Here is a 56,741-nt window from a genome sequence, read left to right as displayed (position 1 = left end):
CCGACTTCGTGTCTCCGAAAGCTCCTTTGGTTTCACGATCAATCGAGAGTTTAAAATCTTCATAGGTAAAAAGCGGCTCTTTTTTGATCGCAACGCGCAAAGCCGTATTTTTGAGCACTACGCGAATTTGTCCGCCCGTCAGTGAAAAAGTCGCCAATTTCTCGACATCAAAGCCCTCTTCGTAAGGGGCATTGTCCGGCAAAAGTTTTTTCCATAACAAAACGCGTTGAGCAAAGTCGGGTTTTTCAAACGCGATCTTGTAATCAAAACGCCTTGAAAACGCGGGGTCGATCGTTTCCAAAAGATTGGTCGTTGCAATAAGTAGTCCGTCGAAACGCTCAATCTGCTCTAGAAAAATATTTTGCATTTGATTGTGCATTTTATCGGCACTCGCTCCGCTATCGGTAGAACGCGCGCTTAAAAACTGATCGGCTTCGTTGAGAAGCAACAAAGGTTCGCTTTTCGTTTTTTTACACAACTCTTTATAGGTGTCAAAAATATTGCGTACGTTTTTTTCACTTTCTCCGACGTATTTGGAAAGAATTTTTGAACAATCAAAACTCAAAACTCTCTTTTTCATCGATTTTGCCAAAGAAAGTGCCGTCATGGTTTTACCCGTACCCGGCGGGCCGTATAAAATGACTTTGGCATCGATACCGCTACGTCGCTCTTTGATGCCCCACTCTCGCAACAGTTTTACGACGCTTTTATCGATTTGCTTGAGTAAATTATCGAGCACTTCCTTGGTTTTAGGATGCAAAATCACGTCGTCTAAATTGGTTTTAGGATCGATCAATTCAAAAAGCTCTTGCTCGCCGATGAGCATATCCAGTTTAATTTTCTTGCTTTTCTTTTCTTTATTAGGGTGCATAATTTTTTGCAAAATTTCTTCGGAAATGAAAAAACTTCGCGTTACGCCGCCGAAAGTACTCAGCATCTCGTCGTAATCGATGATCATATTTTCGATAAGTTTGGAACCCTCTTCCAGTAACGAGCGATTTTTGATCTTTTCGTAATCGTCCATACTAATCAAGCTAATCAGCGTATTCATATCGCGCAAACTCTCAAATTCGCCCGCATACTCCTCTTTTAAAAGTGCTAAAAAAATTAACTGTTCTTTGGGGTTTAACTCGTTCTCTTTGAAAATCGACTCGACGATAATGTCGTTTTGCGTTACTTTTAAGCGCTCGCTGATACGGCTTTCCAAAAGTTCCAATTTATTTTTGAGTCGCCCGAGACTCGGAGAACTCTCCGTCGCACCGTGTTTGGTTTGCGTAAACTTTTGATACAGTTCGATTCGGTAAAATTGATCTTTCAAATATTCAAGATGATCGGCATAAGGCGTAACGTCAGGTAACACTACCTCGAGCGTTCCCTCTTCCAACAACTTTAAAAAAGCGGAACTTAACGTAACGCTACTGTTTAGAAGCTCTAAATTCGAAACGTCGACGATCTTTGAGTTTAAAAAACTATTTTGAACGATCCATCCTTGTTCGATTAATTCCTTGACCACGGAAAGATGGTGTAAATGTGCATAGTTTTTATCGCCGAACAGTTTAATCAAAATATCCGAAACAACGATGTCTACGTTACCTATAACGTACTCTTTCGTCATCATTTTTAAGAAATTTAATTCGTCGGGAGAACATTTTAAATGTTCATAAATCTGACACGCTTGTACCTCTTTGTTTTCAAGAAAATCAACCAAATACTGCAATGAATACCCTTTTGAGCCTATGGAAAAAGTGTCGTACTTTTATATAAGGTTTATATAATGACAAGATGATAATAAAATAACCCTTTGACGAGAAAGTTAATTTGGGTGTTTACGTATGAATCCGCCGGCTTCGATTTTCTCTTTTAACACACGTTTTAGGACTTTTCCCGTCGCATTTTTAGGAAGCTCTTCTACGAAATAGATCTGTTTTGGGAGTTTAAAATTTGCCAAATGCGTTTTCAAATAAGCACGTAATTCATTCTCTTTTAAGCTTATACCGTCTTTAGGCTGAATAAAAGCAATGACCTCTTCGTCTTTGGTTTCATCTTTCAGTCCGATAACCGCGACGGCATCCACGCCTTCAAATTTGTAAATTAATTCTTCGATTTCTCTTGGATAAATATTGATTCCTTTGGAGATAATCAAATCTTTTTTACGATCGACGATGTAAATAAATCCGTCATCGTCCTTTTTACCCAAATCACCCGTTAAAAGCCATCCGTTCATAATCGTTTCGTCGGTGGCGTCGGGATGATTCAAGTAGCCTTGCATAACGCAATCGCCTTTGACCATAATCTCGCCGACCGTGCCGTTTTTCACTTCTAAGCGCTCTTCGTTGACGATTTTTACATCATAACTCGGAAGCGGCAAACCGACTGAAAGCGGCTTTTGACGATCCAAACGATTGACACACACCGCAGGCGAGCACTCGCTGAGTCCGTAACCCTCCAAAAGTTTTGCTTTTTTAAATTTAGCGTTAAACTCGTTGAGCGACTGTTCGCTTAACGGGGCACTTCCCGAGATAAAAATACGTACTTTATTAAACCACATAAAATACCACGGAATTTTTGCCTTTAAAAGCGCGTTGTAAAGGGTAGGTACGCCTAAGAAAATGGTCACTTGTTTGAGCAAGGTTTGTTTTAAAACTTTAGCAAACGGAAAAACGGAGCGGACGATCACGATCGAAGAACATGTATACATCGGCAAAAGAACCATGATGGAAAGCGTAAATGAGTGAAACATCGGTAAAAAGACGATAAAACGATCTTTATCGGTAATCTGAAACGACTCCGCTCCGCCGATCGCGTTGGAGAAAATATTGCGGTACGAGAGTTGTGCACCTTTGGGTTTTCCCGTTGTGCCCGAAGTATAGACGATACACGCGATATTGTCCAAAACGGGTCGCTTGGAAAAACGCTCCAATGCTTCCAAAGAGCTATCGATTTCCGCAAAGCTGTAATTACGCTCGTCCAAACCGTCGTTTTTATCGGTCCAAACGATTTTCTGGATCTTCGTCGTATCCAAAAGGGTTTGCGTCTCTTTGGCATACGCCGAAGAACACACCAGCATTTTCGCACCGCAATCGTTTAAGATGTACTCGAACTCTTCTTTTTTCAAAAATGTGTTGAGCGGAACGGCGATCGCACCGATTTTGGTAATCGCAAAGAGTGCGATGAGAAAATCCTCAGAGTTGCCGACGATCATGGCAACTCTGTCTTGGTGCTGAATACCGCTAAATTCTAAAAAGCGCGAAAACGTATCGATGCTTTGTTTGAGCTTCAGGTACGAAATTTTGTGATCTTCGATAAAAATAGCCGTTTTTTTAGGCGCATTTTTTGCATTCGCTTCGATAATCTCGTAAAAATTTTGATACGTATACTGTAACATCGCTAAAACTTATACTTAAACGATGCCGTTAAAAGATGTGCGGAAGAATCGGTAAACGTTCCGTTGACCGTACCGTTTGAAACCGTTCTTTCTTCTTTATCGTCATACAAATAGGCCAAACCGACACTTGTTTTTTCATTGACTTTGTATTCAAAACCGATCGAATAGAGCTTGGCATCGGAATCTGGAAGTTCAAATCCTAAAGTCGAATCGGGCGTCGGGCTTTTATCGATCGCAAAACCGAGCATCATTTTAAGATTATCGGTGCATTGATGCGTCACGCCGATACGATACGCATTGGCGTCTTTCCAATTTTTAGGCTTTGCCGTACCGAAAACCGCGTTGGTAATACTATCGCCGTAATCAAAATCCAACTCTTTATAGCTTGACCAATACGTTCGCTCAAAGACAAACTCGACCGTCGTTTTTGCATACGTATACGCCGTTGCCAACGCAAGCGATGCGGGAAGCGGAATTTCGACCGAAGCATTCGTACTAAAAGGAATGCGTGTCGCCATATCCGCAAGGGAATGCGTTAAAAGGTATCGGCTAATGTAACCGCTTGCATCGCCTTTAACCGTTAAGTCGACTTTAGAGCGATACGTTGCGGCAAAAGTGAGATCTTGAATCGGTTTATAACTCAATGCTAAATTGTAACCGAAGTCAATCGAATCTCCCGTTAATTCTTGCGAATATACGGGATTTTGGATTGCTGCAACCTTACCGTCGGTGTAAACACCCCTTAATCCAAAACCGAGTGCAAACTGATCGTTCACTTTATAGCTTGCCGTCGGATTAATTTCGATGACTTTGAGCGTAAACTCTTCGGCACTGCGCATCTGGTAAGCTTCATTCCAACGTTTCGACAACCCTGCCGGTGCCGTGATGGAAAGACCGTAACGCCAATTACCGACGCTTGGGGAGACATAATGCAAGTTAGGCATTAAAAAATTTTCTTCTTTCGAATCGCCGTCCGCATTGCCGCTTGGCGTCGTTGATGCGGCATCATAGTTGACTTGCGGCAAATTAATATAGGTTAATGCAACTTCGCTGTAAGCACCTTGTGCCATAAACGCCATATTAGCGGGGTTATAATAACTCGCATCCGCACCGTTTGCGCTAGCGACGTATGCCGCGCTCAAAGAGACGGAATTGAGTGATTGCTCGGGAATGCGGTATCCGGAAGCAAGAAGGCTCGCCGCACAAAGGCTTAGAGTCGTAGCGATTCGTAAAGAGTGTATCATGCATGTTCCTTAAGAGGTGATTTCATTAGACGATAAAGCATAGCAATTTCGTTTTCCCAAAGCGATTCGTCAATGGTTTCAAGTACCAAAGGTATATCATCCATCCGCGGATCGTTCATGATAAACGCAAAGGGATCGAGTCCCAATTTACCCTTACCGAGACTCTCATGGCGATCGACGCGCGTCCCAAGATCGGGCTTGGAATCGTTGAGATGCATTCCTTTGAGGTACTTAAATCCGACGATTGTATCAAATTTTTCCATCGTTTCGCTATAGCACTCCTCGGTTCGGATATCGTAACCCGACGTAAAAAGATGACATGTATCGATGCAAACCCCGACACGCTCTTTGTCGATCGAATGTTCCATCAAATAGCCCAAGTGTTCCATTTTGTAACCTAGATTGCTACCTTGACCCGCCGTATTTTCTACAACCAGCGTGACGGACTCGCTTTGGCGCAATACGTCGTTCATCGCGGCACTGATGTATTCCAAACAGGCTTCTTCACTGATTTGTTTTAAATGGCTACCGGGATGAAAATTGAGCTTGTCAAGACCCAAAGCTTCGCATCGCTTGACTTCGTCCAAAAACGCCTGCAACGATTTTTCACGCGCTTCACGTTCAGGATGGCCGAGATTGATTAAATAGCTATCGTGAGGCAAGACGTATTTGGGTAAAATCTCCGCCTTGTCCAATTCGTTTTTAAACCGCAAAATCTCTTCTTTTGATAAGGCTTTACCTTCCCATTGGCGTTGATTTTTCGTAAAAAGGGCAAAGGCTTTCGCATGGATCGCTTTGGCGTTAATCGGTGCGTTAAAAACCCCGCCGCTGGCACTGACATGTGCGCCGACGTATTTCATTGAAATTCCTTTAAGGTAGTGGTTTAAGGCGAAACAAAACGCCGTTTTTCGTATCTTTAAACAGTACGGAATCGTGATCGACCGCATAAAAAATATCCGCCGAATCGAGTTTAAGGGATTGTTCAAAGCCCGAAGCGGTTTTTTTCAATTTTTCACCGTGGTAAATCGGTTCTTTATTGAGCAGTTCTTGCATCAATTCTGCGTAATGTTCTTGCATAAAAAACTGTCGGTTGAATGCCACTTTATCGAGGCATTTTCCCTCTAAACAGATATACTCTCCCATCATTTCCAGATGAAACAACACGTTACCTGCCGCAAAAATTTGAACGCTCGTATAATGAGGACCTTTGTTCACAAAGCCCGTATCGGAAAGTGCAATCGAAGGGTTTTTGACGGTGATCACGTACGCTTGGGAACTCTCAATCTCTTTTTTCACGGCACAACCGCTTAGGATCAACGCCGTCGCAACAATGATCGTCCACAGCCGTTTCATTGATGACACTCCTTGCACAAACCTTTCAAAACGATACTTTTCACTTCCCCTTCAACCTTGCCCAAATCAACCTCCATACATGTAATTTGATGACAGTGCTCGCAAATAAAATGTGCGTGTGTCGTACCGGAGAGCTCAAAATACCATTTACGATCGTCCGATTCAAACTTATGCACGATGCCCGCTTCTTCAAACAAAGCGATATTGCGATAAAACGTCGCTTTATCCATCGAAGCGTTCATTTTATCTTTGATTTGTTCGTAGCTAAGCGGATGCGACGCCGCTTTCAGCACTTCCAAAATCAAAGAGCGCGCGGTCGTCAATTTGATATTGTGCTCTTTACAAAGCGTTTGTATCTGCTCATTCATCTTCAACTCGCTTACATGTAAAAATTATCTTGAATGGTATCTAATTTTTAATTAGAATTTTTGGAGTGCTTCTTTGGAAGACAATCTTAGCAGAAGAGCTCCAACACCGTTTAGCGCAGAGCGTTAAGTCACGACTAAGTTGCAAAAGACTAAGATTCCACAAATTTATGCAACTTAGTCGCAAAGGATCTCTTATGAAACGTTTTCTATTTCTATTCGTCCTCTTCTTAGGTTCGCTTTTATGCGCCAAACCGACCGTTACGGTTAGCATTGTCCCTCAAAAGTACTTTGTCGAACAAATCGCCAAAGATTTTTTACATGTTAACGTGATGGTCACTCCGGGCTCAAGCCCTCATACTTACGAGCCGAAACCTTCTCAAATGAAAGAGTTGGCACAATCGGACGCTTATTTTAGTATCGGCGACGGTTTTGAAAAAGCATGGCTTCCAAAGTTCAAAAGTAGCAATCCGAAGTTGATGATGGTCGATACGATTAAAGGTATCGAAAAAATTCCGATGGCGGAACATCACCACGAAGACGAAGGCAAAGAACATAAAGGTCATGCGCATCACGAGCAGGGCGAACTCGATCCGCACGTTTGGCTTGATCCGATTTTGGTCAAAACCCAAGCACACACTATCTATGAAGCTTTGGTAACGCTTTATCCCGAACAAAAAGCACTCTTTACTCAAAACTATGAAGCTTTCATGACGTCGCTCGATGCGTTAGACGTTTCCATTCAACAGACCCTTGCCGATGTTAAAAATCGCAAATTTATCGTTTTCCATCCTTCTTTCGGTTATTTTGCCAAACATTACGGCTTAGAGCAAATCCCCGTTGAAGTCAGCGGTAAAGAACCAAAGCCGGCAGAGCTTGCTAAAATTATCGACGAAGCAAAAGAAGAAGGTGCCAAAGTCGTTTTCGTCTCTCCTCAATTTTCTAAAAAAAGTGCCGAAACGATTGCGAAACAGATTAACGGAAAAACTTTAACCATCGATCCTTTGGCGTACGAATGGAAAGAGAATATGCTCAGTGTTGCCAAAATCTTTCAATCAGAACTAAAATGATATAATGCTTTATGCATTACGACATCGAAATCAACAATCTTAGTTTTAACTATGAGGGTACGAACGTATTGGAGGGAATCAACCTCCGATACGCCAAAGAAGAGTTCTTGGCAATCATCGGTCCCAACGGCGGCGGTAAAAGTACGCTTTTAAAATTGATGATCGGCCTTTTGGAACCTTCGTGCGGCGAAGTACTTCTCTTTGGACAAAAACCCTTACATGTAAGTTCTCAAATAGCCTATGTTCCGCAAGATACGATGGCAAACAAGGATTTCCCGATCAGCGTTTTAGACGTTGTTTTAATGGGCAGGCTCTCTCCTAAGAGTACCGGAAGGTATTCTAAAGAAGACAAACAAATCGCACGAAGCATGTTGGCACATGTCGGTATGAGCGATTTTGAAACCCATAAAATCCATGCGCTTTCCGGAGGTCAACGCCAGCGTGTTTTTATTGCACGTGCCCTTGCATGCGAAGCCAAAATCATCTTTTTAGACGAACCGACGGCGAGCATCGATACGGCAGGGCAAATCGCCGTTTTTGAGCTGCTTAAAGAACTCAACCGCACCATCGGCATCGTCTTGATTAGCCATGACGTCAACGTCGCGTTAAATTATGCAACCAAAGTAGCACATGTCAACAAAACGCTCTACATGCACGACGTTCCCAGCGCACACGATTTTAAACTTTTCCAAAACCAAAAAGCCCACGTATGCGACATCGAACTGATTAGCGCGACACGATGCAACCACCTTCATCCAAAGCAAAATCTATGAGCGACATCCTTCACTTCGAATTTATGCAATACGCGCTTTACGCTTCACTGATCGTAAGTTTTATCTGCGGCATTATCGGAACGTTGATCGTCATTAACCGTATGGTGTTTATTGCAGGAGGTATCGCGCACGGCTCTTACGGCGGAATCGGATTGGCACTCTTTTTAGGCATATCGCCGCTTTTAGGCGCTTCGTTGTTTGCGCTGGGTTTAGGCGGCATTATGGCATACCTTACGCATCGAAACAATACGAGACTCGACTCTCTCATCGGCGTTTTATGGGCGTTCGGTATGGCATTCGGCATTATTATGACCGATTTGACGCCTGGGTACAACGTCGATTTAATGAGTTATCTTTTCGGGGCGATTTTATCGGTCTCTTTAGAAGATCTTTACGGTATGGGATCCATTCTGGCACTTGTTTTGGTGTTTGTTCTCGTTTTTTACCGCCAGTTGATCGCGATGAGTTTTGACGCCAAATTTGCAAAACTTCGCGGCGTCAATACCGAACTGCTTTATACTTTGCTGATCTTAATCGTCGCGCTTGGCGTCGTGATGAGTATTCGTGCGGTCGGACTGATCTTGGTCATTGCCCTCTTAACGATTCCGCCTTATATCGCCGAAAAATTTACCGCTTCGATTGCGGGGATGATGACGCTTTCAAGTTTTTTGGCACTGGTATTTTGCGGTATAGGACTTTTGTTGTCGTATCATTTCAATCTAAGTGCCGGTGCTTCCATTATCCTTGTCGCGACAAGTGCTTTTTTGCTTCAATTGCCTTTTAAAAAACGCTAGGTTTACTCCGACGCGTTTGATACCATGCGAATGCATACGAACCGACCTCGGCAATCAGCATTCCCGCAAGAATCAAACCCGCGCCGCATAGTTGAGAAAAGCTCAAAACTTCTGCGGCGAACCAATATCCGAATGCACCCGCACTCACGGGCTCCATCGTAAAAATAATGGCGGTTTTCGCCGCGGTCGTAAAACGTTGCATCGCCGTTTGAACCCAAAATGCAAAAATCGTGGCGAATAGCACCGTGATCATCACCGCTTCGACAAACGTATCGTTAACGTGTGGAGGCGTAATGCTTCCTTCTTTCCACAAACCTCCGATGAGAGAGCATACGGCAACGGTTAAAAATTGAATGCTGACCAAAAGATAAACATTGTTTTTACGTGAAAGATGCCCCGTACACACGATATGCAAAGCAAACATAATGGCACACACGAACGCATAAATTTCACCCCAAGAAAAGCCGATCTCGCTCTTAAGCGTCAAGAGGTAAAGCCCGATTGCGGCGATAACCGCACCGGCAAGCGAAAAAAACGATGCCTTGTGTTTAAATAAAAGATACGATCCAAACGGAACGATAATCACGCTTAATCCCGTAATAAAACCGACCGTAGAAGAGTACGTATACGTTAACGCAAAAGTTTGAAACGCATAGCCTAAAAACATAAAAAGTCCGAGCAGTACGCCGGCTTTGATAACTTCGTAATTCAGGTATTTCCATTGCTTATACGAAATCAATCCCATTAAAAGTGCCGCCGAAAAGAATCGCCAAAATAAAAACGTGTATACCGGCGTTTCGTCTACGGCCGTTTGGACGACGACAAAGGTACTCCCCCATGAAATGGCAACCAACAGTAATAAAAAATCGGCTCCCGCTTCTTTCCATCGATAATGCATTAGACTTTTCCTTAATTACATGTAAAGGCGTTATTGTAGCATAAGCGATAGGAAAAAACGTGCCAAAATCCCGTCAATACTTGCTAAAAGGAAATATTTATTTAAATCTCTCAGAATAACATGCTATAATCCTAACTTAGTAAAATATTTTTATACTCATTTAATATTTTGGAGGTTTTTCTATGCTGCGTCTCCTAAGCTATTCATTCGGAACACTCCTTTTTCTCTCCTCAATCGCCTGTGCGCAAGAGCCCTCCGTCGAACACGGGGCACAACTTTTTAAACAATGCGCAGGATGCCACGGAGCCGACGGTCGCAACAAAGCTTTCGGTAAAAGCGGTATCATCGCGGGACAAAGTGCCGAAGATTTGATGGAAAGTATTAAATTTTACCGTGAAAGCGAATTCAAAGCACACGGTACGTCACTGGTGATGTCAAAACAAACCAAAAATATGAGCCTACAAGATATTAGCGACGTTGCGCATTATATTTCTAAACTACCGAAATAAGACGTAAAGAGAGGCTTTGCTACCGATGAAAAGAACGACTTATTTTTGTTTATTACTGGTATCTTTGGTTATGATTCCCTCCTCGTTATCCGCAAGTACCGTAAAAGGTAAAAATTTTTATGCAAAAATCCTCAAACCCGTATGCGGTTTTAACGGCGACGTTATGGGTAAAAAACATACCGTCAGCGAATGGAAGCAATTCTACGAAAACAATCAACTTTCCCTTGCCATAAAAGTGCTTTGTCCGCAAGCTCCCGATATTACGGAACAAAACGATCTTTTAAACCTCTACCACTTCCTCAGTTCGTTTGCAAGCGATAGCGGTAACGTGCCTTCGTGCAATTAAAAATCTTGGCATAGGGGCTTTATCTTACTTTTATATTCTATTGATACAATTATGGTTTGTGCGAGATATACGTAAAGAAAGGTTTGAATGAGCCAAGCAATTGTGCGTATGGAAAACGTCGATAAATACTACGGCGATTTTCATGTCCTAAAAAATATTAATTTTTCCGTTACCGAAGGTGAAATCGTCGTTATATGCGGTCCAAGCGGTAGCGGTAAATCAACCCTAATTCGTTGCATCAATAAACTCGAAGAGATCGATAGCGGCGATATTTTTGTCGACGGATTTGATCTTTACGATAAAAAAGTAAACATTAACCAAGTACGTGCCGAAACCGGCATGGTTTTTCAACACTTCAATCTTTTTCCCCACTTAACCATTTTAGACAACATCACGATTGCGCAACGTAAAGTGAAAGGTGCTTCAAAACACGAAGCAAATGAATTGTCCCTTAAATTATTGGAACGTGTCGGGCTGGTGCATAAAGCGCACGGGTATCCCAACGAACTGAGCGGCGGGCAGAAGCAAAGAGTTGCCATTGCAAGAACACTGGCTATGAAACCTAAAATCATTCTTTTCGACGAACCGACTTCCGCGCTTGATCCGGAAATGATCGGAGGCGTCTTAGACGTTATGCGAGAATTAGCGCATGAAAATTATACGATTATTTGCGTAACCCACGAAATGGGTTTTGCCAAAGAAGTGAGCGATCGCGTGATTTTTATGGACGAAGGGGTGATTATCGAAGAAGCCAGCCCCGAAGCATTTTTTGCCAACCCGAAAACCGAACGTGCTCAAAAATTTTTACAAGAAGTGCTTACCCATTAATCATTAAAAAATCTATTCTTTAAGGAGAGTGTCAATGAAAAAAATTCTTGCCGCATTACTCGTAATGCTCGGACTTAATGCCATGGCTGACGATATCAACCTTTGGCAAAAATCAACCCTCAACTCCATCTTGCAAAAAGGTGAATTAACCGTCGGATTAGAGCCCGGTTATATGCCTTTCGAGATGAAAGATAAACAAGGCAATATTATCGGTTTTGACGTCGATTTGGCAAACGAAATGGCAAAAGCGATGGGTGTTAAACTCAAGCTGGTTCCAACAGCATGGGACGGTATTATTGCGGGATTGCTTACGGGTAAATACGACATTATTATGTCCGGTATGACGATTACGCAAGAGAGAAACCTCAAAATCAATTTTGCAAACCCTTATATTAGTGTCGGACAAACGCTTCTTGCTACCAAAAAGCATGCGGGCAAAAAATGGAGCGACTTGGATAAACCCGAATACACTATCGTGACGAAAATCGGCGTAACCGGCGAAATCGCAACACGTAAAATGTTCAAAAAAGCCAAAATCAGAACGTTCGAAACCGAAGCGGATGCCGCACAAGAAGTTCTTAACGGCAATGCCGACGCTTTAGTATACGACAAGCCGTATAACGCTATCTTCTTTGCCGAAAAAGGTGCAGGCAAACTCGTGCATATGGATGAAGAACTCACGTACGAACCTCTTGGTTTTGCCATTCGCAAAGGTGATCCGGATTTCTTAAACTGGCTTAACAACTTCCTAAACCAAACACAACACGACGGTACGTATCAAAAAATTTACGATCGTTGGTTTAACGACTCTTCATGGCAAAAAAAGGTAATGTAACCAGTGGCAAAAGAGAAACAACCACTTTTACACAATAAAACATTCGGCCACGTCGTGGCCGTTATGTTTTACGTCACACTAGGCTATCTCCTTTTTACGGCTGCTTCCAATATGAACTATATTTGGAAATGGACCAGCGTTCCCAAATATTTTGCTTACGAACAAACCGATACGATTGCTTCACCGATAGACGGTACGGTACGTTTGAGCAACAATACGATCATCGTTCAAGGTACGAGCGATAGTAAAGAAGTCATTATCGAACCAGGATTTTCGTCAAAAGTCCAAGAAGGCGATCATATCTACGAAAACGACGTTATTGCATCTAAAACCTACTTAAAAGCCGGACCGCTGATCGAAGGTTTGATCGTAACGTTGGAGGTTTCGGCATTAGCCGCAATCCTTGCATTTGCCATCGGTGCGCTTTTAGCGTTTATGAGAATTTCCCATTTACAGTTTCTAAAAGATATCGCTACGGTTTACATCGCGATTATTCGCGGAACGCCTCTACTCGTACAAATTTTTATTTTTTATTTTATTATTGCGACAATCTTTGAATTGGAACGCTTTTTAGCGGGAGCCGTTTCACTCGGTCTTTTCTTCGGTGCTTATATCGCAGAAGTATTGCGAGGAGCGATTCAATCGATCGATAAAGGTCAATACGAAGCCGCTAAATCGCTCGGTATGAACTACACGCAAACAATGATTTATATCATTATGCCCCAAGCATTGAAACGTGCTTTGCCTACGTTGGTAGGAGAGATGATAGCACTTGTCAAAGACTCTTCGTTGGTTTCGGTTATCTCCATTACCGATTTGACCAAAGTCGGACGCGAAATCGTTGCCAATACTTTTTCGCCGTTTGAAACATGGCTAATCGTTGCGGCGGTTTATTTTACGATCACATTTACGTTAACGGCACTCGGACACAAAATCGAATCTCGAATGAAAAAACAAGGCGGTATGTAAGCTTTCCCGGCTTTCATACCCGTATTGTTTATACGCTATACGCCTCCAACTCTTGGTTTAAATCTTCCAAAATCTCTTTTTCCCGTTGGGAAATATAATTTAAAATCTTTTTGCTCATAATGCGATCGGGAAAAATTCGCATACAGTAACGAAACGAGCCTTGATAATCGATAATATTGACGATTTCACCTTGCAGTTCAATCGTTTTATCTCCGTCAATTGCGATTGTAGCACTGTTAAGCTCAAACGTTACGCTTACCTTTGCGCCGACATAAATGCCGTTATTTTCGTTGCTAACGACACCCAGACCGTTAATTGAAAGATCGTATAGCCGTCCCGACGTTGGTAGGCTATGGGAAGGACGTAAATAGACTTTCGCCAAAATATCGGGATGAACGCGCACAAATTCTCTTTGAATAGCCGGCATGTTTAAAAGGTAGGTAAAATTACTGAGCACAATCGTATTGGTTTGAAAATTACTCTCGATAATATCGGCTTTGAGGTGTTTACTCAACCACTCATTTTTGACGATAAACGCTTGCGCTTCAAGTTTCATCGCTATTTCTTGCAGTCGATCGATCTTAAACGTAACGTTTTCGTCTTCTATGTCTATAATTTCCGCTTCCGAGCTGATAGGCACGCCTTTATAGAGATTTAAAAACGTGATTTTTTGCTTTTCCCCTCGCATACGTTGAAACACGTCAATCAGAGTGTTACTCGGCGTGAATATACTCTCTTGACTAAAGCCCGTATCAAACGACGCGTCGCAGGGTTGACATGTCGTGCTCTCAAGAAGACCGCTTGGCAGGGCATCGACAAAACGGTTGACGTATCCGATCAAAATCCCAAGTTGCGGACACTTGACATGCCGCTCGCTTAATTCGCCGTATTTTTCAAGAAGAAACAAAAAACTCCTTGCAGCGACATAATGCAATTCACGACTACCGCAACGTAAATGCTCCAAAAGTTCTTGCGGAACTTCGTTTTCGCATTGGAGCAAGCTTCGATACGTCGCCAAAGCAACCTTTTTTGCTTCGAGAGGTGAGACCTTTGTATCGCTATCGGTATAAAGACACGCGAAATAATCGCAAAAAACCGTTTCTAACTCCTGATCAAACGGAGCGAGGTTAATAAGAAAAAGTTCTTTTTCGTCTTGAGAAATACTCTTTTTTTCCATGAAAATGTTCCTCTTACGGTAAATTTAGTGGAGCTATCATTCGGTATCGACGAGACGGGAAATATCTAAAACGACGCTGGTTCCTTCCTCTTTTTTGGAAAAAATACGCAAAGGAATTTTACATTCATCGCAATATGCTTTGACAAGACTCAATCCTATGCCGTACCCTTCTTTGCTCGTATCGGCTTGGTAATAGCGATCAAAAGCCAAGAAAAGTTCTGCTTCGCTCATCCCGATTCCCTGATCCCGAATCGTTAAGATTCCGGCATCAAATACGATAGAGATCGGACGATTATTTCTGTTATATTTAACGGCATTATGCAATAGATTCGAAACGACTTTGCCTAATCCGTGTTTATCCGCATAAAGTTGTACATGTACGTTTTGCGTTTGAATAACAACGTCTTGCGCCATCTCTTTTTGCTTTTCAATAATGCGATTGAGCAAATCTTCCAAGATAAAATGTTCTTTTACCACTTCTTGTATCTCTTTTTTGATGTAATAATCCACTTCTTTGTAAAGCACGTATAAATCGTCGCTTGCCAATGCAATCCGCTCCAAACGCTTTTGCTTTTTCGGATCGTTTTCGTTTTCTCTAATCATTTGCAAATTTGCTTTAATCACCGAAAGAGGAATATTGAGCTCGTGTAACGTATCTTTGAGCAAAATATCCAAAAAACGATTGGTTTTCAAAAGCGTCGAGAGACAATACGTCACGGTTACATAGCCGACGATGCTTGCAAAGAGTAGACTAAGCACAAATATCCACATCCATGAATCGATCCACAAACACAGGATAAAGGTAAAGCTCATCGAAATAAATAAGCTGATGCTCAAACTTATCGCCGTTTTGATGAGAAATTTTCGATCGTTACTTCTCAAAACGATACCCGATTCCTCTGATATTGGAAATGCTCTCTTTACCGAAGATTTTTTTGAGATTGTTGACGTAAACGCGAATCGACCCCTCGTTCATCTCTTCGCTACTGCTCCACAATCGCTCATGAATCATCTCTTTGGTGACTACATAGCCTCGTTCTTTTACCAACAGATACAACAACTCAAAGTCTTTGAGATGCACATCCAACTCTTCGTCGTCGAAAAAAAGACGCTTACGCGCTAAATTGAGCTTATAGTGTTCATCGATAACGAGCCAATCGTCTACAATCCCTTTTGCACGCGTTAAGATGGCGCGAATGCGTAACAAAAGTTCACCCAAATCAAAAGGCTTTTTAATATAATCGTCGCCTCCCAAAGTAAACCCCTGCGTTAAGCTCTCTTGATCGTTTAAAGAAGTGACGAAAATCGCGGGCGTTCTGTCTCCCGAAGCCCTCAGCTCTCGTAAAAAATCAAATCCGTTCATTTCGGGAACCTTCACGTCCAAAAGATACAGATCGAACTTCTCTTCGTAACAACGTTTCAGTGCTTCTTTGCCGTTTTGAACCAACACACAGGTGTAATCGTTTTCGCTCAAAAAATCTTCTAGCGTATTGAGCAAAAGCGCATTATCCTCTAAGATTAAAAGTTTATACGACATGTTGAATACTCCATGCCAATGTTTCGTTTGCAAACATTGGAACAACGTTACCGTAACCGTGTGTTACCTTCATAGGAGTTTTTTCTAAAACAACCTCTTTATGAAGGGCTTTATAGCCGTAAATGGTTTGTGCATTGTTACTTACAAACGCTTGTAACGAAGCTAATGCGTTATGTTTGTCAAAGAGTTCCGTGAGCACTTGCAAAGCGATGGGTGCGGTAAAAACACCTGCCGCACATCCGCAACACTCTTTCTTGTGAATCGGATGCGGTGCCGAATCGCTTCCGAACATCACTTTAGGATGCGCCGCGAGACTGACATGTAAAAGGGCTTCTCGATCTTCGTAACGTTTGGCGATCGGCTTGCAAAAAAGATGCGGTTGAAGCATTCCTCCGGCAACGTCGTCCAGCGTAATCAACAAATGATGCAACGTTACCGTGGCATACAAATTTTCATAGCGATCAAGAAGGGCTACGCTCTCTTGGGTAGTGATATGTTCCATAACGATCTTGAGCTTTGGAAACGCTTCGGCAAGACTTTCGTAAATCGAAGCAAACTCTTTTTCTCGATCCATCACAAAACCGTTCGTTTCTCCGTGAACGCATAAGACGAGTCCCAAGTCGCTCATTGCTTCTAAAACGGGACGCAGTAGCTCGATGTCCATACTCGCCACGCCGCCTTCAGAATTGGTCGTAATGCCGGATGGATAAAGTTTTAAAGCCTTCACATGTAAAGCGGCTTTTTCTAAAAACTCCCGCGTATAATCGCTACGAAAAAAAAGCGTCATTAAAGGCTCAAAATGATTTTGTCCGATTGCGCGTACGATACGTTCCTTGTAAGCAAGAACCGCTTCAATCGTCGTAATCGGAGGAACAAGATTTGGCATGACGATTGCTCCGGCAAAACCGTAAGCACTTAAAGGTGCTACAAGATTAAGCATTTCTTCGTCGCGTAAATGCAGATGCATATCCAAAGGAGAAATCAGCGTATGGGTCATCGAAAAGTCCCTTTTTTGTTTTAATTATAGCAAAGCAAGCCCAAAATGTTATACTTTCAGCAAAAATGTTAAGGTATCGTCATGGAATATCGCTACATCGGTAAGACAGGTTTACGAGTAACCCCTATTTGTATGGGAACGATGAGTTTTGGAAGTTGGAGTGACAAGGCAGAATCCTTTAAAATCCTCGATACTGCGTATGAGCGGGGTATCAACTTTTTTGATACCGCTGAACTTTACCCGGTACCTCCACGCAGTGATTACGCGGGCGAGACGGAGCGTATTATCTCCGAGTGGCTTGCCACCAAACCGCGTGAGAGCATCATCTTAGCGACGAAAATGGCAGGTGCGGCAAACGGTTGGTTTGTACCGCCCATTCGTCACGGCTACACGGCGATCGATCGTTTTCACACACAGAGAGCCGTTGAGGGAAGTTTAAAACGCCTTAAAACCGACTACATCGACCTTTATCAAGTTCATTGGCCTGATGAAATCGTGCCCAAAGAAGAGTCGATGCGTGCACTAGATGAACTGGTCAAAAGCGGAAAAGTACGTTACCTTGGAACATCCAATGACACGACGTATGGACTCACCAAATCCAACACCATCGCACAGTATGAAAAGCTTTCCCGTTTTGAGTCCATTCAAAACAATTTTTCACTGTTAAACCCTCGTTTTCTAGACGAACTTGCCAATGCGTGTCGTAAGGAGAAAGTCTCTCTTTTACCCTATTCTCCCATCGGTGGCGGCGTCTTAAGCGGTAAATACAACCAAGCATTTATCGACCCTAAAACACGTTTTGGTGAATACCTCAATGCAGGCGAAGCGCGACAAAGAGCCATGTATAGCCGATTTGTCAATGAAAAATCACTCGCGGCAACGGCAAAATATATCGAAATCGCTCAAAAATACGGCATGAGCCCTGTAACCTTGGCGGTTGCTTGGAGTATGCATTTTGACTTTGTCGCGTCTACCATTATCGGCGCGCGCTATGCGAGTCAACTTGAAGAGAGTTTCAAAGCCTTTGATCTCAAACTAAGCCCAGAGATATTAAACGAATGTGAGAAAGTTCAAAAAGAGATTTTATACCCTTTGGGGTAAGGAAAGGAGACTTACATGTAAGAAAAAATCCTTACATGTAAGCGTGTGTTTAAGCTTTGGATTTCACAAATTCGGGATAGGCTTCTAAACCGCACTCTTCAACGTCGAGCCCGACGTATTCGTGTTCTTCATCGCTTCGTAGTCCCACGACTTTTTGAATGCCTCTGAAAATAACGTAGGAGAGAGGGAAAACGAACACGCCCGTCACAACGATGCCTTTCAGTTGCGTCGTCAATGAAAAATCGGCAAAAATCGCCACGGCAATCGTACCCCAAATTCCGTTGACCAAATGTACCGACAACGCACCTACCGGATCGTCGATTTGAAGTTTATCGAAAAGCGGTACGGCAAACACGACCAGTGCTCCGCCGATAGCACCGATGAAGATCGGCTCCCAAAGACCTACGACGTCCGCTCCGGCGGTAATGGCAACCAAGCCGCCTAACGCGCCGTTTAAAATCATCGTAATATCCAGTTTTTTATATTGAATATAAACGATGCATGCCGCGACGATCGCTCCGGCAAGTCCTGCGGTATTGGTATTGACGATAATCAATCCTACCAAATCGGCCGCTTCTTTATCGGTTGCAATATGAAACGCGCTTCCGCCGTTAAAGCCGAACCATCCGATCCAAAGTAACATCGCACCGAGCGTCACGAGTGGGATATTCGATGCCGGAATAGCACGAACTTGCCCTTCCTTGCCGTAACGACCTCTTCGTGCGCCCAAAACCAAAATACCCGCTAAAAGTGCCCAGCCTCCCACGGAATGGATGACCGTACAACCGGCAAGATCGTGAACGTCGCTTAAAAAACCTCCGCCCCAAATTGCACGCCCGACGACAGGATAGAGAAATCCACTCATACAGACCGCAAAAATCATAAACGGAATGATGCGAATACGCTCGCTCACGCCGCCGCTCATAATCGAAACGCTTTTACTCACAAACGCCATCTGAAAGAAAAAATAGGCATATGCACTATATCCCTGCGTCGAAACGCCCGAGAGGAAAAAACCGTCTCCGCCGAACATAACGTTGTAGCCCCATAGCAAAAAGACGAACGACGTAATGGCGTACAAAAGTACGTTTCCCGTCAAGACCGCCGAAACGTTTTTACCGCGAACAAGCCCCGCTTCCAACATAGCAAATCCGGGAACCATCAAAATAATTAAAACCGCCGTGAAAAGTAAAAAGAGAGTATCGATAACATACTGAAGATGCGAGAGTTCCATTACACGTGCCCTTAAATAAAATGTAATGGAGGATTGTACAAAAATGCAGGAAGTCCGAGTGATTAAAATTTAATCACTCGACACTCGTTTCTAGATAGCGTCCTCGTTTTCTTCACCGGTTCGAATACGAATAATGCGCTCGACTTCACTTACAAATATCTTTCCATCGCCTATTTTACCGGTCTTTGCGGCTTCGGTAATCGTTGCGATAACTTTGTCTACATTTTCATCAGCTACGACGATGTCGATTTTAATTTTGGGTAAAAAGTCGACCACGTACTCCGCACCTCTGTAAAGTTCGGAATGGCCTTGTTGTCTGCCGTACCCTTTGACTTCATGAACGGTCATACCGGTTACTTCGATGCTTCCCAATGCATCTTTGACCTCTTCTAGTTTGAAAGGTTTAATAATTGCTTCGATCTTTTTCATCCTTATCTCTCCTCGTAACGTTCAAAATTGAGCTATTGTATCTTAAATTATTTTAAATACGCTTTGAGAATTTTTTGTGACTCAAGCGGTCTGTCTTGTCGATCCGTCGCAACGTTTTCCAGTTTTTTGAGTGTTTCTATTCCCTCGACGACCTCTCCAAAAATCGTATGCCTTCCGTTAAGGTGAGGCGTTGGTACGGTCGTAATGAAAAATTGACTTCCGTTCGTATTGCGCCCGGCATTTGCCATCGCTAAAATACCTGCTTTGTCAAAAACGACGTTCGGTTTAAACTCATCCTCAAACGCATGTCCGTAAATCGATTGACCACCCATGCCCGTTCCGGTCGGATCTCCGCCTTGAACCATAAAATTTTTGATAATACGATGAAAGGTGATGCCGTCGTAGTAGCCTTTTTTGACCAAACCCTCGAAATTTTCACACGCTTTGGGTGCAATTTCGGGTTTTAACGCAAAAACGATTTTGCCTTGCGTCGTCTCAAAAACAACTTCATGCGCCGCCGATGCCAAACTCAAAAAACCCAATAACGCCGAAATCACAAATGCTCTTACCATCATAAAGATTCTCCGATCAGTTTCGTATTGCGAAAACGATACATTTTATTTTTGACTTTTTCCAAAATGCCGACTTTAATTAACTGTTGAAACATATGAACCACCGTCGGCTTACTTACGCCGATATTGTCAATAATGTCTTGATATGAACCGTTAAAAATTTTATTTTCGTCCAAGTGGTTAATGATGTACCGTAAGATTTCAATTTTTTTACCTCCGATCAACGCCGCAAGCCCTTCAATAATAAACGAACATCCTTGCAGCTCTTTATTGTGAAGTTTCGGTAACATCGTGGTGTAAATATTGCTAATTAAATCTTTCACGTTAATCGGTTTCATAATAAAGCCGTCTACTTTAAGCGCAATCGCTTCTATCAAATACTCCGTCTCCGTAAATGCCGTCGTGATAATCGCAGGAATCTCGCGTTGATGCTCATTTTTGAGCTTTTTCAGCATTTCGATACCGTTCATATCCGGCATTAAAATATCGGTCACGATAATGTCGATCTCTTTTTCAAGGGCAATTTTTAACCCTTCCGCTCCGTTGTTAGCCAAATAGACTTCTTTGACGAAATCTTTTAAAATCATTTGCGTTTGCGTCTGTACCGATTTTTCGTCTTCGACATACAAAACAACGCAATCTTTTAACCCGTTAAAATCCATTTATGACTCCTCTTGTTTATCTAAAGGGATGACGATCGTAATCATCGCACACTGCTCGTAATGTTGCGCATTTTGAAACGTATAAGCGATGTTCGCTCCGTTGATGGTTCCTTGCATCTGTTTTTCGATAATTTGTTTTGACATGTAAAGCCCGATTCCCGTTCCCGAAGATTTGTGCTTGGTCGTAAAATACGGTTCAAACATCCGGTCTAAAACCTCATCGCAAATGCCGCCGCCGTTGTCGATAACACCGATAAGCGCATTATCGCCCTCTTTCGTGATAGAAACTTCGATCAGTTTCGTAGCAATGCCTCGCTCTTCCAAGGCATCTTTGGCATTGGAGAGCAAATTCATCATGACTTGCGAAAATTCATTAGGATAGCCCCTCACTTCAACGCTTGCACTATCGTATAACAAAATTTCGATCCCCGCTTTTTCGTAATACTCTTTCACGAGATTGATGCTGTATTGAACGATCGATTTGACGCTAAAACGCTCTTCACTGTGATTGGGCTTGAAAAAATTACGAAAATCGTCAATCGTGTGCGACATCAGCGAAGCCAATTCGATACCTTCTTTGACTTGTTTATCGATAAACGCGTCGCTTAGTTCCAATCCCGCCATTCGTTTCATCTGAAAACTCTGAACCACCAAAACGATCGCGTTGAGAGGTTGCCGCCATTGATGGGCGATATTACCGATCATTTCACCCATAGAAGCCAGTCTTGATTGGCGAAACATGATTTGGTCTTTTTTACGGCTTTGTTCGACTTCGTACTGGACTTTGAGTTCCAAATCGCGGTTCAGTTGTTGCAGTTCTTGCGTCTTTTCGTCTACCATCTTGGCAAGTTTCGTATGCAATAAACGAATATTTTGAAGCAACACGATGGCGAGTAAGGCGGCAAAAGCGATCGTACCGATCGTTGCAACCACGATCCATTCAAAAGTATTATCGTAGACTTTTTCAGTTCGAGCGTAACCTTCTTTGGCATTATCAAGATTCATATTGATCAAGCCCGTTAAGTCGATATTAATCGAATAGACGCTTGGATACAGTTCGTTTTGCAAGGTTTCAATCGCTTTAAACGTCTGCTTCGTCTCAAAATAACTGAACATTTTTAATAAAATACCGTCAATCGTGTGGATTTTTTGTTCGATTTTAGACGTGAGAACGTCGTCTTCTTTTGTCGGAAAATGGTTCGGATGGTTTTCTTTAAAAATGCCCCACGAACGCGCCAATTTAATCAACCAATCGCTCTCGTCGATACCCAAACTACTTTTATATTCTTGCAGTTCGATCTGAATCAACTCTTGCGCTAAAGCGATGACGACCTTTCCCTCATGTGCGGAAATATTGCCCTTTTCGATGTCGCGAATCGTATCTAGGATATTGACCGTGTAAATGTCTTTCAAGTTTTCCAATCGAATCGTCGGAAGCATTCGCTTCGTATACAAAATATCGAAATTATTTTTAATACGGTTGATGCTCATATGAGCAAAACTCCCGATAAAAAACATCCCTACGACCATAATCAAAAAAAGAAGCGTTGTTTTTTTAGCAATCGTCATCTCGTCGATGCTACTCATAAAATCATGAAAAGGCGTGCGGGTATCGTTACTCATCGTCTTTTCCTACCGAATAAAAATCATCGTCGACGTATTCGCTCAAATGCACGCGATGCAAGCACTTACAACGTTCGTCCCTGTTTTTAGAGATGCCGTCTTCATCCAGGGTTTTGGAAAACTCCCCCAAAGCCTGAATAAATTGGTCTTTCGTAAATTCCGGCCCTAAGGTTTTAAACACTTCGGCAATCATACGTGCCGCAAAATACCCCTCAAGCGAGACATGGCTTAAACGCTCTTTAGGATAATATTGGCGCATCAACGTACGATAATTTTCAACCTCGTCGACATCGGACGTCCAAGGCGAAGGAACGACTTGCGCGAAGACGATGCCCTCTCCGTTACCTTCCAAAAGATCAATGAGTGGTTTGGGCTCCATAAACGATGAGAGTCCAAAGCGTACTTCTTTTCTGATTTTGTGGCTTTTGCGCGCACGTTTGATAAACTCGGCGGCCGCGTTGGTCGAGCCGATCATCAAAATAACTTCCGGATTGCACTGTTCTATTTCATAAAGCGCATTGCCCACCGAAAGCGTGTTGCGCTTATAGCTGCCCTCTCCTACCAAGACGAGATTGCGCTTAGCAAGTGCGGTTTTAACGCCTTTAAGTCCGGCTCTTCCGTAACTGTCGTTTTGGTAAAAAAGTGCGAATCGCTTGTATTTTTGCTCTTCGGCATAATACTTTACCAAACGTTCGATCTCATCCAAATCGCCGGCGCGTGCGTTTAAGACGATCGGATTGGGAGGATTGCGTAAAAACTCGGCTCCCGAATAAGCACCCACGAACGGAATGCGTTTTTCCACGGCGATGGGAAAAATCGCTTCGGCAACGGGCGTACCGATAATGCCGAAAAGCGCAAAAATTTTCTCTTTTTCAATCAATTCGTTCACGTTTTCCACGGCAATTTTAGGCTCATAACGATCGTCTTTAGCGATAATCTCTATTTTACGACCGTACACGCCGCCTTTATCGTTCAAATTTTTGAGATAAATTTCCGCACCGAGGAGAAATTGGTTACCTACGCTATTAAGCCCGCCGCTAAAAGGACCGCTCATGCCTAAACGTATGATATTACCTTCAAACGTAACATGTGAAAGATAGTAGGGTATAAATAAAAAAGAAGCGACGAGGATCGCTCCGATGAGTCTACGCATCTGGTTTGATGTCCGTAAAAAATATTTTAGCGGCTATAATAGCAATTATTTTTTATAGAAGTGCTTAATTTAGTAAAAAAATATTTACTTAAAGCATTTTTTTGCAAAAAAACATAAAGAGTTAAAAAATGAGATGTAAAATTTGCAATTTCGAAACCGTATTATGGAAAGATCCGCAATACGCGCACGACTATTATACCTGCCCGCATTGCGAAGGTATTTTTCTTGATGCACGGTTTTATCCTTCGTCGGAAACGGAACAAAACATTTACGCGAACCATCACAATTCTTTGGAAAACGAAGGCTACGTGCGTATGTTCGAAAACTTCATCGATTTTTTTTGGGATACTTTACATGCCAAAGAGAGTTTGTTGGATTTCGGTTCCGGTCCGACTCCCGTTTTAAGCGAACTTTTACACAGACGAAACGTCCGCGTCGATTGTTACGACAAATGGTATCAGCCTCAAAAAATCTACACCGATCGAATCTACGACGGCATCACCTCAACCGAAGTTTTCGAACACCTCGACGATCCGATCGCAATTTTAAACGAATTAACTGTACATGTGCATCAAGGCGGAATCGTTGCTTTGATGACGCTGTTTCATCCAAAAACGCAAGCGGATTTTTTTCAATGGTGGTATCGTCGCGATCCGACGCATATTACGTTTTACACACCCAAAACAATCGAAATAATGGCAAAACGGTGTGGCTTTGAAATGATTAAAACTGATGGAAGACGGATAGCGGTTTTAAGGAAAAGGTAGCGTGAGGGCTACCTTTTCCGGTGGTAAATTTTGGATTAACGGTAATAAGGACGATAGTACTCGTCATGATAACGATGAGACGGTCGATCGATCACAATAACTCTCTCTCTGACATACGGTTCTCGATACACGACGGTCGGTCTTGTCTCGTAATAAACGGGACGACTTTCAACGTAAACGGGGCGGTTTTCAACATAGCGAGGTTGTTGTGCGGCATTATTAATCATGCTTCCCAATAAAATAGCGGCTCCCGCACCGATAAGTGCTCCTTGTTCTCTATCACCCCATGCATAAGAGCTTGTACTTGCACTGAGTACCAAAAGGATAGAAACTAAACTCATTTTTACGATTTTCATTGGATACTCCTTTTTAATTTTTACAGTGAAATTCTAGCGTAAAATCGTGAATTATTCGTGAAATTTGAAATTATAGCCGTTGAATCCATCGCCAATAAAACCCAAACACAATGAATCCGACTCCCAAACAACACGTAATCATCCACAACGCCATTCCCCACTCAAAAAGTGCTCCGATCGCAAATGAAACGAGCGTACTCATTCCCATAAAAACCATATCGTTATAGGCAACGACTCTACCGTAATACGCTTCGTGCGTCTCGTACTGTAAAAGCGTATAGGTATACGACCAAAGTGCCGTCGTAAAGAGTCCGCACAAGACGACGCCGAGGAAACTCCAATAAAAATCATGTTGCAACAAACCCCATACGATGATACTTACACCTTGCAACACCAAAGCGTAAAAAAGCGTCTTTTGACTCATCCAGCGTCCCAAGATAAACTGACCCGCTACCAACGAAACGGCACGAGATGCATTGATAAAACCCATCACGAGAGGAATCGACAAAAGATGCTTATACTCGTAATCCGCCAATAAGGCAATCAAAGCATCGTAAGCACTTAACCCGACGCTGGCATGTAAGGCGATCAAGTGCATTAACTTCGGATGCGCTTTGAGATACAAAAATCCGCCGACGATCATCTCTTGAATAGAAAAGAGCGTGTGAACTTTAAGCGTAGGAAGCTTGAGCCCCAAGAGCAGGTAAAATCCGACGCAATACAAAAGCATATCGGCGACAAATGCGCTCGTCGTTCCAAAATAGTGAATATAAAATCCCGCAACAGCCATACCGAGCGCATATGAAATCGACCAAATGATAGAATGAATCTCATTGGCGATTTTAAGGTCGTCGTTTCCTAAGAGCTTCGGCAAAAGCGACATTTCCGTTTGAAAATAGATACTTCCGACGCCCATACGGATAAAAATAAGAGCTAAAAGCCACCACAACATCTCTAAAGAGTCGATAAAGAGTAAGAAAAAAACCGTGACGATCTCAATGATCGTTAAACTTAACATCAATCGTTTCGTGTCGACTTTATCGATAATTGCTCCGCTAAAAGGAGCTAAAAGCATGGAAGGTAAAAACGTAAATGCTGCCGCCGCGCTTAAAGCCCAAACCGGAGCATGCAGTTCGATAAGCAACGTGTAAATCGCCATATGGCTAAACCATGCACCGAAATAACAAATGAGTTGGATCATGCTTAATCGCCGTAATGCCGCATACGAATATAACACGTTAACGTACCGTTTCATTTTTACCTCTTTTTTTCAAAACGCTATTGTATCGCTTTTCCCGCACGAGGGCTATGCCGATTTTATGCTACAATGAAACGGCTAATACCTTCGAAAAAGGAATCGAATATGAAAATTTCAACGCGTATTTTAATCTCTCTGATTCTCTCGTTAAGCTTTCTCGGCGGTTCCATCATTGCTATGACTTACCTCAATACACAAAAAAATGCTCGATTTTTTCTTGAACACTATCAAAAAAGTGCTTATGCGTTTCATGAAAACGAGCTCAAAACCATTATGGATTTAATGCGCCAAACGGCTATGTCTATTTATAATTCCCAAAAAGCCAAGGGCATTAGTGATGAAAAAATCAAAGAAGCTATTTTAGAAAAGCTGAACGATCCTCGCTTTTTTAACGATAAAAGCGGTTATTTTTTTGTCTATCAACAAGACGGGACTAACGTACTTTTACCGACCAATAAAACCTTGGAAGGGAAAAACCTTATCGGATTGAAAGATTCCAAAGGTGTTCCTTTTGTTCAAGAACTTATTCATGCGGCGCAAAGAGGAGGAGGATTGGTCAAATACGAATTCCCCAAAAGCAAAGACGGACAACCTCTTTTAAAATTTGCCTACGCTATGCCTTTTGAACCTTACAACTGGACAATGGGTACGGGTATTTATGTCGATAACGTGGAAAAAGAGATTGCCCTTTTACATAAAGAGATCGACGATACCCTCTCCTCGCAAATCAAAACCTTCTTAGCGATTGCGACCGTCTTAGTGCTTGTAAGCGTTTTTTCAACCGTATTTATTATCAAAAAGACGATTTCAAATCCATTGGTACGATTGATGCAACGAGCCGACAATCTTTCAAGCGGCGAGGGCGATTTGACGCGAAAACTAGACATTATCGGTAACGACGAAATTGCTCAAGCCAGCCGTAGTATTAATGCGTTTATCGAAAAAGTACGCCTACTGATCAGTGAAGCCAAAGGGCTTTCTAACGAGAATTCGTCCATTTCGCACGAACTCTCCTCTACTTCTTTACAAGTCGGACGAGCCGTCGAGACGTCCATGCAAATCGTCGGCGACACCACAACCAAAGCACTCGGTCTTAAAAATGAATTGAGTACGGGCATTCACGAAGCAACAGAGGGGAAAGAGGAGCTTACCAAAGCCAATGCCTTCTTAAAAGACGCAAACCAAGCGATTTTAACGCTCACGCAAGAGATTCAAAACAGTGCCCAAACCGAAATCGAACTAGCACAAAAGATTCAACAACTCAGCCATGACGCCGAACAAGTGAAAGAGGTCTTGGTCGTCATCGGCGATATTGCCGATCAGACCAATTTACTTGCCCTCAATGCCGCCATCGAAGCGGCACGCGCGGGAGAACACGGACGAGGCTTTGCGGTTGTCGCCGATGAAGTGCGCAAGCTTGCCGAGCGTACGCAAAAGAGCCTTCAAGAAATTAATGCGACGATTAACGTTATCGTCCAATCCATCGTCGACAGTAGCGAACGTATGACGAGCAACTCTCAAAAAGTAGAATCGTTAGCGGAAGCGGCAAGCACGGTTGAGGTCAAAATTAACGGTATGTTCTCCGTGATGAACAACGCAACGCTTGTCTCCGATAAAACAACTCAAAATTACCTTAAAACCGGTTCGGACATCGAAACCATGATCGCCAACGTCAATCAAATCAACGATATTTCAAGCCAAAATGCCAGAAGCGTCGAAGAAATTGCCGGCGCGGCAGAGCATCTCAGTCGCATGACCGAAACCTTAAATCTTAAACTCTCGGAGTTTCGAACGTAAGGAATTCCATCGTGCTGAGTGCTGAATTTTCAATTGTTTCGACGGCTATCGTCCTGATCTTCGTTATCGACCCTTTCGGTGCGGTTCCCGTCATTTTATCCATTTTAAAAGACGTTCCTCTTGCAAGGCGTAAAGCCATCATTATGCGTGAGATGCTATTCGGTTTGGCAATTTTAACGCTCTTTTTATTTGCCGGCGAACTCTTTTTAAATATTTTCCACCTTGAAACCGAAGCGGTGCGCATCGCAGGTGCCATTATCTTTTTCGTCATCGGATTAAAGATGATCTTCCCGGGTGATGAGGGCAGTAGCGGGCTGTACGGCTCTTCCAAAGAGCCTTTTATGGTGCCCATCGCCATGCCGCTTATCGCAGGACCTTCCACGCTTGCCACACTTTTAGTGCTGGGTAAATCCCACACCAATGAACTTGGAAGCGTCTTTGCCGCACTGATTTTAGCATGGCTGATCTCCGCACTCATCATGTACCTCTCACCTTTACTCTATAAACTCCTAAGAGATAAAGGACTCTCAGCCCTTGAACGCTTGATGGGCATGCTGCTTTTGATGATGTCCGTACAGATGTTCATCGATGGTATGAGAGGCATTATCCACACGTTTTAGGTTTACATGTAACGCTTTTGCCAGTGCACAAAAGGTTACATGTAAATCCATCTTGACAAAACGGGTACAGGATTTGGCTATTTCACCAAATCCTTATATTCATGTTTGAAATGCTCAACTTTTGGGGAGACAACAAACATGCAATAACCTTGATTGGGGTTGTTTTTAAAATAATTTTGATGGTACGCTTCAGCTTTGTAAAAGACTTCTAAGGGTTTGATCTCCGTTACGATCGGCTTGGTAAATTTACTAGCAAACGCCTTCATAGACGCCTCGGCTTGCGTTTTTTGCGTTTCATTATGGTAAAAAATGACCGAACGGTACTGGGTTCCGACATCGTTACCTTGACGATTCAGTGTGGTGGGATCGTGGATCAGCCAAAAGATTTTCAAAAGTGCCTCATACGAAATGAGCTTAGGATCAAACGTGATTTGTACCACCTCGGCATGCCCGGTATTGCCGCTACACACCTGTTCGTACGTTGGGCTTAACGTTTGTCCGCCGGCATACCCACTGATCACATCGACCACGCCACGCGTCTCTTCAAACACCGCTTCCAAGCACCAAAAACAGCCGCCGCCGAATGTTGCTTTTTCATAAACCACGCTATTCTCCTGTGCATAAAGTATGTGACACATGCCTAAAACAAAGGCTACGACTCGGAACCATTTCATAATGCGCTCCTTTTTGGTACGATTATAACACGGTGCGCTGAAACTTTTCCTCTTACGACCGACATAATCGATTTATGTTATAATACTTCAAAAAAAGAGGTCGTATGAAACAAAAACCCTCTTTGCGCCTTGATATCCAAGAACAAACCGCTCTTGTGCTCTTACAAGGCTCTTGGGTTAAAGAGCGTATAGCCGCTTTATGCAAAACCGACATACCGATCGCACCGTCTCAAACAACGCATTCGTACACGTTTGACTTTTCTGCCGTTACCGATTTTGATACACACGGTATTATGCTGATTTTGCACTTCGCTAAAACATTGGAGAAACACGGTAAAAGCGTCGTTTTTCAAGGCGAAAGCCCTTCCATGCAACAACTCCTACACATTTGCGACACCCATTATCCCCTCGAAGAGATTGAAGACAAAAAAGGCATTTTCATCCTTGATTCTCTTGAAAACGTAGGACGACAAAGCGTCGAAGGATACCGCACGCTCGCCTCGTTTTTTTCGTTCACGGGAGAGCTTATGCATGCATGCGTCGCCGCCGTTCTCAAACCGCTTTCTATTCGATGGAAAGCCACGCTCTATCACATCGAACAAAGCGGAGCCGGAGCTATTCCGATCATTTTACTCACCTCGTTTCTGATCGGTATCGTCATCGCCTACCAAGGAGCGACGCAGCTTGAAAAATTCGGAGCCAATATTTTTATCGTCGAGATGGTAACGATCTCTTCCGTGCGCGAATTAGCCCCTTTACTTACCGCCATCGTCGTAGCGGGGCGAAGCGCATCATCTTACAGCGCGCAAATCGGCGTTATGAAAATTACCGATGAAGTCGATGCCATGCGTTCAATGGGTTTTTCGCCGTGGGATTTTTTGGTATTGCCCCGATTGTTCGCACTGGTTGTTTCGCTTCCTCTGCTTGTTTTTTTTGCCGACATCGTCTCGGTTTTCGGCGGTATGGTCATCGCTTCCACCAAGCTTGACGTGAGCTTTGTCGAATTTATCGATCGAATCAAACAAACCGTCGCGCTCAAACATCTCGTGATCGGATTCATCAAAGCACCTATTTTTGGAGCGATTATCGCGACGATCGGATGTTTTCGCGGATTTCAAATCGATAGTAGCACCGAAAGCGTCGGCAAATACACGACGATTAGCGTCGTTAACGCTATTTTTTGGGTTATCGCCGTCGATGCGTTAATTTCGGTTTTACTGACGGAGATGGGATTGTGAAAGAGCGCATCGTCGTCGAAGCCAAAGATATTATTACCCGCTTTGGGGAACATACGATCCATAACGGCGTGAGTTTCAAAATCCAACAAGGCGAAATTTTCGGACTTTTAGGCGGTAGCGGTAGCGGTAAAACGACGTTGCTTCGAGAGATGATTATGCTTCAAAAGATCCAAGGCGGGCAGATGAAAGTGCTAGGCGTCGACGTCTCCAAAGCCTCACATGTACAAGCACAAAAGCTCATGCGTCAATGGGGCATTTTGTTTCAATTCGGCGCACTCTTTACGTCACTAACCGTGTTAGAAAATGTTATGATAGCGATGCGCGAATATACGAATCTTCCGGATTGGATTATTCAAGAATCCGCACGCATGAAACTTTCTATGGTGGGACTTCCGACAAAAGTCGCTACGATGTTTCCCTCCGAACTGAGCGGAGGTATGAAAAAAAGAGCGGGTTTGGCGCGGGCGTTAGCCTTAGACCCTAAACTTCTTTTTTTGGACGAGCCGACGTCGGGGCTAGACCCTAAAAGCGCACGCGCGTTTGACGAACTCATCGCAACCTTGCGAAGAACGCTCGGTATCAGCGTCGTCATGGTCACACACGATAAAGATACGATTAAAAACGTATTGGATCGTTTTATTATTTTGGGCAATCAAAAAGTACGGTTCGAGGGTTCAATGGAAACATTGCGTCAAACGACCGACGAAGAGCTCAAAAATTTTTTAAATTGAGGGGAAGATGGAAAATCGCTTAAGTTATATCTTGGTAGGTCTCTTTCTGTTTGTCTTGCTGATCGGCGGCGTCGTTTCTATTTTGTGGCTGGGAAACTATTCGGAAAAGGGTAACTTTAAATTTTACAAGATCGCAACGAAAGAATCGGTATCGGGACTCAACGACAAAGCCCCCGTCAAATTTAAAGGTGTTCAAGTCGGAGAGGTTCGCGGCATCGCTATTAACCATAAAAATGCCGAAGAAGTCTTGGTCACGATTCGTATTCAAGAAGACGTTCCCGTCAAAGAAAACACCTACGCATTGATCGAAGCGCAAGGTATTACGGGCTTAAGCTACATTCAACTCCAAGGCGGTACGAACGACGCCAAAGAACTTAAAACAAACTCCAATCCGGAAGAGTACGCGCTCATTCCGTCGTATCCTTCCACTTTTTCAAGGCTCGATAAAACCGTGACGTCTTTAAGTGAAAAAGCCGAGGTTATTTTTAGCCGTATCGAACAAGTTATGAGCGATAAAAATATTAAAAATATTGAAGCCATTATTGAAAACAGTGCTAAAATTACCGAATCTACCAGTAAAACCTTAGCCAATCTCGAAGCGCATAACAAAGAGATCAATCGTCTTTTAGCAGAATCCGTCGCAGCGGTTCAGGGGATTAAAGAGATGTCCTATTCGTTAACCCGTGCGGTCGATACGACGGGCATAGAAACGATGAAAGGCATTAAAGACGCCTCTATAAGCGTCAAAAACGTGATGGGCGGATTGCATCAAAAAATCGATTCGGGAGCGTTCGACGTTAAAGAGACGCTCATGCCTTTGCAAAGTACGTTATACGATTTAGAAGTCGTACTTGCCGAAACAAAAGAGCTGATCGCAAACTTAAAAGACAGTCCGAGCGATCTTTTATTTAAAGCCGAGACCGTTGCTCCGGCACCTCACGAACGCTAAACCAAAGGAGTTAATATGAAAATAGTCGGATTTTTGAGCTTAGTCTTCATGCTCTTAGGCCTCAGCGGTTGTAGCCTCAAAGAGACGAATCTAAAGCCTTACACCTATTCTTTAGAACCTATGCTCAATCTTACGCGCGCCAGTACCCCTACGCACGACGTTTTAAAGATCGCGCGCATCGATGCTCCAAGCGGACTGAACAGCCGTGCGATTCTTTACAAACAAGAAGGGGCGATGCTCCCTTATAAATACGGTACGTGGAGCGAAACGCCTCCGCTCAAACTCCAATACCTCATCGCCGAAGCCCTTCAAGATCAAAATCATTTTGAATCGGTTATCTCCGGTACCTCAATGGCATCGAATAACTTGGTACTTGAATCCGTTTTACAAAATTTCGAAGAGGTTTTCGATGCTAACGATAATTCTTATGTTTACGTCAATATCCGCTTCCGCTTAATCGATATTAAAAGCGGTAACGTACTCGGTACGACACGTATCGCTTCGAAAAAAACCGTGACGAAACAAAACGGAGCCGAAGGTACGGTCGAAGCCTTTAATCTTGCTACCAAAGAGCTTATCGAGCACCTCGCCGCATGGATCAATACGGTACGGTAAACACGATGAAACGATTTTTCTCTCTTCTCGCGTTGAGCGTGTCTTTACTCATCGCAAAAGCCGATTTTAGCGAGATGAGCACCGAAGAGCTCATTGCGCTGATCGGTTACGTCGATGCGGAAAAAGAAGAACCTTTCTACCGTGAACTTGAAAAACGCGTTTCGCAAATGGACGAAGCGCAAAAAACACTTTACGAAAACGACCAATCCCAAAGGCGCAAAGATGCCCAAAGCCAAACTCCTACTCCTTGAAGACGATACCAGTCTTAGCGAGACCGTATGCGAATTTTTAGTCTCAAAAGACTACGACGTCATACCGGTTTACGACGGCAAAGAGGCGGAAGTTGCAATTTACGAAACGCGTTTCGATCTTTTATTGCTCGACGTGAACGTTCCTTTGCTAAACGGTTTTCAGCTCCTCTCTAGGCTCCGCTTGGAAGGTAAAACGACACCGGCTATTTTTCTCACCTCGTTAAATGCGATCGAAGACGTCGAAGAGGGTTATGAAAGCGGTTGCGACGATTATCTGCGCAAACCTTTTGCGCTTAAAGAACTCTTGTTTCGCATCGAAACCTTGTTAAAACGTGAATTTTTTCATACGCCTCAAGCACGCTTACGCATCGATGAACATGTCGAGTACGATACCGCGACGCATCAGCTTTATATCGATCAAAAAATCGTACAGTTGCAAAACAAAGAAGCCAAACTTCTAAAGCTTTTTTTGCAAAAAAAGAACGAAATTATCAGCCATGAAACATTGATGGAACATTTATGGGATTTTGAGGAAACCGGCAGTGACGAAACCCTTCGCACCTACATTAAAAACTTACGCAAAATTATAGGGAAAGAGCGCATTGTTAGTCTTAAAAAACTGGGATACAAATTTACGCTCGCGTGAGAAAAAGACGCTTTGGTCGTTTCTTTTTCTCTATGCTTTTTTGGTGCTTATTAGCCTTTTTTTTGTTGCATTTTTGTACTACGACCTCCAACGAGAGCTCTTTTTACAACACCAAAAAGAAGCCCTTTCCAATCTGACCAACGAACAGATTAACCGTTTAAAAACCTTACATGTTAACTTTGACAAAGAGCGTCTTTATCCACGCGACGAACGGTTTAACTCGGCCATCTACGACAGCGGTTTGCATGAAATCTTTTCGACTTTACGTTCGCAAAACGTCAATCTTTACGACGATATTTATATCAAAGAGCATAAAATCTACTTTATCAAAGAGCTAGAGTCTTACTACCTCGGCGCACGTTACATCGCACTGGAAGTACCCGAGCCTGCACATTGGGATAAGAAGATTTACCGCACGCTTTTTCTCTACGGCGGTATTATTTTTGCCCTTACGGTATTGATCGGTTATTTTTTATTGAAACTCTTATTGCGCCCAATGCGAGATGCTATCTCGTTACTGGATCGTTTCATCAAAGATACGACGCACGAACTCAACACGCCGGTCAATACGATTCTCTCGAATATCGAGATGATCGATCCGAAACAACTCGATCCGTCACTTCTGAAAAAAATTAACCGTATTACGATCGCATCCAAAACCATCTCAAATTTATACGACGATTTAACCTACTTAATCCTTTCGCACCGCTTATCGTCTCATGACGAAACCGTTGATCTTAAACTATTGCTTGAAGAACGACTGGAATACTTCTCTTTGCTCTGCGAATCAAAAAAAATTCGTGTCGGCACGTGCCTAGAAGCAAACGTCGTTATGTCGATCGATCGTAAAAAAATCACGAAATTGCTCGACAATATTCTCTCCAATGCCGTTAAATACAATAACATCGGCGGAACGATTGACGTCGAGCTCCACGATAAACTGATCCGAATTAGCGATAGCGGACGCGGTATGGACGCATCAAAAACTAAACATGCGTTTGAACGTTACGTTCGATTCGATCGAAGCGTGGGCGGATTTGGCATCGGACTGAGTATCGTAGCCGCGATCGCTAAGGAGTACGGACTCAACGTCGATATCGAATCCAAACGCAACGAAGGTACGAAAGTGAGTATTTCATGGTAAAAGGAGTCGGTCTCTTTTGCATCTGCATCGCATTAGCTTTTGGCAGCGAAAGCGTCTATGAGCGTCATTGCGTGCCTTGTCATAAAGAGATGCCGGTCAAAATCGACAAATTTTTTTATCGCTATTTATTAAAATACAGCAGTGAAACCGAAGTCAAACGCGCTATGACGCACTATCTCAAGAATCCCACAAAAGAGACTTCGATCCTCACCGACGGATTGATTAACCGTTTCGGCGTCAAGAAAAAAACGACGCTCAGCGATGCAGCCTTAAGTGAAGCTTTAGATACCTATTGGGAAACGTATAAAGTTTTCAATAAATTGAAATAGTAACACTTTTGTTTCACTATAAATTCACTTTTTTTGTATATAATAACGTTAATTATTTAATAAGGAGTCACTATGAAAAAGGTCTTAGTCTTGGCTAGCATTTTATGCGCTACCTCAATTTTTGCCGCCGATGGGGCAACACTTTATAAAACCTGTGCTACATGTCACGGTGCAAAAGCGGAAAAAGCCGCTTTGAACAAATCTCAGATTATTGCCGGATGGAGTGCCGATAAAATCGCCGCTGCGCTCAACGGTTATAAAGCGGGTACTTACGGTGGTCCTTTGAAAGCAACGATGGTAGGACAAGTTAAAAATCTTGATGCCGATGCGATCACTGCACTATCCAAATACATCGAAGGTCTTAAATAACATTACATTGTGCCTTCTTTGTCTTCCAAAGAGGCACGTTTCTTCAACGAAAGCCGATACGCCGATTTATTTTGAATCGGCGTATCGTATGTTTTAGAGAATATTTTTAAACAAAGTTGTAATTCCCCACGCAAAATAGATAGCCATCCACGCAATCATAATATAAAGCGTTGCTTGACCCAATTTCGTGACTACGACATCTTTAGAGCCGTCAAAAACACCCTCATTTTTACCGACTTTCCATGCCATCGTTAAAAGATATGCCACACCGACAAATCCCATAATCAAGAATGTCGATAAGAACATCACGATGGAAGGAATTTCCAAGTTCATCGGATAGTCGTAAATGCTGTATCCTAAAGCCGACATAATATCAAAACGAATCAACTCTCTCATGGTAGAGATCAACAGTGCAACCACGACTAAAACCAAGGTCGTATAGTAGCTATTGCGATTCGTTTTTGCCATAACAAGCAAAACCAATACGCCGATAATCGTCGCGATCGATACGGGATGAAAAAGGTATTTGATTTGCAACATCCACAAAACGAACAAGACCGCGCTGATCAAAAGACCTACAACCGCAAAATTGGTTCCTAATTTTGCGCTGTAGCTGATAAACGAAGCGTCAAAATCTTTTCGCGTCGATAAAAAGCGGCTGTAGTTTTGCAAGAAAATACCTACGACGGGAATCGATAAGCTTACCATAAACGCCAATCGGATTATATCCATATTAAACGTCCACCCGCTCGTATTGACGATACCGTTAGGTGCGTACATGTTCATCCAATCGTGCGGCATAATCGACGTAACCGCAAAACTATGCATTAAAATTCCGGCAAATACCAAGATACCGAACGATACGAAACCGATCAACGAATGTCCCGTTCGTTGCGCTTTGTGCGCATAATAGTACCAATAGTACATACAATAACCGACGATCATCGTATACACGAAGATAAAAATCCACATACCCGATAACGTATTGGTGACATACCAGTTCGGATCATAGATGACTTGCGTAAAAAGAAGCGGTGCTACACCTAAAACGATCAAGATAGAGACACTGATCTTACCCGTTTGAATCAAATGCGGCGTAAGGATACTCCAATGTTTGTCCTGATTTCCTTTTGCCGAACCGTAAAGCGACAGACCCATAGCACCCAATGAAAGCAGTACGAATGCCGCATGCAACGCCCACGTTAAAATATAAAGTATTTGAAAAACTATGGGATAAAATGGAACTCCCGCGGGATCCCTAAGCGCTAATAATACTGATGCGTCCATTATTTCTCCTTAGTAGTGTAACGATGCAAAATATTCCGCGATCGCATCGTATTCTGTTTCTGGTAATTTGAGTGTCGGCATATATGAGAATGCACCCTCACCCATCGCATACAAGATGGATTTGATACCCTCTTTGTCCATACCGGTCAATCGATCTTTCAATGGTCTAAATACGCCTGTTTTTTCCAAAGAGTGGCAATTAGAACATGCCATTTTGGCTAAAAGTTCACCGGCTTCTCGCTTGTTTTCATCGGTAATCGTTTTAAGACGAGCGGGGACGAAAGGATTGAGATGTAAAAGTCCTTTCTCGGCAATAATCGGAAGCTCGCTTTTGATGTTTTTACCGGGAACGTCTCGACTGATAATTTGATTGGAATAGATGTATTGTCCAGCAACGTAAGGCTTACGCATGGACTCTCTTAGCTTCTCTCCAGACCATAAACCGGAAATCAAAATAACACCGATCATCACGCTTGCAATAACGGGATTGATCAATTTTGGCTTAATAATCGCAATGGCAAAGTAAGCAATAAATACCATCGTCAAGATAATTCTATTTTGAATAATGGCGTCTTTTGAGAAAGCAAAAACCGCATGAGCGTTTTCGGGAAGCGTACCCATATACCAAACAAAGAAAAACATGGTTATGAAGCCGCCGATAATGCTGATATAACCCATCTTTCGGCTGAGCTCGTTGGAGAGTTCTTCATTTTCTTTGCGCATCGAACTGGAAATAACCAAACCGATAACGCCCGACATCATAATCATGAAGCCTATACGTAAGAACATATGCGGGAACGTATTGATACCGAAGAAGGCATCGCTTGCGCTTCCCGTTGCATAGAAGGCTTGCGTTCCGGGCCACATCATAAAACTGATAATACCGATGATAAGCGCCAAAGTTCCAACCGAAGCTAGCGCAAACGTATAGGTAAGTTTGAGGTGTGTTTTTCGATCGATTCTATCGATAAAGTAGACCAGCACGAAAACACCGATGACTTCATAGATAAAAAAGACCCATTCCGTTGCCCATACCCATACGAAGTTATGAATAAGCGCACTAATACCTCTCGGGCTTGCCGCCGTTGCGGTATTCCAAATACCAGGTCCCGTGATGGAACCTAAAACATACGAGAAAATCAGCAAAAACATACCGTATTTTTTCATATACGGATAATAATCGCTTCGATTCTCTTTGTACGCTTTGTGCGCTAAAAAGGCAAAAAGCATCGCCGCACCGACCGACGTATGCGAGAATAAGATGTGTATCGTACCCGTTATACCCATCATCCAAGCACTTCCATATTCAGGAAAATAAAACAACGGGAATTGCCCTATTATATCCATGAAGTCTCCTTTGTGTAAAATTTTTAACAACTAGGATTATAGAAGCACCGTGTTAAATAAGTGTTAATTTTAATTTTTTTTAATTTTTTATATCAATAATGAAACAGAATATTTTCTTAAAGAATCATTTTTGGAAGCTTACATGTGAAGAACTCTCGAGAAAGAAGAAGGAAAAAAGAAAAACATTTGCGCCAAAGTGCAACCTTAGCGCATCATGAAGAAAGAGTATTTTACGGATTATTCGGACAACGCTTGTTTGACCTCTTTGCGCTTAACATGTAAGATAAATTCCGTATAGCCGTTCGGCTGACTTCGACCTTTAAAAATAAGTTCGCATGCGGCTTGAAAAGCGATGCTCTTACCAAAATGCGGTGCCATCGGACGGTATTTCGGATCGTGCGCATTTTGCACATCGACGACGCGTGCCATTTTTTCCAAGATCTCTTTAACCTCTTTCTCGTCGATGATACCGTGGTGTAACCAATTGGCAAGATGTTGACTCGAGATGCGAAGCGTCGCTCGATCTTCCATCAACTCGATATTATGAATATCGGGGACTTTGGAACAACCGATACCTTGCTCGACCCAACGCACAACGTAGCCTAAAATACTTTGGACGTTATTTTCGACCTCCTGCATCACCTCTTCGCGTGAAAGCGTACGATCCAACAACGGCGGCGTTAAAATATCTTCGACGCATGCAATTTTGCGCGTTCGAATTTCTTCAAGCTTTTTAAAAACATTCACGTCGTGATAATGCAATGCGTGTAATGTCGCTGCCGTCGGGGAAGGAACCCACGCCGTCGTAGCACCTGAGCGCAGATGAGCGATTTTTTGCGTTAGCATTTTTTGCATCGCGTCGGGCATCGTCCACATGCCTTTGCCGATTTGTGCATGCAAAGCAAATCCGGATTCAAGTGCGATATCGACGTTACGGTTTTCATACGCTTTGAGCCAAACGCTTTGTTTCATCTCCTCTTTGGGTAAAACCGGACCGTACTCCATACAACTGTGAATTTCATCGCCCGTTCGATCTAAAAAGCCCGTATTGACAAAAAAGACACGCTCTTTCGCTCGCCGGATGCATTCTAAAAGATTGATGCTCGTGCGTCTTTCTTCGTCCATAATACCCATCTTAATCGTATATGCAGGTAGTCCTAATACCTCTTCGACGCGTGCGAAAACTTCATTGACGTAGGAAATTTCTTCGGGTCCATGACATTTGGGTTTGACGATATAGATATTAGCGGCAACGCTATTACGCAATCCGCTCTCTTTTTTAAGGTCGTGAAGCGCGCACGATGCCGTTACAAACGCATCTAATAATCCTTCGGCTATCGGTTTTTCGTTACATGTAACGCAAGAACTCATCATATGAAGCCCGACGTTTCGCACCAATAAAAGAGCGCGTCCTTTGAGAACTATCGGCGTACCGTCTTTGGAAAGAAACGTCTTATCGGGATTGAGAACGCGTACGATCGTTTGAGCTTTATGTTCAAAACTGACGCTTAAATCACCCTTCATCATTCCGAGCCAATGGCGGTAAATGCGGATTTTATCTTCCGTATCGACTGCGGCAACGGAATCCTCGCAATCTTGAATGACGCTCAACGCCGATTCGAGTATTATATCTTGAATACCCGCAAGATTCGTCTGCCCTATCGTGCCGTTACGATCCAAACGAATTTCGACATGTAAGCCGTTATTTTGCAATAAAAGGCTGCTCGGGTCACAACGCTCTCCCGTATATCCGACCCATTTCTCAGGTTCACGAAGCGAAACGTCGTTTCCGCCTAAACACCGTGCCGTTAGTGTATTCCCATCCAAACGAAAGGCTTCGACGTCGGCATAACTGCCTGAATTTAAAGGAAAGATCCGGTCTAAAAAAGCATAAACGAATTCAAAAACTTTTTCACCGCGCTTGGGATTGTAGGCGAAGCGTTTTTCGTACGGTTCGGCATCTTCAATGACATCCGTACCGTACAACGCATCGAGTAAACTTCCCCATCGCGCATTGGCGGCATTAAGCGCATAACGCGCATTGTCTGCCGGAACGACTAACTGCGGTGCTGCACTATCGGAAATTTCCGGATCCATCATGCCGGCGGTAATTTCAAACGGCTCTTTTTCATCCAAGTAATAGCCGATCTCTTTAAAAAAAGCGATATGTTCTTCATGATCGAACGTTTTTTGATGGTTTTTATACCACATGTCAAGTTGGGACTGAAATACATCTCGTTTTCGTAGTAGTTGGATATTACGAGGTCCAAAATCCAACACTGCCGTTTCAAAACCGTTCCAAAAAGCTTCAACGCTTATGTCGGTGCCGGGGAGAACTTCGTTACCGATGAAATCGTACAATGCCTTATCGATCTGCAATGTTCCGTACGCGATGCTTTTCATTTTTATTCCTTTGAATCCATTAAGATGATTACAGCGTTAGTATCCCTAATCGATCGTTCAGTATTGCGACCATTGCCATAAACCGAAGCACCAAATCACTATGCATACGCAGATGCTCAAAAAAACGACGGTACTGCCCATATCTTTAGCGCGTCCGGCCATTTCATGATGCTCGAGCGTAACCAGATCGGTTACGCGCTCAATCGCACTGTTAATCGCTTCGGCGATCAATATGCCCGTCAGCGAAGAGAACATGAGAAGTTTATACCACAACTCCAACGAAAAAAACCATAAAAGCGGAATCAAGACGCACACGGCAACCAATTCGATTCGAAACGAAGTTTCCGTTAACAAAAGATCTTTAAGCCCTTTAAGCGCATACGAGGTATTTTTAATAAAGTGGTATTTGGGTTGATTTCTCACGTGTATCCTTTGCATCGATATCCAAAATAAAAGCAATAATTTCAATTATTTTTTTTAATATTACGGTACGAAAACGTATCGTATAATAACGCCATCTTCAACCATAAAGGAGCCTTCAATGAAAGCATCTCGTTTATTTTTAGCCGCGCTGGTCGCCGCGCTTCCCTCGTATCTTTTAGCCTCGGAAATCAAAGGCTTAAACATTTTAATGACCTCTGCCGATGCCCAAACCCAAATGATGGGAATGGTGCTTTCCGCCAGCGTCCTAAACGACCAGAAAAAAGCGGTTACGATCACGCTTTGCGGACCTGCCGCCAACTTGGCTCTTAAAGAGTTTACCTCGCCGAATGTTAAAAAACCCGACGGAAGCGAAGCCAATCCGAAAACTGCGCTTCAAGGCTTGATGAAAGCCGGTGCTAGCGTTTCCGTTTGCCCTCTTTTCTTACCGAATGCCGGTAAAGAGGCTTCATCTCTCATCGAAGGCATCAGCGTCGCGAAACCGCCGATGGTAGCGGCCGGTTTGACAAATCCGGAGTTTCATACCGCCAGTTTCTAACATCCTAACTTGGTCGTAACCGCATCAATGCGTTTACGACCGTTCCTCAAAACAAATATTTTTTGCCACATACCATTTGACGATAGCCAAAGTCGAATAATTCATCTCCCGCTGCACCAGAGGAATGGAAGCAATACGCATCTTGGAACTCACGATGCCGCTAACCAGCGTTAAAAACAGAAAAAAAGCAATGCCGATCCATACGTTGTACGTATATCCCAACCAACCGCCTAAAAGAAGCGGCATAAAACTGATTGCCGTATACACTACAATCATAATCAAACGACACTTAAAACCTCGAACACGAGGAACCAACTCGATCAGAGGCGGTAAAGAATCGTCGCTCATCTATTTTAAGTTGGTAAAATTAACCGGAAAATCAAAATCGCATGCACGAATCGCCTTAATCGCTTCTTGCAAATCATCGATTGACTTACCTTCGACCCTTACGACGTCGCCGCGAATCGAAGCTTGAACTTTGAGTTTAAGCTCTTTGATCTCTTTAACGATTTTTTTGGCATCGTCGCTTGAAATCGCATCGACAATCGCAACCGTTACTTTCGTATTGCCGCCGCTTGAAGGTTCGCGTTTACTCTCTTTTAACGCTTTAGCGGAAATATCGCGTTTGATCGCTTCAGAAACCAAGGCATCGACCATAGCGTCGGCTTTGTTATCGCTGGTCGTAATCAGCGTAAACGCTTTGTTCTTTTCGTTATAATCAAACTCACATGTAATCCCTTTAAAATCCCAACGATTGGTGATCACTTTTTTTGCTTGCTCGTAAGCGTCTTTGAGTTTTTGTTTATCGATCTCGGCCGTAATATCAAAACTGTGTTCTTTTGCCATACGTTCTCCTTATCGGTTTAAAAATGTTTGAATGTTTTGAACAACCAAGTCCATAAGCTTTTTGCGTGCTTCCATGCTTGCCCACGCAATATGCGGTGTGATGATGAGGCGTTCTTGATGTTTGACATGTAAGAGTGGATGATGCGCTTGCATCGGTTCGATTTCTAAGACGTCAAGCCCAACGTACAGCTCTTTTTCATCGATAATTTTTGCTAACGCCGCTTCATCGACGATACCGCCGCGACCGACGTTCACAAGTACGCTACCCTCTTTGAGTATCGCTAACGCGTTTGCATCGATTATATTTTTCGTTTGAGGGTTCAAGGGCGCATGAATCGTGATAATATCGCACGTTTTAAGCATTGTTTCCAGCGACAAACGCTCGTACACGGCATCGTTGTTTGCACCGCTTGTCGAATAATACGCCACCTCAGCGCCAAACGCCGTCGCAATTTTGGCAACCTCTTTGCCGATAGTTCCAAGACCGATAATGCCCCAACGTTTTCCCTTGATTTCCCAAAACGGTTTTTCGATATGCGTAAAACTTGCGGCTTTCACCCAACCGCCATTTTTGACGAAATCGTTATAATATGCGCTTTTGCCGATGAGATCCAACACTAACATAACAGTCGTTTGCGCAACCGAAGCGGTCGAATATCCTGCTACGTTTTTGACCTCAATGCCTTTGACCTTAGCATATTCCAAATCCACGTTGTTCGTTCCCGTTGCGGTCACGCAAATCAGTTTAATATTGGGACATGCATCCATCACTTCTTGATCAATCACGACTTTATTACTCAAAACGATCTGCGCATCCGCAATATGGGCTATTCGCTCGTCCGTACGCGTCGTATCAAATGTTTTGAACTCGCCCAATGCATGAAATGCGCTTAAATCGATATCGTTTCCCAATGTTCCGGCATCTAAAAAAACTATTGTCATACCTTAATCCTTAATACGATGTCCTACGAATTTCGAGAAATTTTCCATAATGAGTCCACCGCGTCTAAAACCAAGACCACATCCCTCATATGCGAAGAAAACACCCGCTTGATAAGAACGGTTTTCGTTGTCTTTGGGAAGTTCGACGTATTCTTGATAAATCGGTTTAAACCCTTTATACTCGCCTTCCGTTTTTTCGATGACGTTCATCGCTTCGTCAAAAATGACGGTATTAGCACCCTCACGTCCAAAAGCACGTTTTTCGACCTGTTTTTTACCTTTAAGCGGTTCAAACGACGTTTCTAATAATAAAGGATGGTTCGGGAAAAGATCCCAAAGAATTTTCATAAATGCTTTACTTTGAAACAGCAGGGTATAGGCAGGATTGAGAATAATCGCTTGTTGTTCGCGGACGATCTCGTCTAACAATAACGCCAAGTCGCCTTCTTCGATCGCGATATTTTCCCACGGAACGAGTTTAAACCAATACTCGAAATTTTCGTCGCCTTTAAAAATACCCTCTTTACCGTTGAAACCGACTTCGTCGACATACGCAAAATCGGTATGAAATCCTGCCTCGTTGGCGGCGATTTGTAAAAAACGAACCGTATTTTCATCTTCGATACTTCCGCGAATCGATGAAAAAAGGATTTTCCACCCTTCGTAATACTGTGCAAAATCTTCCGTATCGCCGCCTAAAACGACCAAGCGTTTGAAATTTTCTTTAAGCGCTTCAAATACGGTGTTAAACTGCTTGGCTTCGTCCATCCCGTTTGCTTTGAGCATCGCCCACTGAATAATCGCCGTTTCATACAACGAAGTCGGCGTATCGGCGTTAAATTCAAGCAACTTAATCGGTTTCCCGTCCACGCCTCCTGCGAAATCGAAACGCCCGTAAAGATGCCAATGCACGTCGTTTTCCCACGAATTTTTGATCAATTCCACCAAATTAAAAGGGATATTGAGTTCATGAAAAAGATTGTTATCGATAACGTACTGCCCTGCTTCCGCGTACATGTCGTACAATTCGTTTGCCGCTTCGTAGTACGCTTCCGCCTCTTGCGGCGTAATCACGATTAATTCGTCCGCAACATAAGACGTTTGATCCTGATCCGTATGCCAATAAAAACCGATGGATTCTAAAAACTCTTTGCTTAAAGGTTTAATTTTTTCTACATGTAACATGATTAACTTCCATAACTGCTAGGGGTACTTGAACTTGACGTTCCGCTAGACGACGAGCCTGACGTTCCGGAACTTCCGCCGAAAAATCCGCTGCTTTTCGTCGCACTGCTGCTCGGAGTCGTCGTAGCGGCAGGCTTGTTAAAACTGGTACTGCTTCGCGTATACGCTTGGGGCGTTTTATACGTCGTGGCACGCTGGTTTTGATAATTGGCATTACCGAAAAGTTTGTTACCGATCCAACTGCCAATCATCGCTCCGGCAATACTGGAAAGCAATACACCGCCAAGACCCATACCGCCGGAACTCATTTGAGGATTAGTCAATGCCGAAGTGTTGTTGTCGATTTTTTTGGCTTCATCTTGAACTAACGCGTCGATTTCCGCTTGAGACAACAAACGCTCGGTTCCGTCCAGCCCTCGAACGACGACTCGCGTACCGCCGGAACTCGGATACTCTTCGGCAATTTTATACACGCCCGGAGCCGTTTCGTCGACAATCACGGTTGCGCCCTGCGTTTTCGCCGCTTCGGCTAACGCGTTTTTATTGTCGTCTTTGCTATCGCATCCTTGTAATCCTGCAACAACAAGGACACCGAGCCCCCCTGCGATCATATAATCGGATATTTTTCTTACGTATTTCATTCGCGTTTTATTCTCCTAAAATTTCTTTGAGTTTCTTACCTTTTTTAATAAAGATTTTTCCGTTTTTATCTAAAACGTCATTGAGCTGATTCGCTTTTTTTGTTAATACGTCGTTGATTTGCTGCTTTTCTTTCTTTGAAAACCCTTTTTCCTTTAAATAACTTCTCAAATCGCGCCAATCGCTATACGACTCTAAAAGTTCTTCTTCCTCTTGCACGCTCACATCGTCTTCTTCATCCGTCACATCGACTTCTTCCACGTATCCATGTTCCGCCGACGCGCTTTGAAACGTATTTGATGAGGGCGAAGTAACTCCCGAAACAACACCGATTTGCCGATTGGCGAGTGATAGAATTGCTTTGAGCTGCTCGTCTCTTTCTTTATAAATCATCTCGATTTTTTCTTTCGACTCGATCAACAAACGCTCTTTGTCTGCAACCAAACGCTCTTTATCGCTTTCTAACTTCTCGTTTTTTTGTTTGAGTTCTTCGACTTGATTTTTGAGCAGTTCGATATAAGCACTCTCCGCCGCATTATTCTCCGTCGCTTTACGCGAAGAAAGAGTCTCTTTTGAAGACGTTTTCGTTAGTAAAATATATTTCACACCTTCTTCGACGACACTTTGTAAAGAACCTCGTCGCAATCGGTTGTATATCGCCTCTTTACTCACGCCTAAAAGTTTCGCCGCTTCGGTAACGGTTAGTTTTTTTTCCATAAATTACGACCTTTACTAACGAAAAGAAGTTGATTGGTACTGTATGGTATCATAGCTTTAATTAGTTTTATTTTAGACAGAAGATTTGAAGCAATAAAGAAGAAGCCAAGAAGCTAACTTCTTGGCCGTGTGTGTTAGAGTCTTGACTCGTAACGGCGAAGCATATAAAGTCGTTTAAGTTGTTTTTTACGAGCACTGATTTTATCTTTTTTGCGCTTTTCAGTCGCAGTTTCATAAAAGCGTCTTGCACGTACTTCCGTAACAACTAAGTTACGATCAACTTGTTTTTTAAACTTACGATACGCCTCGTCAAACGATTCATTAGGATGTACTTTAATTCCCGGCATACTCTATCCACCACCTTTCTGATGAATTTGAGAAGGTATTCTATCTAAATTTATGTACATTTAAGCTTAAAACATCGTGTTACGATTAATTGATTTAAAAAAGTAATTTTTTAGAAATTTGACGATAAAAATCGAAAAAGGCTTGACTTTCTACGTCAACATTGAGTATACTGTTGCTATTTTAAAATGATAAAAAGGTGACAATTTTATGATTATCGCGCTTTTAAAAAACAAAAATGACAATTCGCATATTACGATTCAGCAAAAGCAAATCTTAAAATATGCCCATCACAACGATCTCAAAATCGATACGACCGAGATTGAAAATTCAAATCCGAATTTGGATTTGGAGGAACGCAAAGAGTTTAAGGGCTTTTTACGCTCTTTATCCCCCAATGATCATTTAATTATCTTTGACCTTTCAACGTTTTCGAGCAACGTCGAAGAACTCGTCAAAGTGTTAGAATGCCTTCTTACGCGCTCTATTTCGGTTCACATCGCCGATGAAAGTATGCGTATCGACCTTCAATCCAGCCCTTTATCCTTATTACAGCTTTTGGTCAAACAACGAGAACTCAATAAAAAGCTTGAAAAAGAAAAAATGCAAGGTCGCCCTAAAGGCAGGATGTCTAAATCCAAATTTGACATGCATCGCCCGTATATTATCGAACTTTTAGAACAAAAAACCTCTATTAGTGAAATCTCGAAAATCTTACATGTAAGCCGTACCTCTTTAAAAGACTATGTCAATTCCAGAGGACTGAAAGATCTTGTAAAAGCTAAAATTTCATTGCTTAAAACACCTAAAAAGGAGACTCAGCCTTTGAAAAACACGCCACTTAAAGAGTGCTCTTTGATTCAACAATCTGAATCTTAAAATATTTACTATAAGGAATTACATAATGAATTGCGATACGAACTCTTCCGTACAACCTGTTTATTACAGGTATAAACGCTATGTTGTTTTTGCCGTTATTACGCTGGTAGCGTTATCGTTACCGTTTATTCGCATTGACGGCAATCACTTTTTTCTACTCAGCTTTGATAAAAAGCAGTTGCATCTCTTTTTTACGACGTTTGACATGCAAGAGCTTTATTTGATGCCTTTCGTCTTGATGCTCTTTTTCTTGAGTATTTTCTTTATTACGACACTTGGAGGCCGTGTTTGGTGCGGTTGGTCCTGTCCGCAAACGATTTTTAGAATCATATTTCGTGACTTTATCCAAACCAAACTCCTCGGTATTCGTAAAAGTATCGCCAATAAACAAAAAGCACCTGAGGGCGATTTCTTCAAACGTTTTATCGCCGTTTTGATTTGGGCGTGTTTAGCACTTTTAGCCGCATCGAATTTTATGTGGTATTTCATTCCTCCGGAAGATTTTTTCGTCTACATCCAAAATCCTGCGGAACATACCGTATTGTACGGTTTTCTTATTTGTGTCACGGCATTTCTCGTTTACGATATCACGTCTTTAAAAGAGAATTTCTGCGTTTACATTTGTCCGTACTCTCGTATTCAATCCGCACTTTTTGACGAAAATACGATTCAAACTATTTACGATGAAAAACGCGGCGGTCAAATTTACGATAAAAAAGGCACTAAACTCGGAAGCAAACCGCCTTTAGCAACCGACGATTGTACCGGATGCGAAGCATGTGTTCGTGTCTGTCCGACACATATCGATATTCGTAAAGGTATGCAATTAGAGTGTATTAACTGCTTGGAATGCGCCGATGCATGTACACCGATTATGGCAAAACTCGGTAAACCTTCTCTTATTACGTGGACCAGTGCCAATGCGGTGGAAAAAGGCGATAGAACACACTATTTCCGCTTTCGAACGATTGCCTATATGGTTGCATTGACGATCGTACTGATCGGACTGTTTGTTATGGGCAGTAAAAAAGAGTATATGCTCTTAAACATTAACCGAACAAGCCAACTCTATAAGATGGCCGATGACGGTAAAACGGTCGAAAACGTTTATACGTTTCTTTTCCAAAATACCGATACCAAAGACCATGAATATTATTTTGATATTTCCAATAAAGAGATCAAAATCGATCAACCGAGCGAACCTTTTATGCTCAAAGCCGGTGCAAAACTCAAAAAAGTCGTTATCCTCTCGTCTGTTCCGAAAGAACTCAAAGTGGAAGGAGAAGATTTACCGATTACGGTTAAAGCATACGCACTTGACGAAAAGAGCAGAATCGTCGTCGATCGCAAAACTATCTTTATCTATCCTAAAAAAGGCGATATTCAGCCTTAATCCATCACCATTATTCTCGGGTGCTACGCAACTCTTTTTGATTGCGTAGCGTCTTTCTTAAGGAGCTTTGCCGATGATTCTATCGGATCGTATTAAAAATTTTCCTATTATGATGTTTGCAATCGTGATGGGACTTTCGGGTTTAACCATCGTCTACCAAAAAGCCGCTTTATGGCTAGGATTTCCATCATTCATTGCTACGTTATCGGTTGTAATCGTTACTGCTATTTTTGCCATTATCGCTACGCTATACGGTCTTAAATGCCTCTTCTTTTTTGAAGAAGTCAAACACGAGTTTGCACATCCTATTCGAATTAATTTCTTTGCCGCTTTTTCGATCTCTTTATTGCTTCTCTCCATCGTATATCACGATATACAGATCGAAGTAGCCCAAGACTTATGGTATGCAGGTGCGCTTATTCAAACGTTTCTGACATTTTATACGATTAGTTTTTGGATCACAAAAAATATGGAGATTACCCATTCCAATCCGGCATGGTTTATTCCTATCGTCGGTAACGTTATCGTTCCTATCGGAGGATTTGGATTTGTCGATTTGCATATCTTGATTTATTTCTTTTCAGTGGGAATTTTCTTTTGGATCATTTTACTACCGATTATCGTCAATCGTATTATTTTTCACCATCAACTGGCACAAAAGTTTCTACCTACACTGTTTATTTTAATCGCGCCTCCCGCCGTCGGCGTTATTTCGTATCTCAAAATTACCGAGGCATTTGATCTTTTCGCAAGTTTTCTTTACAGTATTGCTCTCTTCTTTTCATTTTTACTGCTTTTTATGATCAAAAATTTTCTCAAATTGCAATTTTTTATATCATGGTGGGCTTTTACTTTTCCGCTAGCCGCTATGACCATCGCGTCTTTGGCAGTTTTTCATACGACGCACATACCGTTCTACGGTATTATTGCTTCGTTTTTACTGATCGCTACGACGTTGGTTATTGCTTTTGTCGGCTACAAAACGCTCTATTATGTTTCCAAAAAAGAGATTTGTATTGCAGAATAATTTTCTGCAATACGTTTCGCTTTTGTTGATCTTCTCTTTCCTTATTGCTTGCGACGGTTCGCAACACTCTTTTTCCCGTAAAAACGATCCTGATTTCTACATGTCGCTCCATACGCCTTTGGCATTACAAAATCGTACCGCCTTTTGCGAAGCGGTCGTCATTCAAAGACTCTTCGAACAAGCAGGTTTTATCTTAGATGCTTCCGAAAAAACCGGCATCATGCTTGAAAGCAATTTAGATGCAAATCTTACATGTACGCTCTCTAACATGCCGAAAGAATCTTATATTCGCCTCACGCTATATCAAGACCGACAAGAATTCTATAAACTTCAACTTAACAAAACCGGAACGATGAACTGCGAGGATATAGAAACATTAATTGCAAAATTGAAAAAGGAAGTATTTCAAAAAAAGTAGTGGCATTAAGACGGTTGTTTTTTAACCGTCTTAATGTTAAAAAAGTCTATTAAAGAGCTGCTTTTGCTTGTTTTACGACAACGGCAAACGCTTCAGGGTCATTCATAGCCATGTCGGCAAGAATTTTACGATCTAACTCGATATTGGCTTTATTAAGTGCATTGATAAAACGAGAATAACTAATATCGTTTAAGCGGCATGCCGCATTAATTCTAGTAATCCAAAGTCTTCTAAAATCTCTTTTTTTCTGTTTTCTATCGCGAAACGCGTATACGAGACTTCTTTCTAATTGCTCTTTCGCTTTTCTAAAGTGTTTTCTTCTTGCACTGTAGAAACCTCTCGCCATTTTTAAAATTTTCTTATGACGTCTTCTTCGGACGATACCTGTTTTTACTCTTGCCATTGTGTCTCCTTGACCAATATATTAATGTCGGTGTCTTGTATCAATACAAAAACTTGCCCTCGTTTGAGGGGTACGCTGCATATAAACGATGAATGACTTTTTGTCAAAAACTTTAGCTGTAAATTATGCTTGGCAAAGCATTAATTTAACGGATTTTTCGTCGCGAGCATCTACGGTTTTAGCCACTTTTAACCCACGCATTCTTTTGGTAGGTTTTTTCGTAAGAATATGACTTCTAAAAGCTGCGCCTCTTTTAATCTTATTTTTACTTGCTCTAAAACGTTTTGCGGCACCGCGTACCGTTTTCATTTTCGGCATGCTATCTCCTTAATATTGACTCTAAAAACGAGGAAAACCCCTCTATTTTCTAGAAACCGGCTATTTTAGCAAAAAATTTCTTAGAGGGGATTAAAATGGAAGAGAAAACGCTATTTCTTAGGAGCTTTCGGTGTTACCAACATATTAATATATCGACCTTCAAGCTTCGGTGTTTTTTCACGCTCGGCAATATCTTCAAGCAACGGCCAAAGGGTTTCTAAAACGTGCTCGCCGATTTCTGGATTGGACATTTCACGACCTTTAAGAAAAACTCTAAAACGTACGTGTTTACCTTCTTCAAGAAACTCCCTTGCATGTTTCACTTTATAGCTAATATCATTAGGAGCAATCTTGACCGAAAGCTTAATCTCTTTGATCTCAATGATCTTTTGATTCTTACGTGCTTCTTTAAGTTTTTTCTCTTGCTGGTATTTGAACTTACCGTAATTCATAATCTTGCAGACCGGCGGTTTCGCGTCCGGTGCAATCAGAACTAGATCGAGTCCCAGTTCATCGGCTTTTGCAAGAGCCTCTTTACGAGAGATGATACCGTATTGCATACCATCGTCTCCAATACATCTAACCTCTGCTGCTCTTATCTCCTCGTTTAGTATAACCTCTTTGTCTTTACTCAAAAGTGTACCTCACTCAGTTTCTCCTTTAGGGTTTTAATCAATTCAACTTTACTCATATTATACTGTGTTCTTTCTCTTCTGTCACGTACGGCAACGCTTTGCGCTTCCACTTCCGCATCTCCGAGAACTAGAATCATCGGAACGCGCATCGTTTCCGCATTGCGAATACGTTTGTTAAGGCTTTCGTTTTTCGATGCAATTTCCACATCGATTCCTTCATCGATCAACTCATTTGCCAAAGCTTTCGCGTAAGCGACATGTTGGTCGGAAATCGGTACGATCACCACTTGTGTCGGTGCAACAAAAAACGGTAGTTCTCCGGACGTATGCTCGATTAAAATACCGATAAATCGCTCAAATGAACCTAAAATAGCTCGGTGTAACATCACGGGGCGTGCATGTTCGTTGTTTGCATCGACATATGAAATATCAAAGCGCTCCGGCAAGTTGAAGTCAACTTGAATCGTTCCACACTGCCATTTACGCTTTAGGGCATCGGTAATTTTAATATCGATTTTCGGACCATAAAATGCTCCACCGCCCTCGTCAATGCCATATTGGATGCCATTTTCATCCAGTGCGTTCTTCAAACCCTCGGTTGCCGCTTCCCAATACCTATCGTCACCGATAGACTTCTCAGGACGCGTCGAAATTTCCATATCATAATGAAAGCCGAACGTTTTCATAATAGAATCGACAAAACTCAAAATTTCTATAACGTTTTCTTTAATTTGATCCGGTGTACAGAAGATATGTGCATCATCTTGTGTAAATTCGCGCACACGAAATAATCCGTGCAATACTCCGCTTTTTTCATGACGATGCACTACGCCGTATTCAAAAAATTTCAGCGGTAAGTCACGATAACTTCGAACTTCACTTTGAAAGACTTTAATATGACCTAAACAGTTCATCGGTTTGATACCGTATTCGGCTTCGTCAATCACGGTAAAATACATATTTTCGCCGTAATTTTGGTAGTGACCGCTTATTTTCCATGCATCCGATTTCAAAATTTCAGGACCGCGTACGGGCTGGTAACCGCGTTTTCGGTGTGCCGTAAATAACAATTTTTCGAGTTTTGAGCGAAGGCGTCCGCCATTTGGCAACCAAATCGGAAGTCCTGCGCCTACTTCATCATCAAATGTAAAGAGCTTGAGTTCATTACCGATTTTTCGATGATCCCTCTTCTTCGCCTCTTCGATCATGGTGACATAATCTTTAAGACTCTCTTTATCTGCAAACGCTATTCCGTAGATGCGCGTCAGCATCTCACGTTTTTCGTCGCCACCCAAATAGGCACCCGCGACTTTAATCAATTTAAAAAATCTGAGATATTTCGTATTAGGGACGTGAGGCCCGCGACATAAATCTTCAAAATCGCCTTGTTTATAAATAGAAACTTCGCCCTCAGGGATACGAAGCAACACTTCTTGCTTTAAGTCGTCATGGCTAAAATGCTTGAGTGCTTCCGCTTTGGTTGTATAAATCTTTTCTATCGGAAGTTTGGCATTGGAAAGTTCCGCCATTTTTTTCTCGATCTCTTTTAAATCGGCATCGCCGATCTTTTCATTGACGCGAAAATCGTAATAAAAGCCGTCTTCAATCACGGGTCCAACAAAAAATTGGGCATCTTTATAGAGTGCTTTAATCGCTTGTGCCATTAAATGCGCACAGGAGTGACGAATCACTTCGATTGCCTCTTTAGAGTTGTCAAATACGATTTTGTTTTCGTAGATTTTAGAAGAATTAGCAGCGGTTTGCGTGTCGATGATGAGAGCACCTTCTTTGTAGGCTATAACATCATTCATCATAGTAGATCCTTTACTTGTATGAACTCCCAAACCAACGGGAGAACAAAAAAATGGTGGCCACGAAAGGATTCGAACCTTCGACCACTACCATGTCAAGGTAGTGCTCTACCAACTGAGCTACGCGACCGACTCATTTAAGAGCTGAGATTATACCAAAAAAAATTAAAAATGCAACTCTTTTTTGAAAAAATCTTTTGAAACCTTATTATTTCGTAGAATTAGGGTGTTTCCACGTACGATACAAAATGCAAAGTACGCCCACGTCTATCATCACGTCGGCAAAATTAAAAACGGCAAAATTAAATCCGTAGTGCCAAAAAAAATAATCCACGACGCCGCCGTGAATAAAACGATCGTAAATATTACTCAACGCCGCACCTGCGATCATACCGATCGCCGACGCATGCCCAAGGAGAACGTCACGGTGCATGGCTAGATAGATTCCCAATGCCGCGATCAATACGATTTGAAGGTATTTTAAATACTCTTCCAAAAAAGCGAACATCGAAAAAGCGACTCCCTTGTTAAACGTTAGGATAAGTGAAAAAAAATCGCCTTCCCAGCGAAACCCTTCCAAAAAGAGAAGCTTAATTGCCTGATCAACTCCAAAAACAAGGAGTCCAGCAGCACATAAAAAGATCCACGCTTTATTCATTTAATGCACTTTTGAAAAATGCGACGGCTTTTTCCATGGATGCTTCCAAGACCTGTTCGTCTTTACCTTCCAAAAGAATGCGTAAAAGATTTTCCGTTCCGGAATAACGAATCAATACCCGAAGTTGCTTACTTTGGAATTCTTGAATCAAGGCATCGTAGCCTTGGAGTTCTAAAAGCGGTATTTTGTTGTCGACTTTAAGATTGTGTTGCAACTGGGGATAGAGAATAAAAGGGTTGAAAAGTCGGCTGACTTTTTGTTTTTCCGTTAAAACACAGTGCATCACGGCAAGCGATGCGACGAGTGCATCGCCCGTTTTAGCAAAATCGGAAACAATAATATGCCCGCTTTGCTCACCGCCGAAGTTAATATTTTGTCGATACAGACACTCTAAAACGTTTTTATCTCCCACATCGCAGCGATACGTTTTGATGTTCGATTTAGCCAAATAATCTTCTAACGCCTGATTACTCATAACGGTAACGCAAACACCGTGATTCGTCAACCTGTTTTGGCTTTGTAAAAATGTTGCCAGTTTGCCGAGTAGCATATCGCCGTGGATCGGATTGCCGTTTTCGTCTACGACGACCAAACGATCTGCATCGCCGTCAAACGCAAACCCGATGTCGGCACGAAGTCTACGTACTTCCTCGCCGAGTTCTTCAGGATGCAACGCACCGCAATTGAGATTGATATTGCTCCCGTTGGGGTCGTCGTTAATCATAATAACATCAGCCCCAAGCTCGCTAAAAACGGTCGGAGCGACTTTGTAAGCGGCTCCGTTGGCAGGATCTAGGACGATACGAAATCCTTTGAGCGTCAAGTGTTTTGGAAAAGAGTTTTTGATTTGAACGATGTAGCGTCCGATCACGTCATCGATCCGTTTGGATCTACCGATTTCAAATTCCGTTTTTTGGTTCTTTTCAATCAATTCGTCGTCAAAATAGATTTTTTCGATTTCTGCTTCTTCCGCCTCACCGAGTTTATTGCCGAGACTATCGAAAAATTTAATTCCGTTATCGGAAAACGGATTATGCGACGCACTAATCATGATACCCGCGTCACACCGCATATCTTCCGTTAAAAACGCGATCGCGGGCGTTGGCATCGGCCCGATTTGTCTTACGTCGTATCCCACTGCGGTCAGTCCGGACACAATCGCATTTTCGATCATATATCCACTACGTCTGGTATCTTTACCGACTAGGATTTTATTGGTAATCGAATTTTTACGAAAATAGATACCCGCCGCCATCGCTAAACGCATTGCTAAAAAAGCACTCAGTTTTTTTCCCGCTTTTCCCCGAACGCCGTCGGTTCCGAATAATTTCATAATGGATTCACCTTATACGATAAACTCTTAGGCGAATTGTAACAAAACTTTTTTAATCTTGACATGTAAACGGTATAATAACCCTATTACATTGGGAGAATAGGACATCACATGAACTTGGACAAAGTAATTTCCGGATTTTTTTTCATTCTGGCGATGACGCTCAATTTCGGATTTTTCTACGGCGATTTGTCGGATTTAGAACTGCATAGCAAATACGAACTCTTTGCGGCATTGGTCGTGAACATCATTGCGACAACGCTCAAAATCGGTGATAAAACGCAATTGGGTTCGGTAATGCTCGCTACGAGTCTGGTCGCGGATATTCAGCTGATTGCCTCGGCAACCGTTTGGACCGTTGCGGCGTATGCGTATACGATCGATCGAGAAATCACTTCGATTATCGTCAGCTTAAGCGGCGGAGCGTTACTGGCCAACATAACCAGTGTTTTACTCTATATCGGCGATACGCTTAAATCCAAACGTTAAAGGGCTCTTTTTGAGAAGCAGTTCCTTATGGCTTATTTTACAGCGTATGCGTACCCCTTTCCTCATTATTATTATTTTAACGTATACGATTTCTATTATCGGATTACTACTGATTGAGGGCGTCGACGCAGAGGGAAGAGCTTATCGGCTCTCTATTTTTGACGCATTTTATTTTATTAGCTATACCGCAACAACGATCGGGTTTGGCGAAACGCCTTTCACGTTTACCTACCCTCAACGCATCTGGGTCTCAATGTCTATTTTTTTTACCGTCACGGGTTGGTTCTACAGTCTTGGATCCTTAGTCGCCCTCCTTCAAGACAAACTCTTTTTGGAAGAATTTGCGCGCGCAAAATTTAGGCGTAACATTGCTTATTTAAAAGAAAAATATATCATTATTCTCGGCTACAACTCCATTACCAGCGAAATTATTAAAAAAGCCAACGAATACGGATTGCGCTCCGTAGTGATCGAAAAAGACGAAAGTAAACGCAACCATCTTTTGTTGGAAAACTTCACGCCGCCCGTTTATTGTCTTAATGCTGACGTTCATAATCCCGAGGCATTGGAAACGGCAGGAATCAAATCCATTTATTGTCGTGCTATCGTGAGCCTCTTTGAAAACGACGCACTCAATCTTCGCATCGCGTTAACGTCTAAAATTCTCAATTCCAATATCACGATGGCGATTAAAGCGACGACGAAAAACCAAGCCGAAAATCTCCAAGATTTAGGCGTTCAAATTATTGAAAATCCGTTTGAAATTATCGCAACGCATATTCATTTAGCGATTAATGCCCCGCACTCTTTACGTCTGATTCGATGGCTATACGGTCTAGGGCATTTGCACGATCCTCTTCTACGCTTGCCGCGCGGGAAATACCTTGTATGCGGATACGGTCGTATGGGAAAAAGTATTTACGAAGTGCTTAAAGAGAACCATTTCGAAACCGTTTTTGCCGAAATCGATTCGCAAAAAAAAGAGCCAACACCAAGCGAAGCACATCCGAAAATTGTTATCGGCGACGGCGACGATAAAGAGATGTTAAAAGCATTGGGCATCCAAGAGTGTGCCGCGATCATCGCCGG

At 42.6% G+C, this 56,741-nt stretch carries 66 protein-coding genes and 1 tRNA gene (2 of these 67 cut by a window edge); 29 read left to right on the top strand and 38 right to left on the bottom strand.

The genetic code is table 11. The features are described from left to right. From OA34_RS00605 to OA34_RS00580, 6 genes are all read right to left on the bottom strand, one after another. Window positions 1-1,717 carry the 5' portion of an ATP-binding protein gene (locus OA34_RS00605; RefSeq protein ID WP_039671895.1) on the bottom strand. It extends 17 nt beyond the left edge of the window, so 1,717 of the gene's 1,734 nt are visible here — the first part of the coding sequence; its start codon is at window positions 1,715-1,717; its stop codon lies off the left edge, out of view. Between the two features lie 96 nt (window positions 1,718-1,813). Beyond that, window positions 1,814-3,385 (bottom strand): fatty acid--CoA ligase, encoded by a 1,572-nt coding sequence (locus tag OA34_RS00600; RefSeq protein ID WP_039671894.1) that lies wholly within the window; start codon window positions 3,383-3,385, stop codon window positions 1,814-1,816. Between the two features lie 2 nt (window positions 3,386-3,387). Further along, on the bottom strand, window positions 3,388-4,629 hold the full coding sequence (locus OA34_RS00595) for an OmpP1/FadL family transporter (protein ID WP_039671893.1): 1,242 nt from the start codon (window positions 4,627-4,629) through the stop codon (window positions 3,388-3,390). After that, on the bottom strand, window positions 4,626-5,489 hold the full coding sequence (gene nfo, locus OA34_RS00590; RefSeq protein ID WP_039671892.1) for a deoxyribonuclease IV: 864 nt from the start codon (window positions 5,487-5,489) through the stop codon (window positions 4,626-4,628). The genes OA34_RS00595 and nfo overlap by 4 nt, the downstream gene beginning before the upstream one ends. A gap of 10 nt (window positions 5,490-5,499) precedes the next feature. Next, complete coding sequence (locus tag OA34_RS00585; protein WP_039671891.1) at window positions 5,500-5,982, bottom strand: hypothetical protein; 483 nt, start codon at window positions 5,980-5,982, stop codon at window positions 5,500-5,502. After that, on the bottom strand, window positions 5,979-6,350 hold the full coding sequence (locus tag OA34_RS00580) for a Fur family transcriptional regulator (RefSeq protein ID WP_039671890.1): 372 nt from the start codon (window positions 6,348-6,350) through the stop codon (window positions 5,979-5,981). The genes OA34_RS00585 and OA34_RS00580 overlap by 4 nt, the downstream gene beginning before the upstream one ends. A 194-nt stretch (window positions 6,351-6,544) precedes the next feature. On the opposite strand from OA34_RS00580, the gene OA34_RS00575 reads away from it, so the two are divergent. Genes OA34_RS00575 through OA34_RS00565 form a run of 3 tightly spaced genes read left to right on the top strand, consistent with a single transcriptional unit; the run spans window position 6,545 to window position 8,984 of the window. Next, a complete protein-coding gene (locus OA34_RS00575; RefSeq protein ID WP_039671889.1) occupies window positions 6,545-7,417 on the top strand; it encodes a metal ABC transporter solute-binding protein, Zn/Mn family in 873 nt (290 codons plus the stop codon). A gap of 11 nt (window positions 7,418-7,428) precedes the next feature. After that, entirely contained in the window at window positions 7,429-8,190 is a 762-nt protein-coding gene (locus OA34_RS00570; RefSeq protein WP_039671888.1) for a metal ABC transporter ATP-binding protein, read from the top strand. Continuing rightward, a complete protein-coding gene (locus OA34_RS00565) occupies window positions 8,187-8,984 on the top strand; it encodes a metal ABC transporter permease (protein WP_039671887.1) in 798 nt (265 codons plus the stop codon). The genes OA34_RS00570 and OA34_RS00565 overlap by 4 nt, the downstream gene beginning before the upstream one ends. Here the strand turns inward: OA34_RS00565 and OA34_RS00560 are convergent. Then, a complete protein-coding gene (locus tag OA34_RS00560; RefSeq protein WP_039671886.1) occupies window positions 8,971-9,882 on the bottom strand; it encodes a DMT family transporter in 912 nt (303 codons plus the stop codon). The two genes, OA34_RS00565 and OA34_RS00560, sit on opposite strands and share 14 nt — an antisense overlap. A gap of 182 nt (window positions 9,883-10,064) precedes the next feature. Between OA34_RS00560 and OA34_RS00555 the strand changes: the two genes are divergently transcribed. From OA34_RS00555 to OA34_RS00535, 5 genes are all read left to right on the top strand, one after another. Beyond that, the gene (locus tag OA34_RS00555; protein ID WP_254376887.1) at window positions 10,065-10,391 is read left to right on the top strand and encodes a c-type cytochrome; all 327 of its coding nucleotides are present in this window, start codon (window positions 10,065-10,067) and stop codon (window positions 10,389-10,391) included. A gap of 25 nt (window positions 10,392-10,416) precedes the next feature. Next, the gene (locus OA34_RS00550; RefSeq protein WP_039671885.1) at window positions 10,417-10,737 is read left to right on the top strand and encodes a hypothetical protein; all 321 of its coding nucleotides are present in this window, start codon (window positions 10,417-10,419) and stop codon (window positions 10,735-10,737) included. Window positions 10,738-10,836: 99 nt separating this feature from the next. Then, window positions 10,837-11,565: an amino acid ABC transporter ATP-binding protein gene (locus tag OA34_RS00545; protein WP_148639718.1), complete on the top strand. Its 729-nt coding sequence runs from the start codon at window positions 10,837-10,839 to the stop codon at window positions 11,563-11,565. A gap of 34 nt (window positions 11,566-11,599) precedes the next feature. Continuing rightward, the gene (locus OA34_RS00540) at window positions 11,600-12,400 is read left to right on the top strand and encodes a transporter substrate-binding domain-containing protein (RefSeq protein WP_039671883.1); all 801 of its coding nucleotides are present in this window, start codon (window positions 11,600-11,602) and stop codon (window positions 12,398-12,400) included. A gap of 3 nt (window positions 12,401-12,403) precedes the next feature. Next, complete coding sequence (locus OA34_RS00535; protein ID WP_039671882.1) at window positions 12,404-13,369, top strand: amino acid ABC transporter permease; 966 nt, start codon at window positions 12,404-12,406, stop codon at window positions 13,367-13,369. A gap of 28 nt (window positions 13,370-13,397) precedes the next feature. Here OA34_RS00535 and OA34_RS00530 read toward each other — a convergent pair whose 3' ends face one another. Genes OA34_RS00530 through pyrC form a run of 4 tightly spaced genes read right to left on the bottom strand, consistent with a single transcriptional unit; the run spans window position 13,398 to window position 17,080 of the window. After that, on the bottom strand, window positions 13,398-14,546 hold the full coding sequence (locus OA34_RS00530) for a PilZ domain-containing protein (RefSeq protein WP_039671881.1): 1,149 nt from the start codon (window positions 14,544-14,546) through the stop codon (window positions 13,398-13,400). 36 nt (window positions 14,547-14,582) lie between these two features. After that, window positions 14,583-15,383, bottom strand: a complete 801-nt coding sequence (locus OA34_RS00525; protein ID WP_286682777.1) for a sensor histidine kinase — start codon at window positions 15,381-15,383, stop codon at window positions 14,583-14,585. A 34-nt stretch (window positions 15,384-15,417) separates the two neighbouring features. Next, entirely contained in the window at window positions 15,418-16,083 is a 666-nt protein-coding gene (locus OA34_RS00520; protein WP_039671879.1) for a response regulator transcription factor, read from the bottom strand. Then, the gene (pyrC, locus tag OA34_RS00515) at window positions 16,073-17,080 is read right to left on the bottom strand and encodes a dihydroorotase (RefSeq protein WP_039671878.1); all 1,008 of its coding nucleotides are present in this window, start codon (window positions 17,078-17,080) and stop codon (window positions 16,073-16,075) included. Before pyrC ends, OA34_RS00520 begins: the two co-directional genes overlap by 11 nt. Window positions 17,081-17,161: 81 nt before the next feature. Here pyrC and OA34_RS00510 point away from each other — a divergent pair, with 81 nt between their 5' ends. Beyond that, complete coding sequence (locus tag OA34_RS00510) at window positions 17,162-18,181, top strand: aldo/keto reductase (RefSeq protein ID WP_039671877.1); 1,020 nt, start codon at window positions 17,162-17,164, stop codon at window positions 18,179-18,181. 49 nt (window positions 18,182-18,230) lie between these two features. On the opposite strand, the gene OA34_RS00505 is transcribed toward OA34_RS00510, so the two are convergent. The 6 genes from OA34_RS00505 to OA34_RS00480 form a co-directional block, all read right to left on the bottom strand. Beyond that, window positions 18,231-19,415 carry an ammonium transporter gene (locus tag OA34_RS00505; RefSeq protein ID WP_039671876.1) on the bottom strand — a complete coding sequence of 395 codons (1,185 nt, stop codon included), beginning with the start codon at window positions 19,413-19,415 and terminating at the stop codon, window positions 18,231-18,233. A gap of 90 nt (window positions 19,416-19,505) precedes the next feature. Next, window positions 19,506-19,844 carry a P-II family nitrogen regulator gene (locus OA34_RS00500; RefSeq protein ID WP_039671875.1) on the bottom strand — a complete coding sequence of 113 codons (339 nt, stop codon included), beginning with the start codon at window positions 19,842-19,844 and terminating at the stop codon, window positions 19,506-19,508. 47 nt (window positions 19,845-19,891) lie between these two features. After that, window positions 19,892-20,416 (bottom strand): peptidylprolyl isomerase, encoded by a 525-nt coding sequence (locus OA34_RS00495; protein WP_039672436.1) that lies wholly within the window; start codon window positions 20,414-20,416, stop codon window positions 19,892-19,894. Further along, on the bottom strand, window positions 20,416-21,078 hold the full coding sequence (locus OA34_RS00490; protein WP_039671874.1) for a response regulator: 663 nt from the start codon (window positions 21,076-21,078) through the stop codon (window positions 20,416-20,418). Before OA34_RS00490 ends, OA34_RS00495 begins: the two co-directional genes overlap by 1 nt. Next, window positions 21,079-22,701 (bottom strand): sensor histidine kinase, encoded by a 1,623-nt coding sequence (locus OA34_RS00485; protein WP_039671873.1) that lies wholly within the window; start codon window positions 22,699-22,701, stop codon window positions 21,079-21,081. Further along, window positions 22,694-23,854 (bottom strand): ABC transporter substrate-binding protein, encoded by a 1,161-nt coding sequence (locus OA34_RS00480; protein WP_039671872.1) that lies wholly within the window; start codon window positions 23,852-23,854, stop codon window positions 22,694-22,696. The genes OA34_RS00485 and OA34_RS00480 overlap by 8 nt, the downstream gene beginning before the upstream one ends. 128 nt (window positions 23,855-23,982) lie before the next feature. Here OA34_RS00480 and OA34_RS00475 point away from each other — a divergent pair, with 128 nt between their 5' ends. Next, window positions 23,983-24,621, top strand: coding sequence for a class I SAM-dependent methyltransferase (locus OA34_RS00475; protein ID WP_286682776.1), 639 nt, complete (start codon window positions 23,983-23,985; stop codon window positions 24,619-24,621). Window positions 24,622-24,656: 35 nt separating this feature from the next. On the opposite strand, the gene OA34_RS00470 is transcribed toward OA34_RS00475, so the two are convergent. Further along, the gene (locus OA34_RS00470; RefSeq protein ID WP_286682775.1) at window positions 24,657-24,977 is read right to left on the bottom strand and encodes a hypothetical protein; all 321 of its coding nucleotides are present in this window, start codon (window positions 24,975-24,977) and stop codon (window positions 24,657-24,659) included. A 70-nt stretch (window positions 24,978-25,047) separates the two neighbouring features. Continuing rightward, window positions 25,048-26,178, bottom strand: coding sequence for an MFS transporter (locus OA34_RS00465; RefSeq protein ID WP_286682774.1), 1,131 nt, complete (start codon window positions 26,176-26,178; stop codon window positions 25,048-25,050). Here OA34_RS00465 and OA34_RS13410 point away from each other — a divergent pair. From OA34_RS13410 to OA34_RS00455, 3 genes are read left to right on the top strand one after another with little or no spacing between them, the layout of a single operon-like run. After that, window positions 26,177-26,308, top strand: a complete 132-nt coding sequence (locus OA34_RS13410; RefSeq protein ID WP_286682773.1) for a hypothetical protein — start codon at window positions 26,177-26,179, stop codon at window positions 26,306-26,308. The two genes, OA34_RS00465 and OA34_RS13410, sit on opposite strands and share 2 nt — an antisense overlap. A 32-nt stretch (window positions 26,309-26,340) precedes the next feature. Beyond that, a complete protein-coding gene (locus OA34_RS00460) occupies window positions 26,341-28,032 on the top strand; it encodes a methyl-accepting chemotaxis protein (RefSeq protein ID WP_039671870.1) in 1,692 nt (563 codons plus the stop codon). A gap of 11 nt (window positions 28,033-28,043) precedes the next feature. Continuing rightward, window positions 28,044-28,652 carry a MarC family protein gene (locus tag OA34_RS00455; protein WP_254376901.1) on the top strand — a complete coding sequence of 203 codons (609 nt, stop codon included), beginning with the start codon at window positions 28,044-28,046 and terminating at the stop codon, window positions 28,650-28,652. 77 nt (window positions 28,653-28,729) lie between these two features. On the opposite strand, the gene msrA is transcribed toward OA34_RS00455, so the two are convergent. After that, entirely contained in the window at window positions 28,730-29,290 is a 561-nt protein-coding gene (msrA, locus tag OA34_RS00450; RefSeq protein WP_286682823.1) for a peptide-methionine (S)-S-oxide reductase MsrA, read from the bottom strand. Window positions 29,291-29,430: 140 nt separating this feature from the next. Between msrA and OA34_RS00445 the strand changes: the two genes are divergently transcribed. From OA34_RS00445 to OA34_RS00405, 9 genes are all read left to right on the top strand, one after another. Further along, entirely contained in the window at window positions 29,431-30,564 is a 1,134-nt protein-coding gene (locus OA34_RS00445; protein WP_039671869.1) for an ABC transporter permease, read from the top strand. A gap of 8 nt (window positions 30,565-30,572) precedes the next feature. Beyond that, window positions 30,573-31,295 (top strand): ABC transporter ATP-binding protein, encoded by a 723-nt coding sequence (locus tag OA34_RS00440; protein WP_039672431.1) that lies wholly within the window; start codon window positions 30,573-30,575, stop codon window positions 31,293-31,295. Window positions 31,296-31,302: 7 nt separating this feature from the next. Then, on the top strand, window positions 31,303-32,244 hold the full coding sequence (locus OA34_RS00435; protein ID WP_039671868.1) for an MlaD family protein: 942 nt from the start codon (window positions 31,303-31,305) through the stop codon (window positions 32,242-32,244). A gap of 15 nt (window positions 32,245-32,259) precedes the next feature. Beyond that, window positions 32,260-32,859 (top strand): ABC-type transport auxiliary lipoprotein family protein, encoded by a 600-nt coding sequence (locus tag OA34_RS00430; protein ID WP_039671867.1) that lies wholly within the window; start codon window positions 32,260-32,262, stop codon window positions 32,857-32,859. Window positions 32,860-32,864: 5 nt separating this feature from the next. Then, window positions 32,865-33,110, top strand: coding sequence for a DUF1104 domain-containing protein (locus OA34_RS00425; RefSeq protein WP_039672430.1), 246 nt, complete (start codon window positions 32,865-32,867; stop codon window positions 33,108-33,110). Then, a complete protein-coding gene (locus OA34_RS00420) occupies window positions 33,082-33,756 on the top strand; it encodes a response regulator transcription factor (protein ID WP_039671866.1) in 675 nt (224 codons plus the stop codon). The genes OA34_RS00425 and OA34_RS00420 overlap by 29 nt, the downstream gene beginning before the upstream one ends. After that, window positions 33,713-34,900, top strand: coding sequence for a sensor histidine kinase (locus OA34_RS00415; protein WP_039671865.1), 1,188 nt, complete (start codon window positions 33,713-33,715; stop codon window positions 34,898-34,900). Before OA34_RS00420 ends, OA34_RS00415 begins: the two co-directional genes overlap by 44 nt. Beyond that, window positions 34,894-35,229 carry a hypothetical protein gene (locus OA34_RS00410; protein WP_286682772.1) on the top strand — a complete coding sequence of 112 codons (336 nt, stop codon included), beginning with the start codon at window positions 34,894-34,896 and terminating at the stop codon, window positions 35,227-35,229. Before OA34_RS00415 ends, OA34_RS00410 begins: the two co-directional genes overlap by 7 nt. A 72-nt stretch (window positions 35,230-35,301) precedes the next feature. Then, a complete protein-coding gene (locus OA34_RS00405; protein WP_039671864.1) occupies window positions 35,302-35,598 on the top strand; it encodes a c-type cytochrome in 297 nt (98 codons plus the stop codon). A 93-nt stretch (window positions 35,599-35,691) separates the two neighbouring features. On the opposite strand, the gene OA34_RS00400 is transcribed toward OA34_RS00405, so the two are convergent. The 4 genes from OA34_RS00400 to OA34_RS00385 form a co-directional block, all read right to left on the bottom strand. Then, entirely contained in the window at window positions 35,692-36,885 is a 1,194-nt protein-coding gene (locus OA34_RS00400) for a hypothetical protein (RefSeq protein ID WP_039671863.1), read from the bottom strand. A gap of 9 nt (window positions 36,886-36,894) precedes the next feature. After that, window positions 36,895-38,232 (bottom strand): cytochrome ubiquinol oxidase subunit I, encoded by a 1,338-nt coding sequence (locus tag OA34_RS00395; protein ID WP_039671862.1) that lies wholly within the window; start codon window positions 38,230-38,232, stop codon window positions 36,895-36,897. A gap of 237 nt (window positions 38,233-38,469) precedes the next feature. Further along, on the bottom strand, window positions 38,470-40,635 hold the full coding sequence (locus OA34_RS00390; protein ID WP_039671861.1) for a malate synthase G: 2,166 nt from the start codon (window positions 40,633-40,635) through the stop codon (window positions 38,470-38,472). 57 nt (window positions 40,636-40,692) lie between these two features. After that, window positions 40,693-41,058, bottom strand: a complete 366-nt coding sequence (locus tag OA34_RS00385; protein ID WP_039671860.1) for a diacylglycerol kinase — start codon at window positions 41,056-41,058, stop codon at window positions 40,693-40,695. A 118-nt stretch (window positions 41,059-41,176) separates the two neighbouring features. Here OA34_RS00385 and OA34_RS00380 point away from each other — a divergent pair, with 118 nt between their 5' ends. Continuing rightward, a complete protein-coding gene (locus OA34_RS00380; RefSeq protein WP_039671859.1) occupies window positions 41,177-41,614 on the top strand; it encodes a hypothetical protein in 438 nt (145 codons plus the stop codon). Between the two features lie 33 nt (window positions 41,615-41,647). Here the strand turns inward: OA34_RS00380 and OA34_RS00375 are convergent, their stop codons facing one another. From OA34_RS00375 to rpsU, 7 genes are all read right to left on the bottom strand, one after another. After that, window positions 41,648-41,962, bottom strand: a complete 315-nt coding sequence (locus OA34_RS00375) for a hypothetical protein (protein WP_039671858.1) — start codon at window positions 41,960-41,962, stop codon at window positions 41,648-41,650. Beyond that, a complete protein-coding gene (locus OA34_RS00370; RefSeq protein WP_039671857.1) occupies window positions 41,963-42,460 on the bottom strand; it encodes a YajQ family cyclic di-GMP-binding protein in 498 nt (165 codons plus the stop codon). Window positions 42,461-42,469: 9 nt separating this feature from the next. Next, window positions 42,470-43,402, bottom strand: coding sequence for a D-2-hydroxyacid dehydrogenase (locus OA34_RS00365; RefSeq protein ID WP_039671856.1), 933 nt, complete (start codon window positions 43,400-43,402; stop codon window positions 42,470-42,472). Between the two features lie 3 nt (window positions 43,403-43,405). Beyond that, the gene (locus OA34_RS00360) at window positions 43,406-44,587 is read right to left on the bottom strand and encodes a glutathionylspermidine synthase family protein (RefSeq protein WP_039671855.1); all 1,182 of its coding nucleotides are present in this window, start codon (window positions 44,585-44,587) and stop codon (window positions 43,406-43,408) included. A 2-nt stretch (window positions 44,588-44,589) separates the two neighbouring features. Next, complete coding sequence (locus OA34_RS00355) at window positions 44,590-45,228, bottom strand: UPF0323 family lipoprotein (protein ID WP_039671854.1); 639 nt, start codon at window positions 45,226-45,228, stop codon at window positions 44,590-44,592. Between the two features lie 7 nt (window positions 45,229-45,235). Beyond that, the gene (locus tag OA34_RS00350) at window positions 45,236-45,943 is read right to left on the bottom strand and encodes a helix-turn-helix domain-containing protein (RefSeq protein WP_039671853.1); all 708 of its coding nucleotides are present in this window, start codon (window positions 45,941-45,943) and stop codon (window positions 45,236-45,238) included. A gap of 134 nt (window positions 45,944-46,077) precedes the next feature. Further along, window positions 46,078-46,290 (bottom strand): 30S ribosomal protein S21, encoded by a 213-nt coding sequence (gene rpsU / locus OA34_RS00345; protein WP_039671852.1) that lies wholly within the window; start codon window positions 46,288-46,290, stop codon window positions 46,078-46,080. A gap of 208 nt (window positions 46,291-46,498) precedes the next feature. Between rpsU and OA34_RS00340 the strand changes: the two genes are divergently transcribed. The 4 genes from OA34_RS00340 to OA34_RS00325 all read left to right on the top strand — a co-directional run bounded on the left by OA34_RS00340 (window position 46,499) and on the right by OA34_RS00325 (window position 50,005). Next, window positions 46,499-47,167, top strand: a complete 669-nt coding sequence (locus OA34_RS00340) for a recombinase family protein (RefSeq protein ID WP_039671851.1) — start codon at window positions 46,499-46,501, stop codon at window positions 47,165-47,167. 25 nt (window positions 47,168-47,192) lie between these two features. Then, window positions 47,193-48,560, top strand: a complete 1,368-nt coding sequence (gene ccoG, locus OA34_RS00335) for a cytochrome c oxidase accessory protein CcoG (RefSeq protein ID WP_039671850.1) — start codon at window positions 47,193-47,195, stop codon at window positions 48,558-48,560. A gap of 73 nt (window positions 48,561-48,633) precedes the next feature. Next, a complete protein-coding gene (locus OA34_RS00330) occupies window positions 48,634-49,587 on the top strand; it encodes an SLAC1 anion channel family protein (RefSeq protein ID WP_039671849.1) in 954 nt (317 codons plus the stop codon). Next, window positions 49,577-50,005 carry a hypothetical protein gene (locus OA34_RS00325; protein WP_039671848.1) on the top strand — a complete coding sequence of 143 codons (429 nt, stop codon included), beginning with the start codon at window positions 49,577-49,579 and terminating at the stop codon, window positions 50,003-50,005. The genes OA34_RS00330 and OA34_RS00325 overlap by 11 nt, the downstream gene beginning before the upstream one ends. 49 nt (window positions 50,006-50,054) lie before the next feature. Here the strand turns inward: OA34_RS00325 and rplT are convergent, their stop codons facing one another. From rplT to glmM, 7 genes are all read right to left on the bottom strand, one after another. After that, the gene (gene rplT, locus OA34_RS00320; protein ID WP_039671847.1) at window positions 50,055-50,408 is read right to left on the bottom strand and encodes a 50S ribosomal protein L20; all 354 of its coding nucleotides are present in this window, start codon (window positions 50,406-50,408) and stop codon (window positions 50,055-50,057) included. A 123-nt stretch (window positions 50,409-50,531) separates the two neighbouring features. Continuing rightward, on the bottom strand, window positions 50,532-50,726 hold the full coding sequence (gene rpmI, locus OA34_RS00315) for a 50S ribosomal protein L35 (protein ID WP_039671846.1): 195 nt from the start codon (window positions 50,724-50,726) through the stop codon (window positions 50,532-50,534). A gap of 110 nt (window positions 50,727-50,836) precedes the next feature. Beyond that, window positions 50,837-51,361 (bottom strand): translation initiation factor IF-3, encoded by a 525-nt coding sequence (infC, locus tag OA34_RS00310; protein WP_039671845.1) that lies wholly within the window; start codon window positions 51,359-51,361, stop codon window positions 50,837-50,839. Continuing rightward, window positions 51,358-53,175, bottom strand: coding sequence for a threonine--tRNA ligase (gene thrS / locus OA34_RS00305; protein WP_286682771.1), 1,818 nt, complete (start codon window positions 53,173-53,175; stop codon window positions 51,358-51,360). Before thrS ends, infC begins: the two co-directional genes overlap by 4 nt. A gap of 51 nt (window positions 53,176-53,226) precedes the next feature. After that, window positions 53,227-53,302, bottom strand: a tRNA-Val gene (locus OA34_RS00300). 78 nt (window positions 53,303-53,380) lie between these two features. Beyond that, window positions 53,381-53,830: a signal peptidase II gene (gene lspA, locus OA34_RS00295; protein ID WP_039671844.1), complete on the bottom strand. Its 450-nt coding sequence runs from the start codon at window positions 53,828-53,830 to the stop codon at window positions 53,381-53,383. After that, on the bottom strand, window positions 53,823-55,163 hold the full coding sequence (gene glmM, locus OA34_RS00290) for a phosphoglucosamine mutase (protein WP_039671843.1): 1,341 nt from the start codon (window positions 55,161-55,163) through the stop codon (window positions 53,823-53,825). The genes lspA and glmM overlap by 8 nt, the downstream gene beginning before the upstream one ends. Window positions 55,164-55,274: 111 nt before the next feature. On the opposite strand from glmM, the gene OA34_RS00285 reads away from it, so the two are divergent. Next, entirely contained in the window at window positions 55,275-55,652 is a 378-nt protein-coding gene (locus OA34_RS00285) for a DUF6394 family protein (RefSeq protein ID WP_039671842.1), read from the top strand. A 10-nt stretch (window positions 55,653-55,662) separates the two neighbouring features. Beyond that, a protein-coding gene (locus OA34_RS00280; protein ID WP_039671841.1) for a potassium channel family protein crosses the window boundary here: on the top strand, window positions 55,663-56,741 show its 5' portion. 607 nt of this gene lie beyond the right edge of the window; only the first 1,079 of its 1,686 coding nucleotides appear in the window; it begins with the start codon at window positions 55,663-55,665; its stop codon lies off the right edge, out of view.

This window comes from Sulfurospirillum sp. MES, assembly GCF_000789415.1.
GTDB lineage: Bacteria > Campylobacterota > Campylobacteria > Campylobacterales > Sulfurospirillaceae > Sulfurospirillum > Sulfurospirillum cavolei.
The sequence above is the reverse complement of the archived record's forward strand: the minus strand, read 5'-3'. Positions and strand labels throughout refer to the sequence as shown.

Coding starts and splice junctions, on each gene's coding strand:
- OA34_RS00600 (WP_039671894.1), bottom strand. CDS start 3,385: ATGTTACAGTATACGTATCAAAATTTTTACGAGATTATCGAAGCGAAT.
- OA34_RS00595 (WP_039671893.1), bottom strand. CDS start 4,629: ATGATACACTCTTTACGAATCGCTACGACTCTAAGCCTTTGTGCGGCG.
- nfo (WP_039671892.1), bottom strand. CDS start 5,489: ATGAAATACGTCGGCGCACATGTCAGTGCCAGCGGCGGGGTTTTTAAC.
- OA34_RS00585 (WP_039671891.1), bottom strand. CDS start 5,982: ATGAAACGGCTGTGGACGATCATTGTTGCGACGGCGTTGATCCTAAGC.
- OA34_RS00580 (WP_039671890.1), bottom strand. CDS start 6,350: ATGAATGAGCAGATACAAACGCTTTGTAAAGAGCACAATATCAAATTG.
- OA34_RS00575 (WP_039671889.1), top strand. CDS start 6,545: ATGAAACGTTTTCTATTTCTATTCGTCCTCTTCTTAGGTTCGCTTTTA.
- OA34_RS00570 (WP_039671888.1), top strand. CDS start 7,429: ATGCATTACGACATCGAAATCAACAATCTTAGTTTTAACTATGAGGGT.
- OA34_RS00565 (WP_039671887.1), top strand. CDS start 8,187: ATGAGCGACATCCTTCACTTCGAATTTATGCAATACGCGCTTTACGCT.
- OA34_RS00560 (WP_039671886.1), bottom strand. CDS start 9,882: ATGCATTATCGATGGAAAGAAGCGGGAGCCGATTTTTTATTACTGTTG.
- OA34_RS00555 (WP_254376887.1), top strand. CDS start 10,065: ATGCTGCGTCTCCTAAGCTATTCATTCGGAACACTCCTTTTTCTCTCC.
- OA34_RS00550 (WP_039671885.1), top strand. CDS start 10,417: ATGAAAAGAACGACTTATTTTTGTTTATTACTGGTATCTTTGGTTATG.
- OA34_RS00540 (WP_039671883.1), top strand. CDS start 11,600: ATGAAAAAAATTCTTGCCGCATTACTCGTAATGCTCGGACTTAATGCC.
- OA34_RS00530 (WP_039671881.1), bottom strand. CDS start 14,546: ATGGAAAAAAAGAGTATTTCTCAAGACGAAAAAGAACTTTTTCTTATT.
- OA34_RS00520 (WP_039671879.1), bottom strand. CDS start 16,083: ATGTCGTATAAACTTTTAATCTTAGAGGATAATGCGCTTTTGCTCAAT.
- pyrC (WP_039671878.1), bottom strand. CDS start 17,080: ATGACCCATACGCTGATTTCTCCTTTGGATATGCATCTGCATTTACGC.
- OA34_RS00510 (WP_039671877.1), top strand. CDS start 17,162: ATGGAATATCGCTACATCGGTAAGACAGGTTTACGAGTAACCCCTATT.
- OA34_RS00505 (WP_039671876.1), bottom strand. CDS start 19,415: ATGGAACTCTCGCATCTTCAGTATGTTATCGATACTCTCTTTTTACTT.
- OA34_RS00500 (WP_039671875.1), bottom strand. CDS start 19,844: ATGAAAAAGATCGAAGCAATTATTAAACCTTTCAAACTAGAAGAGGTC.
- OA34_RS00495 (WP_039672436.1), bottom strand. CDS start 20,416: ATGGTAAGAGCATTTGTGATTTCGGCGTTATTGGGTTTTTTGAGTTTG.
- OA34_RS00490 (WP_039671874.1), bottom strand. CDS start 21,078: ATGGATTTTAACGGGTTAAAAGATTGCGTTGTTTTGTATGTCGAAGAC.
- OA34_RS00485 (WP_039671873.1), bottom strand. CDS start 22,701: ATGAGTAACGATACCCGCACGCCTTTTCATGATTTTATGAGTAGCATC.
- OA34_RS00480 (WP_039671872.1), bottom strand. CDS start 23,854: ATGCGTAGACTCATCGGAGCGATCCTCGTCGCTTCTTTTTTATTTATA.
- OA34_RS00475 (WP_286682776.1), top strand. CDS start 23,983: ATGAGATGTAAAATTTGCAATTTCGAAACCGTATTATGGAAAGATCCG.
- OA34_RS00470 (WP_286682775.1), bottom strand. CDS start 24,977: ATGAAAATCGTAAAAATGAGTTTAGTTTCTATCCTTTTGGTACTCAGT.
- OA34_RS13410 (WP_286682773.1), top strand. CDS start 26,177: ATGCTTAATCGCCGTAATGCCGCATACGAATATAACACGTTAACGTAC.
- OA34_RS00465 (WP_286682774.1), bottom strand. CDS start 26,178: ATGATCCAACTCATTTGTTATTTCGGTGCATGGTTTAGCCATATGGCG.
- OA34_RS00460 (WP_039671870.1), top strand. CDS start 26,341: ATGAAAATTTCAACGCGTATTTTAATCTCTCTGATTCTCTCGTTAAGC.
- msrA (WP_286682823.1), bottom strand. CDS start 29,290: ATGTGTCACATACTTTATGCACAGGAGAATAGCGTGGTTTATGAAAAA.
- OA34_RS00445 (WP_039671869.1), top strand. CDS start 29,431: ATGAAACAAAAACCCTCTTTGCGCCTTGATATCCAAGAACAAACCGCT.
- OA34_RS00435 (WP_039671868.1), top strand. CDS start 31,303: ATGGAAAATCGCTTAAGTTATATCTTGGTAGGTCTCTTTCTGTTTGTC.
- OA34_RS00430 (WP_039671867.1), top strand. CDS start 32,260: ATGAAAATAGTCGGATTTTTGAGCTTAGTCTTCATGCTCTTAGGCCTC.
- OA34_RS00425 (WP_039672430.1), top strand. CDS start 32,865: ATGAAACGATTTTTCTCTCTTCTCGCGTTGAGCGTGTCTTTACTCATC.
- OA34_RS00420 (WP_039671866.1), top strand. CDS start 33,082: ATGCCCAAAGCCAAACTCCTACTCCTTGAAGACGATACCAGTCTTAGC.
- OA34_RS00410 (WP_286682772.1), top strand. CDS start 34,894: ATGGTAAAAGGAGTCGGTCTCTTTTGCATCTGCATCGCATTAGCTTTT.
- OA34_RS00405 (WP_039671864.1), top strand. CDS start 35,302: ATGAAAAAGGTCTTAGTCTTGGCTAGCATTTTATGCGCTACCTCAATT.
- OA34_RS00400 (WP_039671863.1), bottom strand. CDS start 36,885: ATGGACGCATCAGTATTATTAGCGCTTAGGGATCCCGCGGGAGTTCCA.
- OA34_RS00395 (WP_039671862.1), bottom strand. CDS start 38,232: ATGGATATAATAGGGCAATTCCCGTTGTTTTATTTTCCTGAATATGGA.
- OA34_RS00390 (WP_039671861.1), bottom strand. CDS start 40,635: ATGAAAAGCATCGCGTACGGAACATTGCAGATCGATAAGGCATTGTAC.
- OA34_RS00380 (WP_039671859.1), top strand. CDS start 41,177: ATGAAAGCATCTCGTTTATTTTTAGCCGCGCTGGTCGCCGCGCTTCCC.
- OA34_RS00375 (WP_039671858.1), bottom strand. CDS start 41,962: ATGAGCGACGATTCTTTACCGCCTCTGATCGAGTTGGTTCCTCGTGTT.
- OA34_RS00370 (WP_039671857.1), bottom strand. CDS start 42,460: ATGGCAAAAGAACACAGTTTTGATATTACGGCCGAGATCGATAAACAA.
- OA34_RS00365 (WP_039671856.1), bottom strand. CDS start 43,402: ATGACAATAGTTTTTTTAGATGCCGGAACATTGGGAAACGATATCGAT.
- OA34_RS00360 (WP_039671855.1), bottom strand. CDS start 44,587: ATGTTACATGTAGAAAAAATTAAACCTTTAAGCAAAGAGTTTTTAGAA.
- OA34_RS00355 (WP_039671854.1), bottom strand. CDS start 45,228: ATGAAATACGTAAGAAAAATATCCGATTATATGATCGCAGGGGGGCTC.
- OA34_RS00350 (WP_039671853.1), bottom strand. CDS start 45,943: ATGGAAAAAAAACTAACCGTTACCGAAGCGGCGAAACTTTTAGGCGTG.
- rpsU (WP_039671852.1), bottom strand. CDS start 46,290: ATGCCGGGAATTAAAGTACATCCTAATGAATCGTTTGACGAGGCGTAT.
- OA34_RS00340 (WP_039671851.1), top strand. CDS start 46,499: ATGATTATCGCGCTTTTAAAAAACAAAAATGACAATTCGCATATTACG.
- ccoG (WP_039671850.1), top strand. CDS start 47,193: ATGAATTGCGATACGAACTCTTCCGTACAACCTGTTTATTACAGGTAT.
- OA34_RS00330 (WP_039671849.1), top strand. CDS start 48,634: ATGATTCTATCGGATCGTATTAAAAATTTTCCTATTATGATGTTTGCA.
- rplT (WP_039671847.1), bottom strand. CDS start 50,408: ATGGCAAGAGTAAAAACAGGTATCGTCCGAAGAAGACGTCATAAGAAA.
- rpmI (WP_039671846.1), bottom strand. CDS start 50,726: ATGCCGAAAATGAAAACGGTACGCGGTGCCGCAAAACGTTTTAGAGCA.
- thrS (WP_286682771.1), bottom strand. CDS start 53,175: ATGATGAATGATGTTATAGCCTACAAAGAAGGTGCTCTCATCATCGAC.
- lspA (WP_039671844.1), bottom strand. CDS start 53,830: ATGAATAAAGCGTGGATCTTTTTATGTGCTGCTGGACTCCTTGTTTTT.
- glmM (WP_039671843.1), bottom strand. CDS start 55,163: ATGAAATTATTCGGAACCGACGGCGTTCGGGGAAAAGCGGGAAAAAAA.
- OA34_RS00285 (WP_039671842.1), top strand. CDS start 55,275: ATGAACTTGGACAAAGTAATTTCCGGATTTTTTTTCATTCTGGCGATG.